Below are 57,671 nucleotides of genomic sequence, written 5' to 3'. Positions count from 1 at the left end.
TATGTTCAACTGAAGCTGGTTTATTTTAATCACTCACTAGTGGGCTCTTGCGAGAACAGCACGGATGGTAAAGTCACGTCCTTGTCTACGCGAAAACAAGATAAATCCAATCACGGATTTGGACTAAAATCAATTCGCCAAATCGCTGAAAATTATCACGGCAGCCTGAATTATACTAGCGACAATTATTCCTTCAAGCTGACCTTCAACTTATTTGAGCAAACATGACGAAAAACCTGTGCAAACATGACAGGCTGCAAAAATCCGCCTCCTAAGATGATAAATTATGAGTGTAGCAAAGATAAACACACATAAATGGAGGAATGAAAAATGGAATACAGAATCGTAGAATTGGAAAACTTCAAATTAGTAGGCGTGAAGATGCGCTCGACCAATGACAATCAACAGGGCATGAAGGATTGCGAAGCTTTCTGGAATCAGTTCATTTCAGGCAATAAACAGGAACAGGTCGCACCATTGATCAATCGTGAACCCTTTGGCGTAATCGGCGCCAGCTTCTACAATGTTGATTCAGAGGACAGTAAGAAATTTGACTACTACATCGCTGCAGCAACTACCGCGCCAACACCTGAGGGCATGGAAGAGGTAGAAGTACCAGCCACTACCTGGGCAGTCTTCCACTGCACAGGCAAAACCGCTGGTACGACGCAGATCGAAATCGTGACCAAATGGGGTCCGGAATCAGAAGAGTATGAACTATTGAATAGCGGCTACATGACAGGTGAAATGACTTCCGGCGGACCAGATTTAGAGGTTTATACACAAGGTGAGGATATGGAAATTTGGGTGCCGGTGAGAAGAAAGTAAGTTGAAATCGAAAAGACAATAAGAAATTCCACAAGATAACTGGGCAACGACAAAGCCCCAATGTTATCTTGTGGATTTTTTCGCTTTATAGAAAAATGGTAACTCAGACTCGACTTTATTTTAGTCAATTTGAATCACTTTTACCCCAGCGTTGCTGATTTCATTTAAAACCTTTTGGGAGCAAAACTGATCAGTAATCAAATAATCAAAGACAGAAATATCCGCAATTTTGAATTTTGAAGTCAACCCGATCTTGCGGTGATCGGCGACTAAGATTTTACACTTGATCGTTTTGTTGATCATCATTTCGTTAATCGTTGATTCATTCAAGATTTTTGTTGTGACTCCATTTTCAACGCTTACGCCACTGCAACCGATGATACAGACATCTGCATTCATTGAGGAGATTGTATTTAAGGCGATGTCCCCAACCAACGCTTCCTTTGGAAAACGCATTTCGCCGCCAGTCAGAATGTAGTTGCAATTGTCTCTGTGAGGAGAGTAATTTACTTTGACATTATTTGTGACGACCGTTAGATGATTGGACTGAATAAAATCGAGCGTTTTTAAAGCCGTGGAACTTGAATTAATGAACAAGGTATCATAGTCACTGATATACTTACTTGCTTCTCTTGCGATCGCTTGTTTGATTCTTTCAGGACCAGATTGATCAAAATCGGTTTTATTCTCGTAATTATAGGAACAATACCCATAACTTCGAATTATTTCATTTTTTTCTTCTAGCAGATTCAAGTCTCTTCTAATAGTGCTAAGCGATACTTTTAATGCTTCCGATAGTTCTAGAGCGGTCATCTGCTCAGTCTTCTGCAGTAACTCCAAAATATCTTTTTGTCGTTTATCGATGTTTGCCAGCGAGTTCTTCATTCTTATGCCTCCTAAATGATACTTTCAATGAATATATGACCTTATTTAGTGAGAAGTTCGTTTAAAATTCTTTAATCGCTTTCATTATACTAAGAAAATCATTAAAAATGGATAGAAAGTCATATAAATAATAGAAAGTCATATAAAAGGGTTTTCATAACGCCAGATACCCATTAAGATTTAGTTGTAAGTCATATCAATCATGCGAGGAGCAATCATAATGAGCAAACATGTCAATGAAGTAACAAAAGAAAGCTGGGTATTAAGTACATTTCCGGAATGGGGAACCTACTTAAATGAAGAAATCGAATCTGAAGTTGTTAAAGAAGGAACCTTTTCAATGTGGTGGTTAGGCTGTACAGGAATCTGGCTAAAAAGTCATGAGGGGACCAATATTTTATGTGACTTGTGGTGTGGCACTGGCAAACGGAGTCATGGAAATGGCAAGATGAAAAAGGGCCATCAAATGATGCGCATGAGCGGCGTGCAAAACATGCAGCCAAACCTGCGGACACAACCTTTCGTTATTGATCCATTCGAGGTTAAAAATGTCGATGCGCTAATCGTCACCCATATTCATTCAGATCATTTAGATATCAATACGGCGGCTGCCGTGCACCAAAATTGTCCTGAAGCGAAATTTGTCGGACCAAAAGAAGTGGTCAATACGTGGTTGAAGTGGGGCATTCCAGAAGAAAAGACCATCGTGGTGAAGCCTGGCGATGAAGTACAAATTAAAGATATCAATGTAGTAGCGTTAGAGGCATTTGATCGTACAGCATTAGTCACATGTGAAGATCCTGAAGTAACGTTAAAAGGCAAAATGCCACAAGATATGAACCAAATCGCTGTGAATTATCTATTTGAAACATCAGGAGGCAGCCTTTACCATGCCGGCGATTCTCATTATTCAAATATGTTCGCTAAACATGGCAATGAACACAAAATTGATGTTTGCTTAGGAGCATATGGAGAGAATCCCCGCGGAATCACAGATAAGGTCACTTCCGTAGATATGCTACGCATGGCGGAATCATTAAATGCCAAGGTAGTGATCCCTGTTCATTATGACATCTGGGCAAACTTCATGGCTGATCCAAAGGAGATCACGGAAATTTGGAACTTTAAAAAGGATCGTTTGAAATATGATTTTAAGCCTTACATTTGGCAAGTGGGAGGCAAGTTTACCTATCCGACCAATAAAGATGATCTTGAATTCAATTTCTATCGCGGCTTTGAAGACGCGTTTTCAATCGATAATGATACGCCATTCCCATCATTCCTATAAGAGAGGAGCACCAACATGCTTAAGTATTTTTTTGATAATGATCTGATCAACTATTCTGAACGGGAAAACACTGATTGGCGAGAGGCGATCGCTGAAAGCTGTCAATTATTACTGGATAAAAAAATCATTGATCAGACGTATGTGGACGAAATCATTCGCTGTGTAGAAGAACATGGTCCTTATATCGTGATCGTGCCGGAAGTGGCGATGCCCCATTCATCGGAAGACAGTAAGGGTGTTTTCGGTACCGCGATCTCATTCACGAAGATGAAACAGCCGGTTCAATTTGAAAGTGATGAAGAAGAAAAGTCGGCGATTTTATTCTTTACACTTGCTGCAAAGAATGCGGAAGAACATATGGAAAATATTCAAAACTTATCCGAATTGTTGATGACGGAAGGGCTGATCGAAAGTCTTGTTGCCACAAATTCAATTGAAGATTACCAAGCCGTGATGAAAGAGTACGACTTATAGGGGGAAAATTTAATGGGTGACTTTTTACTAAGTATTTGGACATATTTTGCAACAAACATTTTGACACAGCCGGCCTATCTGATTGGGTTTATCGTATTATTGGGATATATCCTATTAAAAAGACCGTTGTATGAGTGTATCGCAGGATTCTTGAAGGCAACCGTGGGTTACTTTATTTTGACCGTTGGTTCAGGTGGTTTGGTGAATAATTTCCGCCCAATCTTAGTCGGGTTGAAAGAACGCTTTAATTTAGATGCGATGGTTACTGACCCGTACTTCGGACAAAATGCTGTCGATGCAGGCTTGATGGAAACCTTTGGGCGGACTTTTGGCGATGTGATGATCCTACTATTGATTGCTTTCGTGATGAATATTTTACTGGTTCGTTTTCAAAAATATACCAAATTACGTTCGGTTTTCACCACGGGTAATGTACAAATTCAACAGTCCGCTACCGCCTTTTGGATTTTACTGTTCTGTTTTCCAGATTTAGGCAGAATTCAAGTGTTGATCTTCATGGGCTTGATCTTAGGCTGTTACTGGGCAGTTGCTTCAAACTTAACTGTTGGAATCACACAGGAACTAACTGAGGGCGCAGGCTTTGCGGTAGCTCACCAGCAAATGTTTGGAATTTTTATCTTTGCTAAATTAGCTGAATGGTTGAGAAAAAGAGACGAAAAGAAACACAAATCAGAAAAAATGGATAAGAAACTGGAAGATATTGAACTACCAGGATTCCTGTCGATTTTCAATGAAAATATGGTTGCTACCTCACTGTTGATGTTGTTCTTCTTCGGGATCATCTTACTGGTCTTAGGACAAGACTATTTGATTCAAGCAGAATTCATGCAAGAAGGGCAAAGCTTCTTGTTTTACATTATGACGACTTCATTGAACTTTGCCGTGTATCTTGCGATTTTGCAATTAGGAGTTCGTACCTTCGTTGATGAACTGACACAATCATTCCAAGGGATCTCAAATACGATTTTACCAGGTGCGGTTCCAGGTATCGACGTGGCAGCCACCTTTGGTTTCGGTTCACCCAATGCTGTAACGATTGGGTTCCTGTTTGGTGCGTTAGGTCAATTTCTGATGATCGGCTTGCTGATTCTATTGAAATCACCAACGATTGTCATCGCCGGATTTATCCCGCTATTCTTTGACAATGCGGTAATAGCTGTTTTTGCGAATAATCGCGGTGGCTTCAAAGCAGCCTGTTTGTTCCCATTTCTTTCGGGGATTATCCAAGTCGGCGGATCAGCGTTGTTTGCCACCTGGATCGGGATGTCTAAATACGGCGGATACATCGGTATGTTCGACTGGGCGACCGCTTGGCCTGTCTTTACGGTGATTATGAAAGTCCTTGGTTATGTCGGAATCGCAGTAGTCGTTCTCGGACTGTTGATCATTCCGCAGCTACAATATCGCAAAAATCCAGATGGCTACTTCATGATCGTTGATGATTACGAACAATACGCAGAAAAATATCAAGAACAATAAAAAATACTTATATAAGAGTTAATTAGGAGGAAATAATCATGAGAATTTTAATATCTTGCGCTAATGGATCAGGTACGAGCTTAATGATGATGAGAAGTGCGGAAAAGGCAATGAAGGAACTAAAGGTACCCATCACAAAAATCCATCATTGTGCCATTTCGGAAGGAAAAAGTTCAGCGACTCAATATGATGTGGTTTTCACACCAGTCAACTTTTTGAATATGTTTACCCAAGCAGAGAAAAAAGGTGTGACCGTGATTGGGATCAAAAATGTGATGTCCGCGAAAGAGATTGGCGAAAAATTCGCAGAATCAGAATTATATAAAAATATGAAGTAAAAGAGGCGGATAAAATGAGTAGACCGAACTTACAAATTGCATTAGACCATAATGATTTAGAGCATGCGCTAGCCGATGTTTTTAAAGTTGGTGAAGTGGTAGATATTATCGAAGTTGGCACGATCCTTTGTTTACAGGAAGGACAAAAAGCGATCCGCTGTATTCGTGGGATGTTTCCTGAGAAAAAACTAGTTGCAGATACCAAATGTGCCGATGCCGGCGGAACAGTCGCGAAAAACGTCGCAGATGCTGGCGCTGACTTTATGACCGTTATCTGCTGTGCGACAATTCCAACGATGGAAGCAGCGAAAAAGGAAGTTGAAGAGCTACAAGTAGAATTATATGGTGATTGGACCTTTGAACAGGCCGCTGCGTGGCGGGAGATCGGCATCAAGCAAGCGATCTATCATCAAAGCCGCGACGCACTGCTTTCTGGCGAAACTTGGGGCGAGAAGGATTTAACAAAAGTCAAAAAATTGATTGAAATGGGTTTTAATGTTTCAGTTACTGGCGGATTGGATGTGGATACCTTGAAATTATTTGAGGGCATTGACGTGTATACGTTTATTACCGGCCGCGGCATCACTGCCGCCAAGGACCCAGTAGAGGCGGCCCAAAATTTCAAGGATGAAATCATTCGTATTTGGGGGCAATAAGATGGCTCAGATCGGAATATATGAAAAAGCTTTACCAAAAGATATTTCGTGGAAAGAACGCTTTTCTTTAGTCAAAGAAATGGGTTTTGATTTTATTGAAATGTCAATTGATGAAACGGATGAACGACTTGCTCGCCTTGATTGGTCAGATGAACAAATCGCTCAATTAAGGAATGAAATGTTTGAAACTGGTGTCCGTATCAATTCAATCTGTCTAAGTGGGCATCGACGGTTTCCTTTTGGTTCTTCTGATCCTGAAAAACAAGAAGCTGCTAAAAAAATCATGAGCAAGGCAATCTTGTTGGCTCATAAACTGAGTATCAAGGTCATTCAAGTAGCAGGTTATGATGTTTATTATGAAGAAAAGTCGATGAGTTCTCGCGAATACTTCATTGAAGGGTTAAAAGAAAGCGTGAAAGAAGCCTCTAGGTATGGAGTGATTCTTTCAATTGAGATTATGGACGATCCATTTATGAACTCAATTTCAAAATTTTTGGAGATCAAGGAGCAGATCCACTCACCTTATTTACAAGTTTATCCTGATCTTGGTAATCTTTCGGCCTGGCCAGAAAATGATCCGGCGCGTGAACTGGAAAAAGGCATCGACTGTATCACTTCGATTCATCTAAAAGATACGTACCCAGTTTCAAGTGAATCTAGGGGCCAATTTCGTGATGTTCCATTTGGTGCAGGCTGTGTTGACTTCCTGGGATTATTAAAAAATCTGAAACGCCTAGATTACGACGGCACATTTTTGATCGAAATGTGGAGCGAGAAAAGTCAGGATTTTCAAACAGAAATTCAACAAGCCAAAAAATATCTCTATCCAAAATTAAAGGAGGCAGGCTACGATGTCGCGTGAACAAATAATTGCTGCCATGAAGCAGCGCGTATTTGAAGCAAATTTAGAACTGCCTCAATACGGGTTAGTCAAGCTGACTTGGGGCAATGTTAGTGAGATCAATCGGGATCTGGGTATCATTGTCATTAAGCCAAGCGGGGTAAAATATGAAAAAATGCAAGCTGATCAGATGGTTGTAACGGATTTGGCAGGCAATGTCTTGGAAAAGGATAGCTTGAATCCTTCATCAGATCTGCCAACGCATGTTGTGCTTTACCAAGCATTTGAGCAGGTCAATGCAATTGTTCACACCCATTCGACAAACTCCGTCATGTGGGCACAGGCAGGACGTGACCTTCCAGCGTATGGAACAACTCATGCTGATACTTTTTATGGAAAAATTCCTTGTACACGTCAGCTTACTGAACAAGAAGTAAAAGACGCCTATGAAGTGAATACAGGTCGTGTGATCGTAGAGACTTTTAAAGAAAGAGGACTATCAGAAAATGATGTACCGGGTGTACTTGTTTATGGTCATGGTCCCTTTACGTGGGGCAGTAGCCCGCTGAAGGCTGTGGAAAATAGCCTGATCCTAGATGAAATCTGTTTGATGGCAAAAGAGAATGAAAAAATCAACCCATCCATCACCGAGATTCCCCAGTATTTGCTTGATAAGCACTATTATCGCAAGCACGGTGCTCATGCCTATTACGGACAGGATTAACTTTTGTAGACTAAGTATAGGAACTAAAGGATTAAGAACCGATAAAAAGGAAATAAAATTGCACAATAAAAAATCCAGCATTCGGAGAAATGTTGGATTTTTTATTGTAAAGTTCTTAAGCCCCCGTTAAAAACATCTTAATTCTAATTATTAAACTATTTGAATATCTCGTCGGAAATGAGAACGATTCTCTATTGGAAGCCTTGCGGGAGAAAATTCCCTTCGTTATACTAAGGGAGTGATTGTAAATGCTTACACAAACTTAAGGATGTCGAAGAAAAGCATCTATCGAAAATTTGAACAAATCCTATTGGAGGTGGAAAAAATGGTTAGACGATGACTTTGAGTGCCGCAAAACTTAGAGGTTCTAAGAACGTCAACTGAATATTTTTCCTCCTCGGATAGGAACAACTAAAAAAACTTATCCAGGAGCAGGCCTTTTTTTGGTGTGCTCTTTTCTTTTGGAGGAAAAGCTGACGAATGGTGGATACTGCGTACGTAATTAGGGATTAATCAACGATTCGAGAGTTTATACCTCAAAATGAGAAAGGATGGGTTTTATGGAATTAAAAACAAGTTTACCAGAGATTTTTGATGATTTTGGCGAAGCGAGAAGACAGGGCTTTTTGGCAGTTAAGGAGATCAAGGAACAAGGCAAACCAGTTGTGGGAGTGTATTGTACCTTTATGCCGGAGGAATTAGTGTTAGCTGGGGGAGCGATCCAGATCAGTCTGTGTTCGACTTCAGATGAAACAATTCCTGATGCGGAGGAAGATCTGCCGCGGAATCTTTGCCCGCTGATCAAATCAAGCTACGGCTTTGGTAAAACGGATAAGTGTCCGTATTTCTATTTTTCGGACTTAGTGGTAGGTGAAACCACTTGTGACGGCAAGAAGAAAATGTATGAATATATGGAAGAATTCAAGGATACGTATTTGATGCAGCTGCCTCATATGCGTGATACGGAAGAAAGTAAAAAACTGTGGTACAGCGAATTAGTCCGCTTCAAAGAGAAGCTGGAAGATTTTTTGGGCGTAGAGATTACCGATGAAAAGATTCGCGAAGCCATTACCTTGAAAAACCGGGAGCGCCAGGCGAAACAAAATTTCTATCGTTTAGGTCAATTGAATCCGCCAGCCATCACGGGACAAGAGATTTTCCAAGTGATGTATGGTTCGCAATACAAATTTGATAAAGAAGAAGTTATTCAAATGCTGGAGGAAACAACAGCTAAGGTCAAAGAAGAGTACGAAGCAGGTAAACGTTTGGATGCGAAGCCAAGAATCTTAGTGACTGGTTCACCGATGGGTGGGGTGACGGAAAAAGTCATTCGCGCGATTGAAGAAAACGGCGGATTAGTCGTTGCTTACGAAAACTGTACGGTGGCGAAAGCCGTGGAGCGCTTAGTCGATGAAACGGAAGAAGATGTCTATCAAGCGTTGACAGATAAATACATCAATATCGGCTGTGCCTGCATGTCGAATAACCAGCCACGTAAAGAGTTATTAAGTCAAATGATCGATGACTATCAAGTCGACGGAGTGATCGATATGGTCTTGCAAAACTGTATTCCATTCTCAGTGGAATCACTGAAAATCAAACGCTTCTTGAATGAAGAAAAACATACACCATATATGTATTTGGAGACGGATTACTCGACTTCAGATATTGAGCAAATCAACACCCGCGTTACCGCGTTTATCGAAATGTTAGAGGAAGAGGCTGTATGTACACAATAGGGTTAGATTCTGGTTCCACCACAACAAAGGGCGTGCTCTTTTCCGATGGAGAATTGATTGATAAATATTTGATCTCTACGGCTGGAAATCCAAAAGGTGCGATGTCTGATGTTGTTGATTATTTCAAACGAAACGATGAGTTATTGAATGCGAAGTTAGTAACGACTGGCTATGGACGGAAATTATTGCCGGCGGATCTGGTGGTCACAGAAATTACTTGTCACGGAAAAGGAGCGGACTATCTGTCTCCCGGAGTCAAACAGGTCATTGATATTGGTGGACAAGACTGCAAAACGATTCAATTAAATGGCAAAGGCAATGTCGTAGAGTTCAGTATGAATGATCGTTGTGCTGCTGGAACGGGGCGCTTTGTGGAAGTGATGATGCGGACATTAGGAGAAGATATTACGGATTTGGATCATTTTGTTCAAGCTGCCAAACCGGTTACTATTAATAGTATGTGCACAGTGTTCGCTGAATCAGAAGTGATCAGTTTGATCTCAAAAGGGGAGAATCGCGAAGACATCGCACTAGGTGTCCTGCACTCCATCGCCCAACGGATCAGCAGTCAGTACTCCAAGTTACGACCGACTCGAGGAGAAGAAGTGCTATTTACCGGCGGGCTGTCAAAAAGCGCGACTTTCGCTAAAGTTTTGGAGCAATATGTCTCGGCACCTGTAAAATGTGATGAGTTATCGCAATATGCCGGAGCCATAGGCGCGGCGCAGATTGGAATAAAGAAATTAGGCTAAACAAAAAGGATGCGGCTATTGAAGCTGCATCCTTTTTAGCTGTCTTAGTGCAATACTCAATGCCGGCAAATAGAGGAAGAATAGGGATAGACGTTGCCAAAATCCGCGAGTAGATGATAGCAAGCCACCGATTATTGGTAAATAATACGCCGCGAATAAAATCAGTGACAGGATCGATCCAATCAAACAAACAGAATAAAAGATGGAAGCTGCTTTTTGCTGCTTCAAGCTTGCTTGATAAGCCAACAGTAATGGCACAAACATCATCGCTACCATCGATATTCCAGAAAAGGCCGCATGCAGAAAATAAGCGGGGCTAAAAAAGCTAGCTGATTCGTTAATATGCACTAAGCCGGTCAAAATACAATCGCCAAAGCCGTAAAGGGCGATCGCTCCTGCCAAAATTTGGGACAGCCGTTTTGATTCTATTTGAAAAAAGGAATAGACACCGAAACTCGATAAAACAAATAGTGTTCCTGTAACGACTGAACCATTATTAAAAGAGGCTTGTACAGGGCTTGTTGTTTCCCCAAGCTGGCTGATGATCATGGTCATTTGATCAAAACCAGGATAGGATCGACCTAAATAATAGGGCAATGAAAAATCCCCGACGACTGCTAAAATCAAAAATAGCGGGGACAGCTTCTTCAAAATAAGCATCAGCGACTCCTTAAAAAAGTTTTCTTCATGATACTTTATTTTCATTAAAAATTCGAGAAATAAGGGATGGAACAGCTTTTCTCTTTTTCTTTTCAGCTCTAAAAAAAATTGATACGATATTGACTGGCTAGTCATTGACTCGCAAGTCAAAAAGGAGTATTCTCTCGGTAAGTAAGTGTTACGAATCAAAGGAGAGCGAAAATTATGGAGAATAAAATCGTTTCGTTAAATAAAGTAGAGAAGCGTTTCGGCAAGTTTCAAGCGTTGAAGGATGTGACTTTTGATGTGAATAAAGGAGAGGTAGTAGGCTTTATCGGGCCCAATGGTTCAGGAAAATCCACTACAATCCGAATCCTATTAGGGATGTTGAAAAAATCCGGCGGAGAAGCAACGATCTTTGGCAAGGATGTTTGGAAGGAAGATACAGCGATCCACAAAGATATTTCTTATGTTCCCGGCGATGTTTTTCTTTGGCCCAATTTGACTGGCGGTGAGATCATTGATTTATTGCTGCGGTTGAATGGACAGCAGCGTACACAGAAAACCGAGGCTCTGATCGAGAAGTTTCAATTAGATCCTAAGAAGAAAGCGCGGACTTACTCAAAAGGCAATCGGCAGAAGATTGCATTGGTGGCGGCTTTGTCACAAGAAGCAGAACTATATATATTTGATGAGCCGACCTCTGGCTTAGACCCGCTGAATGAAAAATCCTTCCAAGAGGAAGTTCTGAAACTAAAGGAGGCGGGGAAGAGCATCTTGCTTTCTAGTCACATTTTATCGGAGGTTGAAAAGATGTGTGATCGGATTGCCATTATCCGTGAAGGTGAAATCATCGAAACCGGTGATCTGGCTTCGATGCGGCATTTGACTCGGATGGAAATTACAGTAGAAACCAAAGCAGCGCTTGATGGGATTGATCAAATAGCTGGTGTCCATAAGGTTCATTTTTCTGATGACGCTCATCAGGAAGCAGTACTTTCGGTGGATCGCGAGCAAATGACACAAATCATGGACTTTTTAGCAGACAAACAAATCATTAATTTGACCTCGACACCGCCAACCTTAGAAGATTTGTTCATGCGCTATTATGAAAAACAAGGGGCTGATTCTCATGAGTAGCGGAGCAAAAACTAGTTACTTGTTAAAGGCCAACTTGAAACAGAATCGCATCAAGCATCTAGTTTGGATCGCGATTCTTGTCGGACTGTTTGCGTCAGCATCTACAAAGTTCAATGTTTTGTTCGGGACTCAGACAGATATCGATGCGATCGTCGCGACATTGAAGACCCCGGCGATGGTTTCTTTATTTGGAGAATTCTCTGCTACGAAGCCTTATACGACCGCCAATGTTTTTGCTTCTGAGATGCTGGTCTTCATGGGGATGTTCATGGTCTTTATGAATATTTCATTGGCGATCTCTAATACTAGAGCAGAAGAGGATTCAGGATTGCTGGAAATGGTTCGCTCACGGACAGTGGGAAGATTGGCGCCAACTTATGCGACCGTCCTTGAGATTCTGTTGATCAATGGATTGATGGGGATTTTGTATGTGGCAAGCTTAATTGCTGCTGACCTGAGGGGCGCAACGATGCAGGGGGATATCTTGATGGGTGTCAGTATCGCCAGTATCGGGATCATGTTTGGGTTTATCAGTCTGTTGATGGCGCAGTTGGCGAATAATTCCCGCAGTGCCAATTTTATGAGTTACGGCTTGTATGGCTTCTTTTATATTATCCGCATGATGACGGATGTGACGAATCCCGATTGGACCTGGTTATCACCAGTCGGCTGGATTCAAAAGACGGCGATCTATACCCACGATAATTGGCTGCCGGTCATACTGACGCTAGGCTTAGGAGTTGTTTGTCTATTTGCGGCTATCAAGATCGTAGAAACAAGGGATATCGGCAGCGGCGTCTTGGCGGCTCGCGACGGAAAAGCCAAAGCGGGAAAGTTGTTATCTTCACCGCTCGGTTTAATTCTATCGGTTGAACGCAACAGTATCATTGGCTGGATTTTTGGCGGCGCTGTGCTGGGAGCAGCCTATGGATCGATCTTCAGTACGATCGGCGATATCATCGGCAGCAATCCAACGTATCGTAAGATTCTTGGCGTGACCCAGATCAATGCAGCTAATCGGGAATTGATCTTGAATTTCATGAATATGCTGGGCATGTTTTTCGTAGTAATCGCGGCTATTAGCGGTATACTGATTATTTTTCGTTTGAAGTCGGATGAAAAGAAGGGTTACTTAGAAATCTTACACTCAAAAAGCATTTCCAAGACGCGCTTAGCCTGCAGCTATTTCGGTGTTGGAACGATCGTGAGCATCGTGGTATTTACGGCAACTTTAGCTGGCGCCTTCTTTACCGGAAACAGTACCTTGGATGATCCAATCGCAATGAAATATTTTTGGCAAACATTGAGTGGGTTTCTGCCAGCTACCTTGTTCTTTGTTGGGATCGCGACATTCCTCACAGGCGCACTGCCTAAATTGACGAATGTTCTATGGGTCTATTTAGCCGGCAGTATTTTGGTGAAAATGTTTGGTCCATTATTAAATCTATCTGATGATATCGCCAATATTTCGCCTTTAGGCTGGGTAGGAAAAATCCCAGTGGACAGTGTTGATAATACTGTGATCGTCATCCTGCTGGCAGCCTTTCTAATTTTGACGATTCTTGGGATAGTAGGCTACAATAAGCGGGACTTGGAGTGATTGGATGAAGGAAGTAGTAAAAGATCCGCAGAAAGAAAAAAACATTTTAGCCACCAGTGCCAAGCTATTTGGACAGCATGGCTATCGGGAGACGAAGACGGACCAAATCGCCGAAGAAGCCGGGGTGTCCAAGGGATTATTGTTTCATTATTATGGCAATAAGGGTGGATTATACCAAGCGACTTACGTGTATGCTTCAGAGTTCTTCTATCAACGGATCGATTATTCGGTTTGGACGAAAGCTTCTGATCTATTGGAGATGGTGGTGGATGCCACTAAATATAAGATCGAGCTGCAGTTAAAGTATCCGATCGAATTTGATTTCTTGATGAAGGCGTATGCTGAAATGCCGTTATTGCCCGAACCTTTACGAGAGGCAATGATGGAACGGCTCAATAACGATGTTACTCGCAACATGACCTTGACCGATGAGGTGATCGGCAAGCTGCCATTGCGCGAAGATGTCCAAGAGGCGGATGTGCTTGAAACAATCTACGCCATTTTGAATAGCGAGACCGCGAAAATCCAGCAGGAATTGGCGCAGCATCCCGAGTGGAAAACGATTGAAGACCTGATGCCGGTGATTGATCGTTTGAAACGTAAACTAAAAATTCTTGAATACGGCTTTGTCGAACAATAAAAAAATCTGCGACTTCGTATGGAGTCGCAGATTTTTGTTTTTTTTAGAAATCACTAAAAATCATCATCACGAACAGTCCTTCTTCTGCTAAAGCACCGAAGAAAAGAATCAAGCTGTCGACAAACAGGACACTCATATTGGTGCCAAACATCACAGCTAGACGTTCCATCTTATCATCGATTTTCTTCTCTTTAAAATAAACCAGAAAAAGATAAAAATTTGCTAGTGCAAGTATGATGGTTGAGAAAATGATGGCGATCTTCATTCGTGTACCCCTTCACTTGATTAAAAAGAATCAATTTTCTACCACCCATTATACTACGCAATATGAATAAAAACAGGAAAATCGCCAAAGCTTTAAAACCGCTTTATAAAAGTTAATTAGTGGGAATAGCAAAAAGAAAACGGATTCTATTAAACTATAGAGTGATGAGATTGTAATGCTTATAGAGTGAGAATAAAAACGAGTAAAGGTTTCAAATGGAACTCTTTCTCAAGCTTAGGCATAGCTTTTTTAAGATAGTTTTAAACTCACTTTGCTTTTTCTGCGAATAATTTAAATCGACTGACAGCGGCCTGCCGCTCCGCTATACTAAAAGTAAGAGAGTTACAAAGGGGATGAGATTGATGGATTTTGCTGCATCGGATTTTGAATATTACGAACGCACGATCAAAATCATGTATCAGAATTATTATTGGAAACGGATTACGATTAGTGCAGTTGCATTAGCTATTATTATGGCTTATAGCGGGATTTTCCGTGATAATTTATTTTTGAATGTTTTATTGATGGTACTGTTGGCAGCTTTGATAGTCTATCTCTTTTTGGAAAAGCAAAAGTTCCCGGAGGTTTATCAAGCCTTTCTGGAAGAGAACCAACCAGAAGTGAAGATTCAAAAAATTCAAGAAGAAGAATATAGTTATAATGTGATGGATGATGAAAAAGTTCGGATCAATAAGAAAAACGTGCGGAACCTGCCTTCCAACAATAAGCAGTATACGATGATGGTCGGCTTTGCCAAAGCGTTTTTCTCGCGAGAACCGCTGCAAATTGTTTATTACGACATGCTTGATCTTACATATGAAGAAAAATTCCGTCTAAAACGCAATGGCTACAGCTCTGTACCACGCTTTTTACGCCGCTTTACTTTGAGTAACTTGAAGGCGAGCGCCGGAAATGCTGTCAGCTTCATTTTAGGAAATATTTTTCTATTGTTTATTCTGTTTCGTTTATTGCGTTACTTGTGGTCGTTCTTACGAATGTTCTTCTGATCATTTATGACAATACGAACGATCGACATAAAAAGGAGTTACACTTTACAGTAGTAATGCGATGGAAATTTTGACAGAAAAAGATTGTTTCAAATTAATGGTACTGGTTCTTAGGCATTCAGCTAAATCTGCTGGATGTTTTTTTTATTAAGGTGAAAAACGCTATATAAATATTTAATTTACGTTATTTAAATTCGTTTTCCAATATATTTTTTCTACTGATTTAATGAATTATTTGGATTTTTTTGCAATGTTTAGGAGTAATTCTGTTTCGTTTGAGTATCTTATTTTTGTAAAGGACATTAAGAGAATAGAATCGCCTTCTTAAGGCGGATAATTAGAAATCATTTCTTGGAGAAAGGAAGTACAATTATGACGACTAAAGCAAAAACACAGATTACTCAAAGGAAAATTTTTGGAATGAAGAGAACAAATCTTGAAAAAGCTATCATAAAATTTTACCAAGAAACGAAGAATGCGGCATTGTTAGTGGAATATGCAGTAGCAATCATGGTGAGAAATTCATTAGTGATCGGGGATTTTCAACTGCTTTTTCCAGAACAGATTAGGGAAATATTTCTACATGCGGAGCCAACGAGAATGCTGCGGAAATTTTGTCCATTTTTTGAGCTGTATTTTGCACCAGCTGAGTGGGAGCAGGTCAAAGCCAGAATGTTCAAGCATCCAAAGGAATTTCGTAAGTTGGAAGATGAGCTTCGTCCCTATAAAGACTATTTATACGCTCAAACGACCGCCATCGAGGAACTGGATGGGCAGCAATATAAGATTATCTCCGTTTTTGAAGATGCCAGTGGCAAACTGCATACCTGGAACTTAGGCGATGCTGATCCGAATATCGCTATAGAGAAGGCCGATGCCATGTTGAAGCTGCTCACGACGTTGACGATCTTTCGAAAAAATGACGTACGTCGGTTTGTAAAGCTGGAAAAATCCGATATCGTTAATTGTACACGCAAATCACTTGTGAAAAAGGAAAAAATTCAGGATGAATCCGATCAAGATACAGCCGATTTAGCAGCAGATGATGCCTTGGCTTTTCTTGATGATGAAGATTTTTTAAATGATGACAATGAAAAAACAGATATGATAGATATGACAGATATGAAAGTACAACCGACTGCTGTTAATACCAGTATTGACGAAAATTCTAATACAACAACTAATCAACTGCCTGGCACCAGCAATACCGGAACTTTGACTAAAGAAAAAACGACATCGCCTACAGAGAAGCCCGCTATGGCCCTTTCCGCATATGAGAAAATGAAAATTAATCTTAAGAAGCCGAAGAGTAAAAAACAAGAGAAAAAAGATCATGAACAAGAGTTGTATAAAAAGACACCACAGGGCCGTAAAAAGAAGGGCGAATCAAGGAAGAAACGGAAAAAGCGTTAATAATGGTTCTATTCCGGCAGCACCTTTCTTTAGCAAAACGAATTTTAGTAAAATATCGAAAAGATTTCGCAAGTTGCCTCCTCTTACATGATAAACTGTTTTTGGAACCGTTTTATTAATGACCTAGGAGGGGAAGTAATTGATCAATACAATTATTGTTGGACCGCGGGGAAAAATGGGGCGCTTGATCACGCAGATCGCCGCTGATAGCAAGGAGCTAGCGCTAGTGGCCGGAGTAGCACCAAAAGATCGTGACTATATTGGACAAGACTTAGGGCAGGTGACCTTACTTGGTCGTGAGCTTGGTGTACCTGTTGTAGATAATTTAGCGGAAGTAATTGAAGCATGCGATGTTATCATTGATTTTTCCACAAAAGAAATGGGACTTGAGGTTTTACGTTTAGCCAAAGAGCATAAGAAGGCCTTAGTCTGTGGAACAACTGGCTTTAGTCCAGATGAAATGAATTTATTTCGAGAAGCTGGGGAAACAATCCCGATGCTTTATGCCGCAAATACTTCTAAGCTGGTCAATGTTATGAACAAGCTGCTGCAACTAGCAACATCTGCGATCGGTGAGGAAACAGATATTGAGATTGTAGAAATGCATGATCGTTGGAAGAAGGATGCGCCGAGTGGTACAGCAAGAGAAATGGGTGAGTTGATTGCACGGGAATTAGGTGCGGAGCTTTCAGATTTTGCAGTTTATGGTCGAGAAGGAGCAGGAGAACGTAAACCGAGAACGATCGGCTATCACTCCATCCGAATGGGAGACACACCCAGTAGTCATACGGTTTTCTTTGGCGGCTTTGGTGAACGACTAGAGATCAGCCACCATTCAACGGATTGGCGGGGATTTGCTAAAGGGGCGTGTGACTGTGCAGTCTTTCTAGCCAGACAAGCTCCGGGCTATTATTCTGTTTCGGATGTGCTGAAGCTGTAAAAAATGTGCTTTTTTATCTTTTTGAAATTACACTTATTTTAAGAAACAAGCCTTTTAGGAATGATTTTTTTCTCTTTTCGGAGAGTTTATTAATTGACTTCTCATTTTTTAAATGATAAATTGAGTTCAATCATTTGAGGAGGTCAGGACTCATGACAAACAACACTGCGAAATTTATGAATCTTCAAACAGTTGAATCAGCATGTTGTTGTATGGTGCAAAAAAGCAGCATACTAATTTGTCATGTCTATTAACTGTTCTGAACTCGTTTAAAAATGAAGGGAACTTCTAATTTAAGACGAATCCAAGAGGTGCAGCTTTAATAGCTGCACCTCTTTTTGCATTTCAACTCAATTGAGCTAGCTGCATAAAAACTTAAAGACAGGAGGAACTACCATGTGTTGTTGCTTAACCGATGAACGCTGAAAACATACTAACTAGGAGGAAATAATATGCATTTATCAACCAAATTGATCCACGGAGGAATTAGTGAAGATCCATTGACAGGAGCGGTTAGTGTACCGATCTATCAAACATCGACTTATCGTCAAACAAAATTAGGGCAGCCAGGTGACTTCGAATATTCTCGTTCTGGTAATCCAACTCGCATGGCATTGGAGGAATTGATTGCCGAACTTGAAGGCGGTGTGCAAGGTTTTGCCTTTGGTTCTGGCTTGGCAGCAATTCATGCGACATTATCCTTATTCCAACCAGGAGATCATTTGATTTTAGGTGACGATGTTTATGGTGGAACCTTCCGCTTATTAGAAAAAGTATTCAAACCGCTAGGGTTAAGTTATACGATGGTGGATAGCCGTGATCTAGCCCAACTTGAAGAGGCGCGGACAGATCAGACGAAAGCTCTTTATCTAGAAACACCTAGTAATCCTTTGTTAAAAATAGTCGACATAGAGAAAAGTGCTGCTTGGGCGAAATCACACAACCTATTAACTATTGTGGATAACACTTTCGCTACACCATATCTACAACAGCCATTAGCACTAGGTGCGGATATTGTCTTACACAGCGGAACAAAGTATTTAGGTGGACATAGTGATTTAGTCGCTGGTTTGGCAACGACAAACAAAGAAGGACTAGCCGAAAAAATCGGGTTTTATCAAAATTCGATCGGTGGTGTCTTAGGACCTCAAGATAGCTGGTTGCTGCAAAGAGGGATCAAAACCTTAGCAGTAAGAATGGAGGCTCATCAGAAGAATGCGGAAACGCTCGCAAACTATTTAGTTGCTCATCCAGCCGTAGCAAACGTATACTATCCTGGGTTAGGTAATCACGCCGGTCATGAAATCGCCACAAAACAAATGCGCGGATTTGGTGGAATGGTCGCCTTTGAATTGGTGGATGAAAGTAAAGTGGCGGAATTTGTTGAAGCACTTGAAGTTATCACTTTAGCGGAAAGTTTAGGTGGGGTAGAAAGCTTAATCGAAGTTCCAGCTGTTATGACCCATGCATCAATTCCTAAAGAAAAACGCGAAGCCTCCGGAATAAAGGATGGCTTAATCCGTTTATCGGTTGGAATAGAAGATATCGAAGATTTGAAGCGTGATTTAAGCCAAGCATTAGAAGGGAAAGAATAAAATGAAAAAATCAATGATTGCAGTTGCCAGTTTATTAGTCGTAGGTGTCTTGTTTTTGGCAGGCTGCCAGTCTAAAGCTGACAATAATGAAGCAAGTTCAAAAAATGTTTTGCGGGTTGGAACAGAGGGAACATACTCTCCGTTTTCTTATCGAGATGATAATGACAAGCTCACTGGCTACGATGTAGATGTTGCCAAAGCAGTTGCTAAGAAAATTGATTATAAAGTGAAATTCGTTGAAGCTCCATGGGATTCGATGTTAGCCGCCTTTGATGCGAAGAAATCTGATGTGATTTTCAATCAAGTATCGATCACTCCTGAAAGAAAAGAAAAATACTTGTTTAGCACACCGTATTCCATCTCTCATCCAGCGTTGATTGTCAATAAAGACAACAATGAGATCAAAGATTTCGCTGATTTGAAAGGGAAGAAGTCTGCACAATCATTGACCAGTAACTATGCACAAATGGCAGAAGACCTTGGAGCAGAAATCTCCAGTGTTGATGGCTTCAGCAAGGCAGTAGAATTAGTCAGTGACAAACGTGCAGATGCGACATTGAACGATGATGTAACTTATTATGACTATCTAAAACAAAAGCCAGATGCACCAATTAAAATTGTGAAAACCTCGGATGAAGCAACCGAAGTAGCCGCAATGTTCCATAAAGGCGATGAAAAATTAGCTGAAAAAGTTGATAAAGCCATTAAAGAATTAGAAGCCGATGGCACATTGACGAAGCTGTCAGAAAAGTATTTCAATAAGGATATTTCTAAATAGAGGGGAGGAGTAAGTAAGATGGAACGAACGATTGAAATTATTCAAAGCTCGGCGCTTCCGTTGTTTTGGGCACTGTTAAAAATGACGATTCCGTTGACCCTAATCTCTTTTGCATTAGGAATGGTTTTGGCATTGATTACAGCTTTAGCACGGATTTCAAAGAACCGTATCCTGAATGGAATTTTCTTTCTCTATGTGTGGATCTTCCGCGGAACTCCGTTATTAGTTCAGTTATTTATCGTCTTTTTTGGGCTCCCATCTGTGGGAATCCAAATGGATGCTTGGACAGCGGCGATTTTAACATTCTCATTAAATACTGGCGCGTATGCTTCTGAAAACATTCGTTCCGCTTTACTTGCGATTCCTCAAGGTCAATATGAATCGGCTGCGTCGTTGGGAATGAGCCGTTGGCAGATTTTGTATCGGATTATTGCACCGCAGGCTTTTAAGATTGCTTTGCCGCCGTTGTCTAATAACTTTGTTAGTTTGGTAAAGGATACGTCATTGGCAGCCAGCATCACAATTGTTGAGATTTTTTTGACCGCCCAACGCATCGCTGCTCGAACTTACGAGCCATTGTTGTTATATAGCATGGTGGCGGTGTATTATCTGGTCTTTTGTACCTTCTTGAATTATCTGCAGTCCGTACTTGAAAAACGGATGGTCTATTAGGAGGAAGCGTGATGTTAACAATTGAAGAATTAAATAAAAGCTTTGACGATACCAAAGTGTTAAAGGAAATTGATTTAACCTTTCAACCAGGAGAAACGACCGTCATCTTAGGACCATCGGGCTCAGGGAAAAGTACCTTGCTGCGTTCAATTGATTTATTGGAAACGCCTGACAGTGGTCGGATCAAAATCGGTCAGGATGATCTTTCCTTTCCGCAGAATTTGTCCTTTCGGCAATTAAAAGAATATCGGGGCCATTTTAGTATTGTTTTTCAAGCGTATAACCTTTTTCCCCACTTGACTGTGATTCAGAACGTCATGGAAGGTCCTACGCAGGTGAAAAAAGTTTCGAAAGATAAAGCTCGGAAACAAGCGGAGCAGCTGCTGACAAAAGTCGGCTTGTTAGACAAAGCCTCAGAGCATCCGAAACAATTATCAGGTGGACAAATGCAACGGGTAGCGATTGCTCGTGCATTGGCAATGGAGCCGGAATTTATGTTGTATGACGAACCAACTAGTGCACTCGATCCAGAGCTGGCACAAGAAGTTCTACAAGTTATCAAAGATTTAGCCGAGTCAGGCAATGGCCAGATTGTTGTTACCCATCATTTGGAATTTGCTCGTAAAGTTGCCGATCGCATCGTTTTTCTGGAAGATGGACAAGTGACGTTTGATGGCAGCAGCCAAGCCTTTTTTGCAAGTGAGAGTCCTCGTATCCAACGTTACTTGCAGCAATTTCTATAAACAAAAAGCCGACATCGAATTTTGATGTCGGCTTTATGCAAGCAAGGGAAATATAATAATTCAAGCGTTTAAAGGATTGGTGTATCAAATCTTTTAACGCTTTTCATCTACTCTTCTTTCTAACAAGACGGGTAGATGAAACTGAATACTGCTCCTGCAATTTTCATTGATAGATATCGTTATTGAGAGATATTTAATCAATGGAAAGAAGTCAGAGAGAGTTGTAGCGATGATCACTAAGAGATATCGCAATTTAGGAGGAGGAAAGGACCACTACTTCATTAAACTGATTTGGAAGCATTGTTCAATAATTGATATTTTAAATTTAATAAATTGGAGGTCTAGATAAATGCAAATCTTTCCAAAAGGGAAATTAAATCCAGAGATTGCTCATTTTAAAGGCGAAAATTATATGGAAATATTGGCGAGTAATCAACAGTATAACCATGGCGTGGCGAATGTTACTTTTATGCCCGGTTCACGAACGGATTGGCATGCACACCATTTCGATCAGGTATTACTGATTTTATCTGGTCGTGGTTGGTTGCAGATTCAAGGACAACCAAGGCAATTGTTACAGGCTGGTGATAGTTTTACTATTCCTGCTGATGTCTGGCATTGGCATGGTGCGACTGATGATAGTGAGTTTGTCCACATTGCTGTGGGTGCCGATCCTAATCCCTTGGCAACTGAATGGGGAAATCCAGTAGACTCATTCTAAGTATCGTTATGAATGCTTTTTTCTAATTTCATTCATTTTCAATGAGTATGTGGATTTTGAGGCGTCATATATTTTTGATGTAGACAAAAAAGGAGACTAACTACCAAAAATTGGTCGTTAATCTCCACTTTACAGAGTACAGTTTATTTGAATCTCAAAAAACTATTCTTTAGTAGTGGTCCCGAGATTAGTCTTGGGGCCTATTTTGTGTTGTTGATCTGGATTAGTATTTGTTTAATTGGGCCTTTGCTTTTGGTTCTTGCACTTTCACTAAGATCATTTTCGTGATTTCCATCAATAGAACGGCTGAAGTAGCTAAAGCGAGTGCTAAACCAATTTCCTTCAAAGCGAAGGCTGCAGGAATAGCAAAGACTTCACGCAATCCTGGTAACAATGTCAGACTGAATAGTCCGGCACAAACAAGTATCGCAAGCAGTACCATTTTATTGGAGAACAAACCAACCTGAACGGAAGTCTGTGTATTTGAACGAGCCGCAAAGGTTTGTAATGTCCGGCTCAAGATCAAGGTTGAGAAGGCCATCGCAACACCCATTTCAGCTGATTGCAGGTTTCCGATCCATTGGGCGGTGATTACGGCAATAGCGATCAAAATTCCACGATAGGTTACAGAAATCAATGTCTTCCCAGTGAAGATCCCGCTATCTGGATCACGTGGCTGACGTCTCATAATCGTCGGCTCCGCTTTTTCCATCCCTAAGGCAATTGCTGGCAGTGAGTCATTGACTAGGTTGATAAATAGTAGCTGTAGAGCCGTGAAGGGGTTCGCCCAGCCAATTGCTAAGGCGAAGACGATCGCAATGATCGCGCCTAAGTTTCCAGCAAATAGATAAGCCACAGCTTTTTTGATATTATCAAAAACATTTCGTCCAACTTCAACTGCTTTAATGATCGAGGCAAAGTTATCGTCAGTCAAGACCATCGCGGCAGCATCCTTCGCAACATCCGTTCCGGTTCCCATCGCAATCCCGATATCCGCCTGTTTCAAAGCAGGGGCATCATTGACGCCGTCACCAGTCATAGCAGAAATTTTTCCCTTATCCTGCCAAGCTCGGACAATCCGGATTTTGTTTTCCGGTGAAACACGCGCATAAACAGTAATTTGCTCCAATTGATCCGCTAGTTCGGCGTCACTCAACTGATCTAATTCAGCGCCCGTCAAGGCCATGTCTCCTTGCTGGAAAATCCCGATCTCTTTAGCGATAGCGACAGCAGTTGTCTTGTGGTCACCAGTGATCATCACTGTCTGAATACCTGCTGAGTTGGCATCAGCGACCGCTTGGAAAACTTCTTCCCGCGGCGGATCGATCATTGCTAGTAAACCGACCAAAACAAGATTTTCTTCATCAGCCAACGTTAGTTCATCAGTTGTCACTTCTTTATAAGCAAAGGCTAAAACACGCAGTGCCCGTTCAGAAAAGGCTTCGTTTTGTTTTTGGAAACGCGATTTCAGCTCTGGAGTAAAATCAACGACTTGCCCATCAAGCAAGACTTTCGAGCTGCGTTCAAAGACGATATCAGGACCGCCTTTCGTCACCATTGTTTTTTGTTGATCGATCGTATGAAGCGTCGACATTAATTTCCGATCAGAATCAAAAGGCAGTTCTGCTTCACGGGGATACTTCTCCCGCAATTCACGGTACGATTGATTTTGTTCTTCGCTATAGTCGATCAATGCGATTTCAGTTGGATCACCTAGTTTTGTTCCATCTTCACTGATCGTTGCGTCATTGGCAAGAACGCTGATCTCGATCAACCGTTGCTCATCGGCTTCCCATTGCTTTGGATCACTTGAAAATTCTCCGCTTTGTCCATCAGCTAAGAAGTGATCTACGACAGTCATTTTGTTTTGAGTCAGCGTACCTGTTTTGTCAGTACAAATAATACTTGTTGAGCCTAATGTCTCTACAGCGGGCAGCTTGCGAATAATCGCATGTTGTTTCGCCATTTTCTTTGTTCCTAATGAAAGGACAATCGTGACGATTGATTGCAGCGCTTCGGGAATCGCAGCTACCGCAACCGCAACAGCGAACATAAAGGCATTAACGATGTCTTGTGTCATATCGGCTGAACCGTCTAAGAAGACACGCAGTAATTGAACACCTAAGATCACTAAAGATAGAACTAAGATCGCAATACTTAATTTCTTACTGAAACGATCCAATCCGCGTTGCAGTGGTGTTTTTTGTTCAGTCGTTGATTCTAGTAAACCAGCGACCTGACCAATCTCAGTTTCACTACCAGTAGCAGTTACTAAGAATTTTCCACGACCATACGTAACGATCGTTCCGCTGAAGACCATATTGACACGATCACCAATCGGTACATCATTGTTCAATGTTGTGATCTCTTTTTCAGCAGGGGTCGATTCACCGGTCAACATGCCTTCATCGACCTTCAGCGAACCTGCCTCTAATAATCGACCATCGGCGGGCACGTAATCTCCAGCTTCCAGAATAACGATGTCGCCAGTCACAATATCTTTAGCAGGAATACTTTGCTCTTGTCCTCCACGAAGAACGCTGGCATCTGGTGCAGAAAGCTTTTTCAACGCATCCAGGGAACCCTCAGCTTTTTTCGTCTGAATGACACTAACGACCGAGTTCAATAGAAGTACTGCAAATATGACGATTGATTCGACATGAGCGCCCATAATCATCTGAACGACAGCAACGATCAACAGCACGATCACCATTGCGTCTTTGAAGGTTTCAAAAAATAAGGTCAGCGAGGATTTCTTCTTCGCTTCTTTTAGTTGGTTTGGACCATTTTCCTGCAGTCGTTTTTGGGCTTCTGCTGGACTTAATCCTTCTGGCGCAGTGTTCAAGTCTTTCATTAATCCATTTGTTTCATGTTGGTACGCGTGTTTTGTCAATTTATATCCCCCAATAATTTTTATTTCACTTGATTTGGTGCTTTTGCAGTTGATATCGTTATACGCGTATGATTTACTAACCCGTTAATAGAGGCTAGCTCAATACTTACGAAATCATTTTTTCAAAAAACGAAAAAATGAGCTTATTTTCGTACGCATATCATTCTACTAACCTGCTAAAGCAGGAAGTAGAACTGACAAAACAGAAAGAGACCCAAGGCAAGTGTTTAAACTTGTCTTAGGTCTCACCATTTCATACGATACCAGAAAACCATTACTGGTTAACTTACTGTTGATATCACAACAACAACGTTGCCGGTTACTCCCCTAAGGAGTTATTAATATGTTTAAATCTTAACGGAAATGATTTTTGATTGCAAGAAAAATGCTAGTTCTACTAAATAAAGTCATCAAATAAGTTAGAAAAGCCTTGATAGTCTCGATTTTTCTGAAGTTATTTAATTTTTCTTAAGCGACTATTTTCCGGCAATGATCGTTTTGATTGTACTTTCGTCCAAACCTTTTAAAACTTGGATCAGCATTTCCCGAGCGGCATCAAAATCAGCGATGCTGAACATCGTTTGGTGGGTGTGAATATAGCGTCCACAAACACCAATCACAGTACTTGGAATTCCTTCGTTCGCAGTATGCGCGGCACCTGCATCAGTTCCGCCTTTAGAAACAAAGTATTGATAAGGGATGTTGTGAGTTTCGGCAGTATCCAGTAAATATTCCCGCAAACGAGGAAGCAGGATCATGCCGGGATCTTGGATACGCAAGAGCGTTCCTTCACCTAAATGACCGAAAGTTCCGTTGGTTGTCACTAAATCATCCGCTGCAGAGCAGTCTACCGCGAAAAATAGATCAGGTTGGAATTTTGTAACGGCTGGTTTTGCCCCACGCAAGCCAACTTCTTCTTGAACGTTGGCACCAGCGATCAAGGTGTAATCCAATGTTTCTTTTTGTAATGCCTCTAAGGCTTCTAGCACCACGGTACAACCGTAACGGTTATCCCAAGCTTTACTGATAATATTTTTTCCATTTGCAGTTTTAACTGTTTCGGTTTGGGGAACGATCGTATCACCTGGCAAAACGCCGTACGCCAATGCTTCCTCTTTTGATTCAAAGCCGGCATCAAACAGGATATCCTCAACTTTGATTTGACCCTGTCCACTGGTTCCACGCAATAAATGCGGCGGCACGGAAGAGGAGATACACGGATAGTTTCCTTTGCTGGTTTTTAGAGTAAATCGTTGAGCAGAAACGACATAAGGATTCCAGCCGCCTAGAGGTACGACCTTAAATAATCCGCGTGAAGTGATCTCTGTCAGCATGAAGCCAACTTCGTCCATGTGAGCAGCTACCATGACACGTGGTTTGTTTTCCTCAGCTTGACGCAGACCAAAAATACCGCCCAAACCATCTTGCTGCACATCATCAACTAATGGTGTAATAGCTGATCGCATGTAACTGCGAATATCTTCCTCAAAGCCGCTGGTTCCTTGCAGCTCAGTTAATTCTTTGATTCGTTGAAATGCTTTTTCTTCCATCAATGGTCCTCCTCAAATGTTAAAATCCGTTCTCATTATAAGCCTTTGGTACCTGAAAATAAATTAATTCAAAGTCAAGAAATTTTTGATTGCTTTTTTCTTGTGCATCGCCGAAAGTCGACTCAATGATTTCAGCTAGTTTTGCTGGGGAAAAATCATCGGCAAAATATTCCTGGAAAAATTCACGACTGATATCCTCTTGCTTTGTGTAGGAGAAAATTTTTGTGTGATATGAAATACCCAACTCGTTAAGAAATATTTTATAGCGATCATTTAATAATAAATCAGGATTCTTGTCCTCGTAGGAAGAGAAGAGTTGATCTTCATCTTTTACGACTCGCAGAATTAGACACCAATTTTTACTGACTTGGCAGAAATCAAGGAAATCTGTTTTTGTCTGTAAAACAGGATTCATCGCGGTAAAAGCAATGTCATAACTATGTTTGTTCAGATGTAAAAACGTTTTTTGATCTTGCTTGATTAGTTGAACATTTTCCCCAGCTTTCGTTCCAGCCAGCTTCAGCATTTCCTTTGAGATATCCACGAGGTCATACTTTTTAACGTATTTTTGGAAGGCTGTTAAGTAACGACCTGTCCCGCCAGCGAGATCCAAAAAGGACTGGCAAGGAAGGATGTTTTCCTCTAGTAAAAAGTCCCGCAGATCTTTCGCGATCGGAAATGTTGATTCTTGTTGGATGGCTTCATACTCTTCGGCGAATTCATCCCAAAATGTTTCGAGTTCATTCAAATAGTCAGACATAAGAACCTTCTTTCTAAACGTTGATCGTCTCCAGTATACACGTCAAAAATAGAAATTTGAAATTTGATGGATGTAACCAAAGTAAAAAAAAACCTATCCTCACGGCCTCGTATTCGAAGCAAGTGGGATAGGTAAAAATGTTTGCTTTCTATTCTAATTTTTGCTGTTCGCGCTTGGCGATCATTGGCAAAATCATGCCCAACAGGATCAAGACGATCGGTGTAACGATATTTGTGAACAGCTGAAACATCCAAGAACTAGGATCGGCTGCATAATCCACTTTCGGCAGCATACCTAGGATACAAGCTAGGATAGTGAAGGCAAAACACCAGAATCCAACGAGGAAACCCAGCTTCGGATTTTTAATGAACTTGTATTCCGATTTGAATTTTTTATATTGAACATTCAGCATCATATAGGCGAAGAACACCCAGATATAACGCATCGGCATCACGATGGAATTCAGATTAGTCAACCATTGGACCAAGATACTCATACTCTTGATTCCGAAAATTGGCAGAATGATAATGATACTAACGAGAATCCCCGTCAATAAATAGCCATTAATCAACGTGCCATTTTTATTTTTCTTCCGCAGCCATTGAGGCACGTATTCTGGATCGGCATCGGAAAGTAAGATTTTTAACGGCGCATCGATGGAGAAGGCTAGCGCGGAGGACTGCACAGCTGTTTGTGCTAATCCATAGATAATCATTAAAATATTACCTACACCTAGATGATTGCCGAGAATTTGGAAGGCACTATAAGCGCCATTCGCCATCAAATCATCGGGAATATTGTTGCTGTCAAACAGCATTCCCATGGCAACAGAGCCAAGAACGGCGCTAATCCCGATCATAGTTGCCATAAAGATCATAGCTTTTGGAAAGTTTTTCGTAGGACGATCGATCGAGTTGACATAAGGCGATATTTTCTCCGCCCCACCCACCGCAAAGACCAGCATCGAAATCGTCGCGAAATAGCCTAGATTGAAATTAGGAATGTAGGTTTTAAGACTACCCATATCTGGTGTCGCAACTTTGAATGATGGATCAATAAATGGAACGGCTACAGCTAAAATGATGAATAAGATTGACATGACCAACATTCCTGATCCAGCCACACTTCCAATGACTTTCAAGGTGGTCAGTCCTTTGGTAGAGAGGAATAAAAAAATCAAGAAAATAATTAAAGAAATGATAGCGACGATTTGGACACTCATGTCTGTTGCTACTTCACCATTTCCCTTGAACACCCAACCGAGAGCAATCAATACAGATTGCGGCTTCTGAGCTAGATAGGTGATGTGGACGACCCAATACGTCCATGCCGCATAATAAGCGATCTTCCTTTTTCCAGTTGTTTCTTTGACCCAGGAGCTGACCCCGCCGGAGCTCGTTTTAAAGGTGGAACCTAATTGACCGACGATCAACGCATAGGGAATAAAATACAGCAACATAATCAATATCCATGAAACAACGACGGAAATTCCTTGTTGTGCGTAATTGTTGACGACATTGCCAAAACCCCAGACCATACTAAAAGCAATCATTGATACAGTGAACCAGCGGATCTTTTTATCAGTCATTTGTTTTCTTCCCTTCTCTCTAAGTTCAAAACTTCACATGACTAAAAATACAAACGCTTTCATACCTTATTTAAGTATAGAGAATTGGTAATAAAAATTTATCTACTTAACAGATTTCTAATTCACTTTTTTTTAATTATCATATTCGTTTCATTTTTGTCTTTTTGCATGAGTCCTAAGAATGATAAAATGACCTTTGGAAAGAGGTGTAGAGATGGAAATTAAACGAAGTGATAGAGAGGCGCTAATGCCCTTTTTAGATAACATTTTTGAGCAGCAGTACGAAGCACAATTTGCGAACAATATGCCAGAATCAACAGAAGAAACGTGGGCTTTCGGTGCATGGATCGAAGGACAATTAGCGGGTGCTATTGTGGGCAAGCGTCAATATGATACGTTACATATCTCTTTGTTGGGAGTTGATGACACGTATCAGAAATTGGGCATCGGCTCCAAATTGATGCAGGAGATGGAAGAGCAAGCGATTCAAGAGAAGGTTATAACGATCACCTTGACGACGAAAGCATACCAAGCACTAGGCTTCTATTTAAAGAACGGATTTGAAGTTTTTGGTGAATTGGCAGATGTTCCGATGGTCGGTACAACGAAATATTATTTGGTCAAAAGAATAAGCAGGTGAGTGTAGTTTTCCACTCGCCTGCTTTATTTTAAAAGTAATAGTATTGTACGACCATGATGATGATCAAAACGATAATTCCCGGTAAATAATTCGAGACACGGATTTTGGTCAGCTTCATGATGTTCAAGCCGATCGCTAAGATCATCAGACCACCGATCGCACTGATCTCAGTCATGATGCTGTCTAATAATTCTGGTGGTAAATAGCGGACAATAAAGCTGGCAAAAATAGTGATGATTCCTTGATAGATCAAGACGGGAAAAGCGGAAAATAGCACGCCGATGCCTAACGATGCTGTCAACATAATCGACATGAAACCATCCATGACTGCTTTAGTAAATAAGGTCTGGTGGTTGCCAGCTACGCCACTTTCAATCGCCCCAATGATACCCATTGAGCCAATCACATAAATTAAAGTGGCCGTCACGAAACCCTCCGCGAAATTGCCGTTACCACGGGCAAACCGTTTTTCTAACAGCAAGCCTAAATGAGTCATGGAATCCTCAATTTTTAAAAATTCACCGATCATTCCGCCTAAACAAATACTGATAATGATAACCGTAAAAGAAGTGGTCTGCATCGACATTTGGATCGCCAAAGCAATCGTTCCCAAGGCGATTCCCTTGGTCACCGTTTCTTTCGTTTGCTCAGTAATATTTCGTAAAACAATCCCAGATAAACTCCCCGCAACAATTGCCAGAAAGTTGACAAATGACCCCAACAACAACATAACCTTCACCCGTTTCTATGAAATTCATTAGAAAATAATTAAACCTTGTTTAGCACTCATCTTACCACGAGTGGAATTTTTTTTGAATAGGAATAAAAAAACTGCAAACAACTTCTATCAAAAGAAGTGTTTACAGTCTATTGGGCAAATGATTATTGCGCGGTCTTTTCACGTTCTCGTTTGGCTAAGGTTGGCATAATAAATCCCAAACCAATTAACACGACGATGCCGACAATATTAATGATCAGTTCGTGCCAGAACAAACTAGAGCCATAAGGGGCATCCTGCGGCAGGATACCGAACAAAGTAGCAATGACGGTAACCGCTAGACACCAGCCGCCAACAAAGACGGCCATCCGATCATTTTTGATAAAGACATAATCTGATTGAAATTTTTGACTATCTAGACGAATCCGAATAAAGGCGTAGAAAATCCAACATGTGACACCGGGAGAAATAATGCCGTTTAGATTTAACAGCCAGTTGAAGATGTCATTCATCTCAGGTAAGAAGACGCCTAACAATAGAATGAAGGCACTCAAAGCAGTCGTTAAAATATACCCATTGATGGGTAACCCATCCGCGTTCAGCTTGGTTAGTTTCTTCGGCATGAACTGTTTACCGGTATCGGAGATCAGCATGCGGGTCATGGCGTCTAGCAGGACAGCTAGCAGGGCACACATATAGATAATTTGCGTGACTGCAAAAACGTACATCAAGGAGTTGCCTAAATGGAAGAATTCTCCTAAACGCTGAAAGGCATAATACGAGCCATTCATTTTTAGATTATTTGGCAAATGATGAGCGTTAAAGAAGACACCTAAAGAAAATGAACCAAAGACCGTTAAGAAGATGGTCATCACCGTCAGCATGATCATCGCTTTTGGAAATTCCCTTTGCGGCTTGCGCATCCGGGTCACGAATGGAGCAACTAGTTCCGCACCATTAATGGCATAGATCAACAGCCCGATCGTGGTTAGATAATGGAGATCAAATTTCGGAATGACCGCCCCCAGATTCATCGGCTGTGTTTCAATGTGCCCATTTGGCATAAATAGGGAAGCGAAGGTCATGAAGACGAACAAAATCGCCATGATGAACATGGCCCCGCCGCCCAGAGTACTCAATACTTCCAACGATTTTTTAAAATGGCGCTGCAGGAAAATGAAGGCTAAAAAGACACAAAAGGTCAATAGCGCGAACATCGAATTAGACATTTTGTCTTCCATTGAATCGTTGCCGTTTACTAGCCAGCCGAAGCCGACGACGACAGCATTTGCGGTATCGACGACGTAAGGGATCGACGCCGCCCAATAAGTCCATGCTGTGAAATAACCCAAGCGATCACCGCTAGTTCCTCGAACCCATGAGGTCAGTCCACCACCTTCATGGTTAAAAACCGATCCCAACTGTCCAACCATCAGCGAGTAAGGAATCACATATAATAGCAGTAAAATTATCCAAGAAGTAATGACCCCTAAGCCCTGGTTGGCAAAGTTATAAATAATATCATCAAATCCGATGACGGTGACAAACGACATCATGGCAAGCACAGGCCATGAGATAAAACTTTTCTTTTCCTCGATCATATAAAATGCTCCTTCAAAATAGTTTAGGCAAATGATTTCGTCAGAGCTAATGATGGAGGCTTATTTCGATACCCCACGAAGATCCCCTTTCTGTTCACAAAATACGATCTATCATCCCATAAAAATATAAATAATGCCAACAAAAAACTGTTTTTCATTGATAGTTTAGCATAGATTCATTTTTGGGACAGAATCCGCCATTTGGAAGCTCTTTCTGTTCAATCCCGATTTTTTTGGCTATACTGGTATAGTAGAAAAGGAGGGCGTTCATATGAATGAATTTTTAGCCGAAGAAGAAGAGAAATCAGAAGAAAAAAATCCGATGATGTTAAAATTGTTGAAGCAACGGACAATTTTGATTTATGGTGAGATCAATCAAGATCTGGCAAAGACAGTGACGGAACAATTGCTTTATTTATCCGCAGTTAGTGACGAACCGATTACGATGTTTATCAACAGTCAAGGAGGTCACGTAGAGTCTGGCGACACCATCCATGATATGATCCGCTTCATTAAACCAAAGGTAAAAGTAATCGGAACCGGTTGGGTAGCAAGTGCTGGGATTACGATTTATTTAGCAGCGGATAAAAGAAATCGTTATAGCCTGCCGAATACTCGCTACATGATCCATCAACCAGCTGGCGGCGTTCAAGGTCAATCGACGGAGATCCAGATCGAAGCCAAAGAAATTTTGCGCATGCGTAAACGGGTGAACAAATTGATCGCTAAAGCAACTGGTCAAACACTGGAACAAATCGAAAAAGATACGGATCGTAATTTCTGGTTATCAGCAGAAGAAGCCAAAGATTACGGCATCGTCGGTAAAATTGTTGAATCTGACACAGCAATCAAATAGTAAAAAGTGATCGTGACTGCTATCAATCAGATTGGCAGAAACAATAGTGAGCACCTAAAGCAGAATGAATTTCTGTTTTAGGTGTTTTTTTGTTTAGCAGAACAGCCAGCGAAATAATTACCGTTTTTAGGTTTAAAAGAAATAAAAACAGCAAACTAGAGTGAATGATCATTTTTCGTGAGTCATTTTCCTACTTTTGAGAAAAACCGATAGACAAGAAAATGTGAATCTGCTAATGTTAGAAGAAAAATAAATTTTGATGTGAAAATTTTAAGGAGGAACAAATTTGGGTGCTAAATTAAAAGAGTTATTAGGATTGCCTTCTTTGCGTGAAGCTCAACTAATGAGTGGACAAAATTGCTTAAATCAAACGGTGACATCCTTGTCTTTCTTGGATATTTCAGATATGGATGATTATGCGGCTTTGCTTGAAACCAATGAATATCACTCCGGTGAGCTGGCACTGACTTCTTTTTTCAACATCAAAGACGACGTAACGAAGCAATGCGAAACGATTCGTCGGTTACATAAAATGGGCGAGATGGGGATCATTCTCTATTACGTAGGGATCGTGGTCCCCAAGCTATCATCCAAAGTGATCCAGACGGCTGAGGAGTTAGATTTTGTGATCATTCAAATGCCGAAAAATCAAAGTCAGATTCGCTACAGCGAGGTGATCGTTGAGGTCACGGCAGAAATTTTGAAGGCTCGTCCAACAGAAAACATCGTTAATGAAGTTCTAGAAAAGGCCTCGCTGCTGCCGGAGCATCTGCGGACTGTGGAAGTGACTTTACGGCTGCTTTCCGATCTTTTGCGCACCAACATCATTTTGACCAATCCAGATAATGAAGTGATCAATCAGATCAAATGGCCGCGAAATTCTTCCGTTGATCTGGAAAGATTGCTGCGTCGAGTCGTAGTAGAGGATGGCAAGCAAGTAGAAAAAAATGATTTTGGGATTTTTTACAAGGAGCTTTACCACAAGGAAAATGGCGTCCTGCGTTTTTATTTATTGAAGGAGCATGAGCTATTGACCGAAGCCGAGTGTGGACAATCGGTCGAGCTGCTTCAAGTCACGATGAATTTGTGGGGCAAGAAGCATGGTGAAGTCAGCGAGTACGCCTTGGTGCAGGCCATCTTGAATGATGAAAGCGAAAAAATGTATCGCTTAGCCAATCATTTGAAGATCGATGTCAAAGGGATCGGTCTGATGTGGCTGCTGCAATTAAATGATCTTAGAGAAGAAAAGAAGCTGAAGGAAGATATTCTGGCGTATGCCTCCAAGTTTTACAAAACGTGTGTGGCCCAATTAATTGATGATCAGCTGATCGTATTACTAGGAAATTACTGCCATAATGATTCCGAATTGGAGCTGGGAGAAGCCTACCTTCAGGCCAGTCCTTATCAGGACTCGATCGACAGTATCGTCTTGTGTCCACGACTGCGTAATACTACGGATGTGCGAATGACCTATCAATTAGTCAATAAAGTCGCGTTGCAGCTGCCGAAGTTATTCCATGGAAAGAAGAGCTTTTCCATCAGCGAGATTCGCCAGGTCGCCTATGCCACTAAGCTGATCCAAGCTGGGGAAGCCGAAGTGGAAGAAACCTTGAGTGTATTAGCACCAATTATGGATAGCAAGGAGCAACTGATGACGTTGTGCAGCTTTCTGTTGGATGCTGGCGCTGATTTTCAAGTATGCAGCGAGCAGCTGTTTATCCATAAAAACACGGTGAAGTATCGGATCAAAAAAATCAGTGAGGCCTTAGGCTACAATGTCATGCGTTTCTCTGAGAGCTACGAATGCTACGTTGCCTGCTTGACCTATCGTTTGATCAGCTTGTAAAAACATAGTAACAGCGACCCGAGAATGTGGGCCGCTTTTTTTTGTCAGTTCCGCTTTTCGCAGTGTAAAAAGATTGAGAGATGTTCATTAGATAAGAAAATTGATGATTGTGCTGTTTAGCGGAATGGTATGCAAGACGAAACTCAAATACCTTATAATAGCGCTAATAACGCATCAATGTCCGCTTCCTTTGTAGCCCAGCTAGTCGCAAAACGAATCACCGTATGGGTGTCATCGTACTGTTCCCAGAAACCAAAGGCCACAGATTTTTTCAGTTCTTCCATTTGGCTATTCTCCAGGATGATGAACTGCTGATTGGTAGGCGATTCCAAATAGAAGCGGTAATTTTTTTCAGCCAGTCCTTTTTTCAAGCGCATCGCCATGTCGATCGCATGCTTACTGATCTCAAAATACAACTGATCCGTAAATAAAGTGTCGAATTGCAGTCCCAGCAGTCGTCCTTTGGCTAACAGTGCGCCCTGTTGTTTCATATGAGCGATAAAATATTCTGGTAAATTATTTTTCGTAAAAACGATAGCTTCTCCTAATAAAGCTCCGACTTTGGTCCCGCCGATATAAAAGACATCACAGTATTCCGCGATCAGCGGCAAGGTCAAGTCCGATTCTGGACTGGCTAGCCCATAGCCTAAACGGGCACCATCCATAAAGAGCGGGATTTTATATTCGCGACAGACTTCAGAGATGTTTTTCAATTCTTCTTTGGAATACAAGGTGCCATACTCTGTTGGATGAGATAAGTAGACCATTCCCGGGAAAACCATGAACTCGCGATTATCATCTGCCCAAAATTGCTCAAGGTAATTCCGAATCTGCTGTGCGGAAATTTTTCCATTGTTTTGCGGCAGACTCAACACCTTATGCCCAGAAAATTCGATCGCGCCTGTTTCATGGGTTGTGATGTGTCCTGTTTCAGGAGCGATCACGCCTTCGATCTTTTTCAATAAAGAGGCGATGACTAACGCATTGGTCATTGTGCCGCCAGCGATGAAATAGACATCTGCCTCAGGGCATAAACAGGCTTGTCGAATTTTTTCGACAGCGGAAGCTGAATACTTATCTCGACCATAGCCACTTAGTTTTTCTTCATTGGTTTCAAGTAAACGCTGTAGAATCTTTTCATGGGCACCTTCTAAATAATCGCTTTCAAAATTTAACATAAAGAGCTCCTTCCGTTGCTGTTTCGTTCTATTGTATTGTAGCAGATTGGAAGGTGGCGAAAATAGAGAAAAAGGCATGCGAACCAAAATTGTTCACATGCCTTGTCGAAATTATAGTTCAATTGTTTCTCCAACAGCCATGACTTTACCGACATTCTCCGGCAAAAGCTTAATAAATGCTTCCGGATCTTGTTTGATGACTGGGAAAGTATTGTAATGAATCGGTACGACTTGCTTAGCCTTTAAACGTTTAGCTGCACTGGCTGCTTCTTCAGGTCCCATCGTGAAATTATCGCCGATCGGCAGGAAGGCGATATCGATACCAAAGGCTTCACCAAAGAGTGCCATGTCGCCGAAGTTTGAGGTATCACCAGCATGATAGATCGTTTTTCCTTCTGCTTGTACAATAAAGCCAGCTGGTTCTCCCATATAAATCATCTGTCCATCTACTTCGTACCCTGAGCTGTGTTGGGCGTGGACCATTTTCACGCGACCGAAAGGAAAATCAAATTTGCCCCCGATGTTCATGCCATGGGTCTTTTTCACACCGTTGTTCTCAGCGAAGCTGCAAATTTCGACATTGCTGATAACCGTGGCATCGTTGCGCTTTGCGATCGGAACCATGTCACCAATGTGGTCACTGTGTCCATGGGTGATCAAGAGCCAATCTGTTTCCACTTCATCAGCTGTTAAATCAGTCAAGGAATTCCCTGTAATAAATGGATCGAACAAGACTTTTTGACCATCTTCCATAGTGATTGATAAAACTGAGTGACCATGATAAGTAATTTTCATATCACATTCCTCTCTTTCTACATAATCATTATATCGAAGACCGCCGATATAATGTAAGCTTTTGCTTTACACTGAAATCAGATAAACTATAAGAAAGATATAGAATACGGAGGGAAAAGTATGCAACTGATGATTGATCCGAAAGTGAAAGAACAAGGCGTATCAATAGCTTACAGTGTCATCGAGTTTAAAAATGACGCTCACAATGAAAAACTCTGGCAGGATATACTAAATCCATTGCTTAGAGAAATTGAATTGAATGATACCTTGGATACCATCAAGGAAGATCCGCAAATAACTGCAACCAAAAAAATCTATCGCGTTTTAGGAAAAGACCCTGCTCGTTTTCGACCTTCATCAGACAGTTTATGGCGACGGGTCGTTCAGAAAAAAGGACTCTATCAGATCAATGCACTAGTTGATTTGAATAATTACTTCTCATTAAAATGGAAGCTGCCTTTTGGTGCCTACGATTTAAAAAAGGTCTCGGAACCGATCCAATTAACAGTGGGAGCAGCAGAGGCGCGGTATGCCGGGATCGGCAACAAATCCGTCAATATTGAGAATCTGTTGGTATTATCTGACGAAGCAGGACCATTCGGTAGTCCAACAGCGGATTCGACACGAGGAATGATCGCTGAAGAGACGACACGGGCTTTACTGGTTGGCTATCAATTTGAGGATGAAACGGTGGTTGATCAAGCAGAAGTAAAAGCGGTTTTAGGGAATTACCTGTCTGATTGCCAAGTTATTGAACAAGGGGTCATTTAATAAAACGAGGCAAAATTTCTGCCTCGTTTCTTATTCCCAATTTTTACAAACATCGATCCATTGTTTGAATTGCGTGTATTTTTCTAATTCTGGAATCGTTAATTCAATCGCGTTGTTTGAATCGCCGCAAGCGGGAAAGACGCTCTCGAAGCGTTTCAAGGATTCGTCTAGATACACGTCGATCCCTTTGTTGATCCCAAAAGGACAAACACCGCCGACTGGATGACCGATGATTGCTTCTACCTCATCGGCTTTCAGCATCAACGCTCGTTCGCCAAAAGCGGCTTTGAATTTTGGGTTATCGATCTTTGCATCCCCAGCAGTAACGATCAGGATACTTTTGTCGGCTTTTTTTAATTTGAAGGACAGTGTTTTTGCGATACGTTCTGGTGCACAGTTCAGTGCTTGTGCCGCCAATTCGACCGTAGCACTGGAGACGGGAAATTCTTGGATGCGCTCGGCCATTCCATATTGTGAGAAATATTTTTTTACAGCTTCAACAGACATACAGTTTCCTCCTTGTTTATTAACTAATAATGATACACGCTTTGCTGAAGGTAGTAAATGGTATTTGTTAGAATAGAAGAAGAGACGCTTACGGAAGGAATCAGAGATGAAAGAGGACAAGAAGAAATTATTAGCCAAAGTGGCTTACATGTATTATGAACAAGAATTGACCCAGGCTCAGATTGCTAAAGAATTAGCGATTTATCGGACAACAGTCAGCCGGATGTTGAGTCAGGCGAAATCAGCAGGTATCGTCGAGATCAAAATCAATCATTTTGATGCCAGTTTGTTTGAGCTGGAGGAACAGTTGAAGCACGCTTTTGACTTGACGGCGGTTGAATTGGTCCCGACCGAAAGTGATACGAGTGAAGAAGCCAAGGAAGAGCAATTGGCAGAATCAGCCGGCGCTTGGATTCGGCGTCAATTAGCTGATGAAATGGTTGTTGGCTTGTCTTGGGGTGCCAGTGTGGGGCGAGCGGTAAACAAGATCGATCAGAAACAATTATCAGGTGTTTCAGTCGTACCGGTAGTCGGCGGTCCAAGCCATATAAATTCCCGCTATCATGTCAATACCTTAGTCTATGAGTTGGCCCGCAAGCTAAACGGCAATAGTCTATTTGTTAATGCGACGGTGATTCAAGAAAGCAAAGAGCTCGCTGAAGGAATATTTAATTCGAAATATTTCCACGATTTAAAAGAATATTGGAAACGGCTGGACTTAGTCATCGTCGGTGTCGGTGGTCCCTTGAGCTACCATAAAAGTCAGTGGCGTGATCTGTTGTTGCCCGCCGATTATGAAGAATTGAAATTGCGGGAAGCGGTCGGGGATTGCTGCTGCCGCTTTTATGACGGAGAGGGGAAGCTGCTGAAGGGAGAGTTGAATCAGCGTACAATCGGTTTGACCTTGGATGAGTTAGCAGATGTCCCTCAGTCTGTGGGGATTGCTCGTGGTATCTCGAAAGCCCGCTCGATCGTTCCGCTGCTAAAAAAAGGCTATCTCAAAACATTGATCACCGATCAAGAGACCGCGCAAGAGATTTTACGACTAAATCAACGAAAGTAGTTTTTTTATGTAAAATGCACATTTGTGCGATTGTTCGAAAAGATTGATGGGCGAAAGGCTTGCTGTAAAGCTTTTCGCTTTTTTTGACGAGAGAGTGCGGAAATAATTGATCAGAGGTGCTATGCTTGTTCTATAGAAAATAGTAAGGGAGTTTTCAATAATGGAATTTATGTTAGACACAGCCAATCTTGCTGATATTAAAAAATTTGCTGATTTTATGCCGATCGCAGGCGTCACTTCAAATCCATCGATTGTGAAAAAAGAAGGGAAAATCGACTTTTTCCAACATATGAAAGAGATTCGGGGCATCATCGGAGAACACCGTTCATTACACGTACAAGTCGTAGCTACCGATTATGATGGAATCATCAAGGACGCAGAAACGATCTTAGCCAATATCGACCAAAAAGTGTTTATTAAGATTCCTGTGAACGAACCTGGTTTAAAAGCAATCAAAGAATTAAAGCGTCGCGGCATCAATGTTACTGCGACAGCCATTTATACCAAGTTTCAGGCTTACTTAGCAATCGCGGCTGGTGCTGATTACATCGCGCCTTATTTCAATCGAATGGAGAACTTGAACATCGATCCGCGGGAAGCAATTTTTGAAATAGCAGAAGAAATCGCTCGTACGAAGAGTGAAACAAAAATCTTGGCAGCCAGCTTCAAGAACGTCGGCCAAGTCAACGCGGCTTTAGAAAACGGCAGCCAAGCGGCAACAATGGGGGTTGATATCATTCAGCAAGCCTTAGCAATGCCGTCAATCGCACAAGCAGTCACAGATTTTACAGGTGATTGGGAAGAAATTTTCGGCGAAGGAACGACAGTCGCTGATTTATAACAGCTTTACTAACAGACAGTTAAGGCTGTCTGTTTTTTTGGCTTGAGCGAACTATGTCTTGCTTAAGAGTTTGCGAGCTCATTTCTTCTATAACGGACTTGTTAGGTGTTAAGCTTAAATAGAGGTGAACGAGATGCATGAGATCCAGCGAGAATGGGCACAGTGGAAATATTTTGTGATGGCTCGGTCGCAAAAGGAATATCTGGCGCTGCGGCAGCTTTTCTCTGGCAATCAATGGTCAGAAGCAAAAACGGAGCAGTTTTACCAGCATTTGGCTGCGGTGAAAAACATGCCGGTTAACTTGAAAGCAAAAAGAAATGCCTATGAACATGTCTGGGGCTACTTCAAAAAAGTGGCGACACCAGAAGAAAGGCAACGTTTATTTGCCTTGCTGAATCAGATGACAGAAACTGAAGACGAAGCACTTTCTTATTTAAAAGAGCTAGCCGAAAAGTATCAAACAGCCTATCTCTTAGAGTCTCATTTATTTGACTAAAGCAAATCGTTTCCGAATTTTTGAACGAACTTTTATAATGGTTCGATATGGAGGGATACATAAATGGATACACGCGCAATTGTAATAGAAGAATATGGTCATGCTGACCAATTAAAAGAAAGCACAGTAACGTTGCCAGAGCTTGGCGAACATCAAGTTTTAGTCAAAGTAAAAGCGACATCAGTCAATCCGATTGATTGGAAATTACGTGAAGGGTATCTAGCTCAAATGATGCCTTGGGAATTTCCGATTATTTTAGGCTGGGATGTTGCCGGTGAAATCGTGGAAGTTGGTTCAGAGGTCAAGGATTGGCAGGTAGGTCAAAAAGTTTTTGCTCGTCCAGAAACGACTCGTTTTGGCACCTATGCCGATTATACGATCGTAGATGATCATCTGTTAGCGAACAAACCTGACTCCGTGTCATTTGAGGAGGCAGCCGCAGTTCCACTAGCAGGCTTGACCGCCTATCAAGCGCTATTTACCCATGGCAAACTAAAAGCTGGTGAAAAGGTCTTGATTCATGCCGGTGCTGGCGGTGTTGGTATTTACGCCATTCAATTAGCAAAAAATGCCGGAGCAACCGTCATCACAACAGCAAGTGAAAAAAATCATCCGCTGTTAAAAGAGTTAGGTGCCGATCAAGTGATTGATTATCATACGACTGATTTTTCCGAAGTTTTAGCAGATGTTGATTTGGTTTTTGATACAATGGGTGGGGATGTCCAAAAAGACAGCTTTAAAGTATTGAATGAAAATGGTCGTTTGATCTCGATCGTCAGCCAGCCGGATGAAGAATTAGCCAAAAGCGTTGCGGTAGCAGAAAGCATCTGGCTTCAACCAGATGGCAAACAGCTACAAGAAATCGCCGATTTAATGACTGATGGAAAAGTCAAAAGTGTGATTGGGCATACCTATCCAATCACGGCAGAAGGTGTCAAAGAAGCACACGAATTGAGTGCGACCCATCACGCTAAAGGAAAAATTGTTTTAACCAATAATTAGTTTAGAAGCTGTACCTGTAAATATAGGTACGGCTTTCTCTATTTTTGAAAGGGAAAATAGCTCTAATCGAACCTCGATTTGACAGCGAAATTATTTATCGGTATCGTTAAGATAAAAATGAAAACGTTTTATAACGAGGAGGAGTAGTATGAATGAAATTACAAACAGTGTTAACTTTTTAAAGCAGCAAAAATGGGTTGATTTGAGTCATAGTATTTATGGTGGAATTCCTTATTTTCAATCGTTTCAGCCGATGCAGGAAAAAACCTTGGTTACAGTAGCGAAGGATGGTTTTTTCGCGAAGGAATATCAATTGGTAACTCAATACGGCACCCACATTGATGCACCTGTGCATTTCGTTGAAGATCGTATTTCTGTCGATCAATTAGCCATTAAAGATTTCTTATTGCCATTGATCGTCATCAACAAGGAAAAAGAAGTCGAAAAAAATCATGATTATTCTTTGACGGTAGAGGATATCAAAGCGTTTGAGGCGGAATATGGTGAAATTCCAGCTGAAAGCTTCGTAGCATTTGCCAGCGGCTGGTCCAAACGCTGGGAGGATACAGAAGCCTTCTACAATGTTGACCAAGATGGACAAGCGCACACGCCTGGCTGGTCTTTGGAGGCATTGAAGTTTTTACACGAAGAGCGAAATGTAACGGCAGTTGGTCATGAAACACTAGACACAGACTCGTCAGTGGATTGCACGAAAAATGGCGGCTTGATCGGTGAGCTGTATTGGTTAGGGCAAGATAAATTTCAAGTCGAAGTATTGAATCGCCTAACCGAGCTTCCACCTGTTGGCGGAGCGATCTCGATTGGCGTACCAAAAGTCAAAGATGCTCCAGGATTTAATGTACGAGCGATTGCAATCGTACCAGCGGAATAAAGAAAAGCAAGGTCTCGTTAAAAAACGAAGCCTTGCTTTTTAAGAAATTCTACCGTGTTAATGCGTCGCGGGTATCTAAACTGCTGCCGGACTTTTTCTGACCAGTTGGTTTCTTGTGTATTGGAGCTGCGGGCTTGATAGTAGGCAGCTGTTTTTTCGTCATAGCTGCGAATCATCTCAGGCGTCAGCGTTTGGTAGGTATTAGTTCCAAGCACAGAGGCTATGGGTAGGCGTGGCTTGACCTCATTTTTCTCTGAAGGATAACCGACGAACATCCCGAAAACCGGATAAGTCAATTCAGGCAGATCAAGAATTTCCTTAAGTTGGAACAAGTTATTTCGAATACCGCCGACATAACAGATTCCGAGGCCAACAGACTCGGCATAAACAGCCATTGACTGAGCGGCTAAGGTAGTATCTACTATTGACACTACTAATGATTCCATTGTCCGTAAGTGTTCCATTGAATCACCATTTAGAGCTAGCACCTGAGCATGTTTATTCAAATCAGCGACAAAAATATAAAGCGAGCCATTTTCACCATTGTCGACTGGGAAATTAGCGATTTGTTCAATCATTTTTCTTTTTTTAGCGTCGGCAATTTCAATGATCGAGAAGGCCTGTAAGAAATTAGAGCTGCTGGCACTTTGGGCAGATAGAATCAATTGTTCCTTCAATTCATTAGATAGTTTTTGCTGGGTAAATGAGCGGACCGAGGTGTGTTGCAGCATCGTTTCAAAAAGTTCCATCAAAAAGCCTCCTTTAGTACAATTCAATGATTAGTTTTCACAAAGTTTAATCACTGTCTTTATCATAGGAAAAATATGTTAGGAAGTAAAGCAAGATGAGAGAAACGGCAGTCGACAAAGATTTTCTTACACTTATCATTTAGCGAATTGCATAAAAAAGGAAAACTTTCGTGTATTTATGATAAGGAGTCGTGTAGGCATTGTGCTGGTTAACTCACAGTGAAGGTTTTTTTTTCATAGAACTCGCAACTAGCTCACAAGTAAGGAGCGATTTTTCCTAACGTAAAAAATCGAAATATTTTCGTACGCATATCATCCAACTAGACTTCTTATCTTATGAACTTAGTTTGCTTAATACTCGATCCAACTCAATATTAAGCAAACTGTGAAAAGTTGGACTGACAGCTAGCTCATAGCTGAGGAAGCTTTTTTCAAAGAGCAAGAAAGCTCTATTTTCGTACGCATACCATTCTGCTAGACGGCTCGATTTCTTTAATTCTATAAAACATGACTAAGTCTCAAACTTAGTAAACTGCAAAAAGCAGAACTGGCAAATCACGAACGTTTTGTAAAAAAAATACGATTTTATTAATAAAATTCTCATGAATTTGCCATCGCTGTGCTATAATGAGAAACAATTATCTGAAGGGAGTTATGCAAATGCGTGGCGTAGTAACGGTTATCGGAAAAGATAAGGTTGGTATCGTAGCAGGTACTAGTCAAAAATTAGCGGAATTACAAATTAATATTTTAGATGTTTCTCAAACAATCATGGGGGACTATTTCACGATGATGATGTTAGTAGACTTAACCAATGCTACAGAAGATTTTGAAGGGGCACGTGAGCAACTTCATGAATTAGGAAAAACGCTGGGTGTAAAAATCAGCATTCAAAATCAAGAAATTTTTGACACGATGCATAAATTATAGGGAGGGCTCTTTGTGGAAATCAATCAAATAATGGAAACGATCCGAATGATTGAAGAAGAAAATTTGGATATTCGGACGATTACCATGGGGATATCATTGCTAGATTGTATTGATAGCGATAGCGATCGCGCCTGTGAAAAAATTTATCAAAAAATCACTACGAAAGCCAAAGATTTGGTGAAGGTTGGTGAATCGATCGAAGCTGAATATGGAATCCCAATTATTAACAAACGTATTTCGGTTACACCGATCGGGATTATCGCGGCTGCGACTCCAGACACAGATTATGTGAAATTTGCGAAAACATTAGATAAAGCGGCGAAAGACGTCGGTGTTAACTTCTTGGGTGGGTTCTCTGCTTTAGTAGAAAAAGGCTATCAGCATGGTGACAGAATCTTGATTGATTCGATCCCTCAAGCGTTAGCAGAAACAGATTTTGTATGCGCCTCGGTCAATATCGGCTCAACCAGAGCTGGAATTAACATGGATGCTGTCGCACACACAGGACGAATTGTGAAGGAAACAGCAGAAGCTTCCGACATGGGCTGTGCAAAATTGGTAATTTTTGCTAATGCAGTTGAAGATAATCCTTTCATGGCGGGCGCCTTTCATGGTGTTGGTGAAGCAGATTGTGTCATCAATGTCGGCGTCAGCGGTCCAGGGGTTGTAAAACGGGCATTAGAAAAAGTCAAAGGAGAATCCTTTGACGTCGTTGCTGAAACGGTGAAGCAAACAGCCTTCAAGATTACGCGCATGGGCCAAATGGTCGGTAAAATCGCTTCTGAACGTTTGGACGTGCCATTTGGGATTGTCGATTTATCATTAGCTCCAACGCCAGCAGTAGGGGATTCAGTAGCCCATGTGTTGGAAGAAATGGGACTAGAGACAGTCGGGACTCATGGAACAACAGCAGCACTTGCATTATTAAATGACGCGGTGAAAAAAGGCGGAGTAATGGCTTGTAATCACGTTGGCGGCTTATCAGGCGCATTTATTCCTGTCTCAGAAGATGCTGGGATGATCGATGCGGTCAATAATGGGTCATTATCAATTGAAAAATTAGAGGCAATGACGGCGATTTGTTCAGTAGGACTAGATATGATCGCGATTCCTGGAGATACACCAGCTAGCAGCATCGCGGCTATGATTGCTGATGAGGCGGCGATTGGTGTGATCAATCATAAAACCACTGCCGTTCGGATCATACCGGCTAAAGACAAAAAGATTGGTGATATGGTTGAATTCGGCGGTCTACTTGGCAGAGCACCAGTAATGAAAGTAAATGCAGCTGGATCTGATGAATTCATCGCTCGTGGTGGACGGATTCCGGCACCGATTCATTCATTTAAAAACTAAGTATGCACCAAATTTGATTTCAACAAGAACGATACAAATGATTCATTTGTATCGTTCTTTTTCGTCATTTCTGTGGAATTTTTTTGTGACAGTTATGAAAACGTTTTGTGTTAGAATGAAATGGATGAAAAAACAGGAGCAGATAAATGAAAAACAAAACCTACCTAAAAGCAAGCTTACGTGAAATTATTTATTCTAAGGGACGCTTCATTTCAATCGTTCTAATTATTTTATTAGGCACATTATTGTATGTTGGAATAAAAGCAACAGGTCCAATATTAAATCATTCTGCTAGTCAATATGTCGATCAGCAGGAGTTAGCAAATTTGCAGATTATTTCCACTGGTGGATTGACAGAAGACGATGAAAGACTAGCGAAAGAAATTCCTAATGCTGAAGTCGAAAGCGGGCATCAACTGTTTTATGCCGACAGTAATAAGAACCAAGTGGTAAAGCTTTATTCTTATGATAAGCAAAACCAGCTAAATCAACTGATCGTAAAATCAGGGCATCTGCCCAAAAAAGACAACGAGATTGTTTTGGATGAAAAGGCCAAAGAGGAAGGTTATCGGCTAAATCAGACTTATACCATCAATCAATCCGATCAATTACAACGTAAAAAGTTTAAAATCGTCGGATTTGTTCAATCACCGATGTATATCAGCACGGAAGAACGCGGACTTTCTAATGTTGGAAACGGCAGTGTTGATTTCTTCGCGTACTTGCCGGAAAACAATTTCTCGAGTGACGTAAAATCAGTGATCTATGTTCGCTTTACCAATGTCGCTGGGAAAGAAACTTACGGCAAAGCCTATGAAAAAAAGATGGATCAAAACATCGAGAAGGTTGAAAAAATCTTTGCGGCTCGTCCTGAAGAACGGGCGGCAGAAATCAAAGCTGACGCAGAAGAAGAGCTGCTTCCTAAAAAAGAAGAAGTGGCTGATAATCTAGCCAAAATCGATGCGGGACAAGAGGAATTGGATCAGGCGAAAGTGCAGCTGGAACAGCAAGCAGCGATGGTACCTGATGGTAATTCGCAATTAGCCCAAGCGCAAGCTGAACTCGACCAGCAGCAAAAGGAACTAACCAACAATCGAGAACAGTTAGAGTCTGCGCAGCAAAAAATCAGCGATAGCGAAAAAGAAATCAATGACTTGAAAACACCCAGCTATTCCTATGACCAGCGCGCCGATAATCCAGGCTTTCAAGAATATGGCGATCTCTCTGATCGGATCGCAGCAATCGCAAACGTCTTTCCCGTCTTCTTCTTTTTCATTGCAGCGTTGATCACATTTACAACAATGACTCGGATGGTCGAAGAAAATCGAAGAGAGATTGGGACATTGAAAGCGTTAGGTTATTCACGGTTTGAAATATCGATCAAGTATATTATTTATGCCTTGTCAGCAGCGACACTCGGAATCGTTTTAGGAAGCGTGATCGGGACGAACACTTTACCACGTTTAGTATTTGAGCTTTCCAGTGATCGTTATAATTTCCCTGGTGTAGAAGCTTTCTATTTATCTCGTCCGATCATTCAAGCCACCATCGCCTTTTTGTTTGCTAGTTTGGGAGCCGCATTACTCGTCTTACTACGAGAACTGCATGAGAAGCCTTCGGAATTATTACAGCCAAAAGCACCAAAACCAGGCAAACGGATTTTCTTGGAACGACTGACACCGATTTGGTCCCGGATGAGCTTCAATTCAAAAGTTAGCTACCGAAATCTGTTCCGTTATAAATCACGCATGATCATGGCGGTAATCGGAATCGCTGGCTGTTCGGCTTTGATGGTTGCGGGAGTGGGTCTAAAGGATTCACTGGGTTCTGTGGGCGATAAGCAGTTTGGACCGATTATTGATTATGATGCGATCGTCACATTAAAGGATGATCCTGAGAAATCAGCGGTTGAAAAGATTCTTACAGATGATAAAAAGATTACCAGTGATTTGGCTGCCATGAACCAAACAATCGAGCTGAAGAAAAAAGGACAAGCCAATCAAAAGCTGACCATGATGGTCCCTGAAGACCGTAAAGAATTTAAGCACTATCTGCATTTGAAAAATCAAAATAAGCAATTTAGTTTGTCAAATGATGGTGCAGTAATCACGCAAAAGTTAGCTGAACTTTTTGATTTGGAAAAGGGGGACACCCTAACTATTTACGACGAAGACCAGCAAACCTTTGAAGTGAAAATCACTAATATTGCAGATAATTATTTAGGCAACTTCCTATATTTATCAAAAGAGTATTACCAAGCAGCACGTGGAAAAAATTTCGAAGTGAATAGCTATTTATTGAAAAGTAAGAAGTTGACGAAATCTGAAGAGAAGGATTTATCAAAAAAACTTTTGAGTTCAGATCAGGTAACGAATACCTCCTTCATTTCTACACAGATCGAAACACAAGAACACTCGATGGATAATCTCGATGGAATCGTGTGGATCTTCGTGGTCTTGTCTGGTTTGTTAGCATTTATCGTGCTGTATAATTTGACGAATATTAACGTTTCGGAACGATTAAGGGAATTATCCACGATCAAAGTACTAGGCTTTTATGACCGTGAAGTAACTTCTTATATTTTCCGTGAGAACTTTGTCTTCACCATAATGGGGATTCTATTTGGTTATGGTCTGGGGATCATTTTGACTAAATTTATTTTGGATCAGGCATCAATGGAGACGATCACATTTCCACTAGTCGTTCGATCAGGGGCGTATCTGATTTCTGGTGGATTAACGATTTTGTTCTCAGTGATCGTGATGGTCGCGACACATTTCCGTTTGCGGCATATCAACATGATCGATGCTTTGAAATCAAATGAATAGTGCCTAAAGAGAAAAGCGTTGACAAATATTTTATGCAAGACTATGCTTTAAGCAATAACGAAATGCGTTGAAAAGGATAAGATTTGTTTTTAGTCCTCGTCACTAGAGAAAGAAGTCGCGGCTGGAAGCTTCTGATCGAGATAAACAAATTACTCCCTTTGAGCGGTCGCAAACGACCCGGTTGATAGCCGTTATCTATCTTACAAGCCAAGAAGTTCATTCTTTTTGGGAACTTGGGTGGTAACACGTTTATTCACGTCCCTATTTTTATAGGGACGTTTTTTTATTGAAAACCCTTCAATCCTTTTGTTAGAATTAGTTAGAAAAGGTACGCAGGAAAGAATGTTTTGAAAAAGCGGATCGGAGTTGAGTTGGATGTCAAAAAAAATCGAAATTGTTTTACCGGATGGAAGCAAACAAATGGTGGAGGAAAATACCACCTTGTTCGAGATAAAAAGTCAATTGATGGAAGAAGCTGTCATCGGCAGTATTGATGGCGAGCTTGTTGATTTATCAACTCCAGTGAAGGGAAATGCCGAAATCGCTTTTTATGATTGTTCTTCTCCTGAAGGGACAACAGCGATTTGTCAGCTAGTTAGCTTGTTGCTGGAAGAAGCAATTAAGACCACGTATCCGGAGGCCCTTTTTGCCAAATCTCAGCGTGAGGATCAAACGATCTGGGTCGATTTGCGAGTGAAGCAGCCTTTAAGTGCGTTGATTTTAAAGGATCTAGAACATCACATCAAAAAGAAGATCAAGGAAGATGTAAGCATCCAAAGTGCTGCTCTTACGGTATCCGAGGCGAAAGAAATCTTCAAAGACAATGAGCTGAAGCTATTTGCTCTAAGTGAACTAGCTGCAGACCAAATCGTTTTTGTGTATTCTCTTGGAGATGTGACAGAGTTTTTCCTTGAACCGATGGCATTGGAATTAACGACAGCGCGATACTTCTCACTACTAAAAGTTTCAGGGGCCTATTGGCAGGGAAATCCGGAAAACGAGATGCTGCAGCGTGTGATGGGCGTTGTATTCGCTGAAAAGGCGCAGTTGTTAGCTCATTTAGACTATTTAGAGGAATCTGAAAAGCGCAGTCACCAGAAATTGGGCAAAGAACTTGATCTATTTATGTTCTCCGAAGAAGCTCCAGGAATGCCCTTTTACTTGGAAAATGGCTTGATTATTCGCAATGAGCTGCAGAAATTCTTGCGTGAGCTGCAAGCCAAGTATGACTATAAAGAGGTCAAAACACCCTTGATTTTGAATCAGCGTCTGTGGGAGCAATCGGGTCACTGGGATCATTACAAGAACAATATGTACTTCACCAAAGTTGCTGATGAGGATTATGCCTTGAAGCCAATGAACTGTCCGGGGCATTGTTTGATCTACAAAGACCGCAAACGTTCGTATCGGGATTTGCCGATGCGCATGGCAGAGTTTGGTCAAGTCCATCGTCACGAGTTCAGCGGAGCGTTGAATGGCTTATTGAGAGTTCGAACCTTCTGTCAAGATGATGCTCATATTTTTGTACGGCGGAATCAAATTGAGCAGGAAATCGCTTTGGCATTAAAAATCATTGATGAGGTTTATAAGATTTTCGGTTTTGAGTATGGCGTCGAGTTATCGACTCGTCCAGATGATTTTATGGGGGAGATCGAGCTGTGGGATGAGGCGGAGGCTTCATTAGGAAAAGTATTGACTGATCTGGGCTATAAATACAATATCAATGAAGGCGATGGTGCTTTTTACGGACCGAAGATCGATATCCATATCAAGGATGCTTTGAATCGCAGCCACCAATGTGCGACGGTTCAATTAGACTTTCAAATGCCGGAGAAATTTGATCTGACGTATATAGATGAAACGAACAATGAGGCACAACCAGTGATGATTCACCGTGCAGTCTTTGGGTCGTTGGATCGTTTCTTAGGTATCTTGATCGAGCACTATGCCGGAGCATTTCCATTTTGGCTAGCACCGAAGCAAGTCGCGTTGATTAATGTGGCTCGATCTCATGAAGAGGATGTAGAAGCATTGTTCCAGGAGTTTCATGCCGCAGGAATTCGTGTGGAGAAAGATTTGCGCAATGAAAAACTGGGCAAGAAGATTCGCGAAGCTGAGTTGCGAAAAATTCCTTATATTTTAGTGATCGGTGACAAAGAGCTGAAGGAAGGAACCTTTGCAGTTCGCAAACACGGCAGTGATACGATAAAACAAATGTCTAAAACGGAATTCATGAGCCTGCTAAAACAGCAGGTTCAGGAGAAAAATCATCACTATTACTAATAATTACATTAAAAAAACGCTGAAGTTCGCTTCAGCGTTTTTTGATGCCTTCAAGCAGCCAACGAGTTTTAAAACGAAAATCTTTGAGTAACTCTTCTTCACCCCAGTTGTTCGCAAGCATATCTGTTAATGAGTCAATCACTAGCTTCATAGAGAAATATAAAAAACTGATCTGTTCATCTGAGGTTTTCATCTGAAAGTCATTTTTCACCAATAGCTCCTCCCAAGCAGCGACACCATGATCTGCTTCTGGTCGATAAGAAAAGAGGTAGCTGTTTTGCGCTAAGAGAACTAGTTGACGATATCGAGAAGAATCATGGTCTAGATCAACATACAACAGCAGAAAGGCTTCGATTCCTTGGAAGAAGTCGCCTTCTTGTCGGGTCATATATTCAATGATCTCGCCATGAATCTGCCCAGCGTAGTAGTGAATCAAATAGTCATAAGCATCATTCAAATCTTCAAAATATTTATAGAAAATGCCTCGGGACATTTGCAAAGCATCAACGATTTCGCTGACTTTGACTTGACTGACAGGTTTCTCATAAAAAATCGTCAGAAGTATTGTTCGAATCTCCGCCTGACGTGTTTCTGGTAAGTTTAGAAATGTTTTCTTCGGCATGGGTGACCTCCCCAAATGGTTATCGGTATTTTCTATAGTATAGCATATGAGCAAAATCGGTGACATTTTGTCACCAGGAGAGTATTCTTTCTTCAGAAAGGGTGAGAGAGATGTTTTTAGCTTGGAAAGAAATTCGCTATGCGAAATTGAGATATGGATTGATCGTTGGAATCATGATTCTTGTGGGGTATGTGGTCTTCATGCTGTCAGGATTAGCCAATGGATTGGCAGATGGTAATCGGACAGCGATCGATGATTGGAGGGCTTCGACAATTATTCTATCGGAAGATAGCAATAAAATCGCAAATGCCTCACAGCTCCAGAAAAAGGATGTCGATCGGGTAACAGCCAAAGAAAAAGCGGGCGTTGGTATCTATTCCACCGCAGTTGAGGAAAAATCAGGCGGAGAAAAGACGAACGTTTCTATTTTCGGCACAGATAATAATGCATTTATCGTTCCGAAAATTATTAAGGGGCGATTGTACAAAAATAATAATGAAGTGATCGTATCTGAAAACCTATTGTCAGAGGGGTACAAACTGAATCAAAAGATAAAAATAAATGATCAGACATTGAAAATTGTCGGTGTTACAAAAGAAACGACCTATACACTGGCACCCGTGATCTATTTGGATCACTCAACATTTAAAGCGTTGAAATACGGTTCTCAACCGACTGGAAATGAGCCAATCAACTTGATTGTGACAAAAGGAAAAACGACCATCGATAATCCAAATGGGCAGACAAAACTAGATAAAATGACGCCTGAAACCTTTATCGAAAATATTCCTGGATATACGCCAGAAAAATTAACATTGAACACGATGATCTATTTCTTATTCATTGTCGTAACAGCGATTATCGGGATTTTTATGTATGTAATTACGCTGCAAAAAAACGCGATCTTTGGCGTGATGAAGGCTCAAGGAGTCTCAACGAGTTATTTGGTTCGTTCGATTTTAGCGCAGGCATTTCTAGTAGGGATCATTGGTGTTTTGGTTGCTGTTGCTTTAAGCGTGGGGACTAGTTTAGTCTTACCAAGTGCGATGCCGTTTTCGGTTCATTGGACGGAGTGGGCGTTGTATAGTGTCATTTTAGTATTTGTTGCAATGATCGGCGGCTTATTCTCCATGCGCACGGTAACTAAGGTCGACCCAGTAACAGCGATTGGAGGAGAATAGGATGAGCAATGTATTAATGATGGAAAAAATCGTAAAAAAATTCGGACAAGGACATACAGAAGTAACAGCATTAAAAAATGTTGATTTTAACGTAGCGGAAGGCGAGTTTGTCAGCGTGATCGGACCTTCGGGTTCTGGGAAGAGCACCTTTTTGACGATCGCTGGCGGCTTGCAGACACCGACAGAAGGAACGATTACCATCAATGGATCTGATTTTGGAAAAATGAATGAAAAAACGCGTTCAAAAGCTCGTTTCAAAGAGATCGGGTTTATTCTGCAAAGTTCTAATTTGATTCCCTTTCTAAAAGTCCAAGAACAGTTTCAATTGGTAGAAAAGATTGAGAAGGAAAAAAATTCAGCAAAAATCGAGGAGCTGCTGAAATCCTTAGATATTTGGGAACTGCGGGAGCAATACCCTAAAGCGTTATCTGGTGGTGAACGTCAACGGGTGGCTATTGCTCGGTCCTTGTTCAATGATCCGCAGTTGATATTAGCTGATGAACCAACCGCGAGTCTTGATTCAGATCATGCTTTTGATGTAGTGAAGCTATTAGCCAAGGAAGCCCATGAACGCAGTAAAGCGATCGTAATGGTCACCCATGATGAACGGATGACTCAGTGGAGTGACAAAGTCTATCAAATGAAAGATGGCGAACTTTTAGTGAAACAATAGTTGCCATTCTCCCTGTTTCCTGTGTATGATAGTTTAGTTGCCAGTTTACTAAGTCTAAGATGTAACCAAAGATTTTAGAGATATAGATAACTTTCAGTTTAGTAGAAGGGCATGCGTAGGAAGAGAAGGCTTTTCGATCTTTAAAAAAGCTTCTTTAGTAATGAACTAGCAGTTCTATTTCTAGCTTTTGCAGGATTAGCAAATACAGAAATGAGAGCACCATTTTTTTAGAAAGCAGGGAATCCATGGATATTTATTTAAAAAAGGCCGCACTTCATATTGTTGATCGAGAATCAGGTGATCCGATCTACAGCCAAAGCGAACTAGATTTAACCAAAGAATATGTTCGCGAGTATTTAACGAAAAAAATTCAAAAATTATCTTCTGCCCAAACCAAAACGGGAACCTTAACAGAGGATTCAACCTTTGCTCTATTGAGCCAACAGGCAGAACATGATTTTCTATCTGTCAGTGAAAGAATCGTGGCTCGCTGGTACGAAGCATATAAAGAAAGTGAAGAAGCGCCTAGCGCGGATGCTTTTGTCGCTTTGTATGAAGAAGATACACAAATGTATCTGGCTTTTTTGAAGGTTAATTATCATGAAGGCTATACCCATATCGTTGATTCCGACGATGCTGGATTGAAAAATGAATTGATTGTGCATCGTGCCTTGCTATCAAGTAAGACACAAAAAGCCGATGAAGGCATCGTCGTTAACTTGGGTAATTTGACTTATGAAATGATTGAGAAGAAATATCCTTTCTCTGGTGAGAAACGGTTGTATTTTTCAACGCAGGTAATCGAAAGCCGTCCAGCTCCTTCTTTAGAAGAAAATGTTCGCGTGATAAAAAAAGTAGCGGAAAAAATCGGAGCTAAGTTTGAAAATCAAAAACATGATGTGATCGCAGACGTGAAGGAAGCTGTTTACGATGTAGTCGAAGAAAGCGGTCAGATCGATGCGAAAGTCGTTGCACAAAAAGTCTTCAAGGACAATGTGTCAGCTCAAATGGCTTTTCAAGAGGAAGTGGTGGAAAAGGGCTATGTAGACCAAGCACCGCTTTTACGTGAAGTCCGTGAGATCACCGAGAAGAAATACGGCAAACAGAAACTAAAACTATCAAATGGGATTGAGCTGATCGTACCGTTAGATGTTTATCGCAATCCCGAATTAATCGAATTTATCAACAATCCTGACGGCACGATCTCTGTGACTATCAAGAATGTCGATGAAGTGATCAACCGTCTGTAATAGGCGGTTGTTTTCTTTTATGGGAATAGGCTAGAATAGAGAAAATATCTCTGGAGGAAAAAGATGGAAGCATATCAAGAATTTTTTCGCATCGGACAATATACCGATCCTGAAGCGATGACAGGCTGTACCGTGATTCTTTGTGAGGATGGCGTGACAGGCGGTGTCTCTGTTCGAGGCGGTTCACCAAATACACGCGACACGGATGCTTTGAAGTCTGAGAACAATCGGAAATTTGTCCACGGTGTAACGTTATCCGGCGGCAGCGCCTTCGGCTTAGCGGCAAATGCCGGGGTCGTAGACTTTTTGGAGAAAAATGGCATTGGACGAGACATGGGAATCACGTTTGTACCCAATGTCGTAGGGGCTAGCCTGTTTGATTTGCGGATCGGTCGTTCCGATGTTCGTCCGAATTATCAAGCTGGTCAAAAAGCCTGTGAAGAAGCTTTTAACGGACAGTATTTTCAGGCAGGTAATTACGGTGCTGGAACTGGCTGCAGTGTTGGCACGATCAATGGTGCGAAAAACGCCATGAAAGGCGGAATCGGTCTCCACACGATGCGTCATGGAAATCTATGGGTCACTGCAGTGATCGCAGTTAATGCTGTGGGCGATGTCTACGATGAATCAGTTGGGAAAATTATTGCTGGTGCACGCAAGCCCGGCGAAAGTAAAATTGGTTTTTCAGAAGAACTGTTTCTTGACTATTATCAAAATGAAGAAGCTTTATTTGATGGCAATACGGTGATCGGCTGCGTAATGACCAATGCGACTTTTCCAAAGGCGAAGATGAATAAATTAGCAGATATCAGTCATAATGGGATTGCACGAGCGATTCGTCCATCCCATACAACTTATGATGGGGATACTTTATTTGTTCTAGGAGCCAATCAAATCAACGCAAGCTTTGAGGCGGTATCGATCCTTGCTGTTGAAGCTGTTCGTCAGGCGATTGTAAAAGGAACGCAAGCAGCAGAGACCTATGGGGATTATTTGGCTTATCAGGATGTATAGCAGAAAACAGCCGAGACGTTTTTTTGTCTTGGCTGTTTCCTTTTAGTCATTTACTTGGTTCTTTCGGATATCCGTTGCTGCTAACCAGTAACGTTCATAGCTTTAGTACAAAATTCTGATCCGCACTCGCCTTCGCAATAAACTGCGAAAAGCGTAATATACAAAAAGACTAGCCAAGGTTCGGCTAGTCAGTGGGGAAGTTTGATTTATTGGACACGTGGTTCAGATTCCATGCTGTCGCTGATTTTATCTGTTTGATTGCCAATGGCATTCTTCGCACGATTTGTTTGTTTTGATGCGAATTTACCAGTTGTTTGAGCAGCACTTGTTACTTTATCTTGAACCGTTTCGCTGTCTTCTTCATATTCTTCGCGTGTTTTGATGTCTACAACGTTGACATTGACTTCGATCACGTCTAGGTGAGTCATTTTGTCGACTTCTTCAGAGATCAATTTTTTCATTTGGTCATAAATGTTTTCAATGTCTTTACCGTATTCAACGACCACATCCATATCAACTGCAACTTGTTTTTTGCCAACTTCAGTGCTGATTCCAGAAGTAACATCGTCGCTGTTCACTAGTTTGTCTTTGATGTTAGAGAAGAAACCGCCATCTACAGTCAATAAGCCGTCTACATTCTCCAAAGCAATCCCGATGATTTTTTGAATTACCTTGTCTTCATAAGTTAATTCACCTTTAACATCTTTTTTTGGTTCTGTTGGTTTGATTGTTGTGTTATCCATTTTTGTTTCCTCCTAATTTTGTTAATGTATTAACCTTTTCATTAAGAAAAAGTTCATCCAGATCTGATTGGGTTGACTATTTTTTTAAATAGTCATCTAATACATGATTGTTCTTTAGATAGATGCCGAGAGCTACACCGATGATTGTGATCAAAATCAGTAAGATCGTTTTAAAAAAGCCAATGGTAAAGAATAGCACAGCTAAGATAAAACCGAGGATACCAAAGATCACAGGTAGTTTGTCTCGTGTTAAAAATTCTTGCATTGCTGTTCCTCCTATTCTACGCGCGGCTGTGTCACCGTTGTTTCCATTGGGGTTGGTTCAAACGCTTGAAGCTTTACTTTGATCGAAACCTTTTCTTCTGGTCCTAATAAATCCCGAAGCTTAGTTTCGACATTCTTTGCCCAGTGATCTGTCTGACCGACTAAGCCTGATGTTTTCTTCAATTGCCCGCGAACATTCACTCTAATTTTATTTTTCGTCGCTGCCACATTAACTTTGGGATTGTCCATAAAGTCTTCCTGTTTGATACTTGTCCGAACATAACCTTCGATTGCTCGTTTATCCAAAGCTAATTTTCCGCGTTGTTCTTTTAAAACAAATTTGGTTACTCTCTTCGGATAGAATAGGATCACGAAGATTCCGATCACCGTTAAGATCGCTAAAGCTGCTGCTACCCAGAATAAATAGAGCTGAGCATATTCATTAGTTAGTACAAATTGCTGCAGTGAACTGAAATCTAACGGATTTGAAGCGATAAAGTAATAGATTGCTACGACGGATAGAAAAATAGAAAGTAAAACCAATGAAAAAATAATTAGGATGGTTTTGAGAACTTTGTTCATACCGCACCTCCTCACTTCAATATTTTTAAATTGTTTACAGTAAAATAATAAAATGTTACCCCTTTTTTGTAAAAAAATATGCTTGGTTTTTGATTTGATGAACTATTTTATTCTGATTAAAACGTTATAACTAGAAGAATAATTATTTAATTAACGTTTTTTCGTTTTTTTTATCATTGTAGAAAAAAAAGAGGGAGCAGGACTTTTGAATAAAAAAAAGAAGTGTGCTAAATAAATCAGACACACTTCTAACTATGAAAAATCATTATTTTTCTTTCCATTTGCGGTAACGTCGATAGAGACTTTCGATGACTAAAAACAAGATGGAAAGTCCGGCTACCGAATAGCCAAAGACGCCCAAGTCTGAGATCAAAGTATCCCCTTGAGGAGAGGTTTGGACTAAGATCGAAGAACCAATTACTAAAGCGGATAGAATCAAGCCAATCACCAGCCGATTGACCATTGCTTCTGCCCGTTCTAGAAAATTATGCTGGTTTTTAACCTCAAGATTCAACTTTCCTTTGCCCTTCGCAAAGGTATCGAGGACATTCAGTGTACGGCTTGGAATTTTTGGCAGAGCCTTTAATGAAGATAAGTAATCCATGCCAGTTTCTTGCAGCTCGTCCTTGAGATTTAATTGTTGCAGGAAGTATTTTTGAGCAAAAGGCGCGACCACTTCGAACAGGGATAGATCTGGATTAAGATCCTCGATCACGCCTTCCAGTGTACCGAATGCTTTGATCAGCATCGTAACGGAATCATCGATCTGGAGATTGTTATCATGACAAATGATCACCACCTGAGAAAATACTTTTTGCAGGTCAATCTCCTTAACGGGCAAATTCAAATAGCGATTCAAGAAATCATCCAGCTCGTAGGTAAATTTTTCTTCATCAAAGCTGCCGACTTGTTTACAGATCGAGTGAACAGCGTTTGTGATCCGCTGATTGTCTTTGCTGTAGATGGCGATGATCGTATTGCTCATTTTGGACTGCATCTCACGATTGATAGTGCCCATCAT

57 protein-coding genes (2 of these 57 cut by a window edge) are annotated in these 57,671 nt (G+C 41.2%); 39 read left to right on the top strand and 18 right to left on the bottom strand.

Annotated features, from left to right (window positions below):
- On the top strand, positions 1-228 hold the end of the coding sequence (locus E6139_RS00840) for a sensor histidine kinase (protein WP_316401142.1). It extends 1,068 nt beyond the left edge of the window; the window shows 228 of its 1,296 coding nt (coding positions 1,069-1,296); its start codon lies beyond the left edge, outside the window; the stop codon is at positions 226-228.
- A gap of 102 nt (positions 229-330) precedes the next feature.
- On the top strand, positions 331-828 hold the full coding sequence (locus E6139_RS00835) for a GyrI-like domain-containing protein (RefSeq protein WP_316401141.1): 498 nt from the start codon (positions 331-333) through the stop codon (positions 826-828).
- A 120-nt stretch (positions 829-948) separates the two neighbouring features.
- On the opposite strand, the gene E6139_RS00830 is transcribed toward E6139_RS00835, so the two are convergent.
- Positions 949-1,713 carry a DeoR/GlpR family DNA-binding transcription regulator gene (locus E6139_RS00830; RefSeq protein ID WP_316401140.1) on the bottom strand — a complete coding sequence of 255 codons (765 nt, stop codon included), beginning with the start codon at positions 1,711-1,713 and terminating at the stop codon, positions 949-951.
- Between the two features lie 220 nt (positions 1,714-1,933).
- On the opposite strand from E6139_RS00830, the gene ulaG reads away from it, so the two are divergent.
- The 9 genes from ulaG (at position 1,934) to E6139_RS00785 (ending at position 10,025) form a co-directional block, all read left to right on the top strand.
- Entirely contained in the window at positions 1,934-3,001 is a 1,068-nt protein-coding gene (gene ulaG, locus E6139_RS00825) for an L-ascorbate 6-phosphate lactonase (protein ID WP_316401139.1), read from the top strand.
- A 15-nt stretch (positions 3,002-3,016) separates the two neighbouring features.
- Complete coding sequence (locus E6139_RS00820) at positions 3,017-3,475, top strand: PTS sugar transporter subunit IIA (RefSeq protein ID WP_316401138.1); 459 nt, start codon at positions 3,017-3,019, stop codon at positions 3,473-3,475.
- Between the two features lie 12 nt (positions 3,476-3,487).
- Positions 3,488-4,975, top strand: a complete 1,488-nt coding sequence (locus E6139_RS00815; protein ID WP_316401137.1) for a PTS ascorbate transporter subunit IIC — start codon at positions 3,488-3,490, stop codon at positions 4,973-4,975.
- Positions 4,976-5,013: 38 nt separating this feature from the next.
- A complete protein-coding gene (locus E6139_RS00810; RefSeq protein WP_102872324.1) occupies positions 5,014-5,313 on the top strand; it encodes a PTS sugar transporter subunit IIB in 300 nt (99 codons plus the stop codon).
- Positions 5,314-5,327: 14 nt separating this feature from the next.
- A complete protein-coding gene (locus tag E6139_RS00805; protein ID WP_316401136.1) occupies positions 5,328-5,969 on the top strand; it encodes a 3-keto-L-gulonate-6-phosphate decarboxylase UlaD in 642 nt (213 codons plus the stop codon).
- A 1-nt stretch (position 5,970) separates the two neighbouring features.
- Positions 5,971-6,831 (top strand): L-ribulose-5-phosphate 3-epimerase, encoded by an 861-nt coding sequence (locus tag E6139_RS00800; protein WP_316401135.1) that lies wholly within the window; start codon positions 5,971-5,973, stop codon positions 6,829-6,831.
- A complete protein-coding gene (locus E6139_RS00795; protein WP_316401134.1) occupies positions 6,821-7,534 on the top strand; it encodes an L-ribulose-5-phosphate 4-epimerase in 714 nt (237 codons plus the stop codon). Before E6139_RS00800 ends, E6139_RS00795 begins: the two co-directional genes overlap by 11 nt.
- Positions 7,535-8,094: 560 nt before the next feature.
- On the top strand, positions 8,095-9,273 hold the full coding sequence (locus E6139_RS00790; protein WP_316401133.1) for a double-cubane-cluster-containing anaerobic reductase: 1,179 nt from the start codon (positions 8,095-8,097) through the stop codon (positions 9,271-9,273).
- Positions 9,261-10,025 (top strand): acyl-CoA dehydratase activase, encoded by a 765-nt coding sequence (locus E6139_RS00785; protein ID WP_316401132.1) that lies wholly within the window; start codon positions 9,261-9,263, stop codon positions 10,023-10,025. The genes E6139_RS00790 and E6139_RS00785 overlap by 13 nt, the downstream gene beginning before the upstream one ends.
- 15 nt (positions 10,026-10,040) lie before the next feature.
- On the opposite strand, the gene E6139_RS00780 is transcribed toward E6139_RS00785, so the two are convergent.
- Entirely contained in the window at positions 10,041-10,685 is a 645-nt protein-coding gene (locus E6139_RS00780) for a DUF998 domain-containing protein (protein WP_316401131.1), read from the bottom strand.
- A gap of 204 nt (positions 10,686-10,889) precedes the next feature.
- On the opposite strand from E6139_RS00780, the gene E6139_RS00775 reads away from it, so the two are divergent.
- The 3 genes from E6139_RS00775 to E6139_RS00765 are packed head-to-tail and all read left to right on the top strand — an operon-like array spanning position 10,890 to position 14,044.
- Positions 10,890-11,804 (top strand): ABC transporter ATP-binding protein, encoded by a 915-nt coding sequence (locus E6139_RS00775; protein ID WP_316401130.1) that lies wholly within the window; start codon positions 10,890-10,892, stop codon positions 11,802-11,804.
- Positions 11,797-13,404 (top strand): hypothetical protein, encoded by a 1,608-nt coding sequence (locus tag E6139_RS00770; protein ID WP_316401129.1) that lies wholly within the window; start codon positions 11,797-11,799, stop codon positions 13,402-13,404. Before E6139_RS00775 ends, E6139_RS00770 begins: the two co-directional genes overlap by 8 nt.
- Before the next feature lie 4 nt (positions 13,405-13,408).
- Positions 13,409-14,044, top strand: a complete 636-nt coding sequence (locus E6139_RS00765) for a helix-turn-helix domain-containing protein (protein ID WP_316401128.1) — start codon at positions 13,409-13,411, stop codon at positions 14,042-14,044.
- 43 nt (positions 14,045-14,087) lie between these two features.
- Here E6139_RS00765 and E6139_RS00760 read toward each other — a convergent pair whose 3' ends face one another.
- Positions 14,088-14,309, bottom strand: coding sequence for a hypothetical protein (locus tag E6139_RS00760; protein WP_316401127.1), 222 nt, complete (start codon positions 14,307-14,309; stop codon positions 14,088-14,090).
- Between the two features lie 362 nt (positions 14,310-14,671).
- On the opposite strand from E6139_RS00760, the gene E6139_RS00755 reads away from it, so the two are divergent.
- The 8 genes from E6139_RS00755 to E6139_RS00720 all read left to right on the top strand — a co-directional run bounded on the left by E6139_RS00755 (position 14,672) and on the right by E6139_RS00720 (position 22,178).
- A complete protein-coding gene (locus E6139_RS00755) occupies positions 14,672-15,316 on the top strand; it encodes a hypothetical protein (protein WP_316401126.1) in 645 nt (214 codons plus the stop codon).
- 420 nt (positions 15,317-15,736) lie between these two features.
- A complete protein-coding gene (locus E6139_RS00750) occupies positions 15,737-16,729 on the top strand; it encodes a glycosyltransferase family 1 protein (RefSeq protein WP_316401125.1) in 993 nt (330 codons plus the stop codon).
- Between the two features lie 139 nt (positions 16,730-16,868).
- A complete protein-coding gene (gene dapB, locus E6139_RS00745; protein WP_316401124.1) occupies positions 16,869-17,669 on the top strand; it encodes a 4-hydroxy-tetrahydrodipicolinate reductase in 801 nt (266 codons plus the stop codon).
- Positions 17,670-18,121: 452 nt separating this feature from the next.
- On the top strand, positions 18,122-19,264 hold the full coding sequence (locus tag E6139_RS00740; RefSeq protein ID WP_316401123.1) for a cystathionine gamma-synthase: 1,143 nt from the start codon (positions 18,122-18,124) through the stop codon (positions 19,262-19,264).
- A gap of 1 nt (position 19,265) precedes the next feature.
- Positions 19,266-20,042, top strand: a complete 777-nt coding sequence (locus tag E6139_RS00735) for an amino acid ABC transporter substrate-binding protein (protein ID WP_316401122.1) — start codon at positions 19,266-19,268, stop codon at positions 20,040-20,042.
- Between the two features lie 18 nt (positions 20,043-20,060).
- A complete protein-coding gene (locus E6139_RS00730) occupies positions 20,061-20,714 on the top strand; it encodes an amino acid ABC transporter permease (RefSeq protein WP_316401121.1) in 654 nt (217 codons plus the stop codon).
- Positions 20,715-20,725: 11 nt separating this feature from the next.
- Entirely contained in the window at positions 20,726-21,457 is a 732-nt protein-coding gene (locus E6139_RS00725; protein WP_316401120.1) for an amino acid ABC transporter ATP-binding protein, read from the top strand.
- Positions 21,458-21,869: 412 nt separating this feature from the next.
- Positions 21,870-22,178, top strand: a complete 309-nt coding sequence (locus tag E6139_RS00720; protein WP_316401119.1) for a cupin domain-containing protein — start codon at positions 21,870-21,872, stop codon at positions 22,176-22,178.
- Between the two features lie 223 nt (positions 22,179-22,401).
- On the opposite strand, the gene E6139_RS00715 is transcribed toward E6139_RS00720, so the two are convergent.
- The 4 genes from E6139_RS00715 to E6139_RS00700 form a co-directional block, all read right to left on the bottom strand.
- The gene (locus E6139_RS00715) at positions 22,402-25,071 is read right to left on the bottom strand and encodes a cation-translocating P-type ATPase (protein ID WP_316401118.1); all 2,670 of its coding nucleotides are present in this window, start codon (positions 25,069-25,071) and stop codon (positions 22,402-22,404) included.
- A 476-nt stretch (positions 25,072-25,547) separates the two neighbouring features.
- A complete protein-coding gene (gene pepA, locus E6139_RS00710) occupies positions 25,548-26,621 on the bottom strand; it encodes a glutamyl aminopeptidase (protein ID WP_316401117.1) in 1,074 nt (357 codons plus the stop codon).
- Between the two features lie 19 nt (positions 26,622-26,640).
- Entirely contained in the window at positions 26,641-27,381 is a 741-nt protein-coding gene (locus E6139_RS00705; protein WP_316401116.1) for a class I SAM-dependent methyltransferase, read from the bottom strand.
- A 148-nt stretch (positions 27,382-27,529) separates the two neighbouring features.
- The gene (locus tag E6139_RS00700) at positions 27,530-28,969 is read right to left on the bottom strand and encodes an amino acid permease (protein WP_316401115.1); all 1,440 of its coding nucleotides are present in this window, start codon (positions 28,967-28,969) and stop codon (positions 27,530-27,532) included.
- A 214-nt stretch (positions 28,970-29,183) separates the two neighbouring features.
- Here E6139_RS00700 and E6139_RS00695 point away from each other — a divergent pair, with 214 nt between their 5' ends.
- Entirely contained in the window at positions 29,184-29,609 is a 426-nt protein-coding gene (locus tag E6139_RS00695) for a GNAT family N-acetyltransferase (RefSeq protein ID WP_316401114.1), read from the top strand.
- A gap of 28 nt (positions 29,610-29,637) precedes the next feature.
- On the opposite strand, the gene E6139_RS00690 is transcribed toward E6139_RS00695, so the two are convergent.
- Both E6139_RS00690 and E6139_RS00685 read right to left on the bottom strand, forming a co-directional pair.
- Positions 29,638-30,339 carry a DUF554 domain-containing protein gene (locus E6139_RS00690; RefSeq protein WP_316401113.1) on the bottom strand — a complete coding sequence of 234 codons (702 nt, stop codon included), beginning with the start codon at positions 30,337-30,339 and terminating at the stop codon, positions 29,638-29,640.
- Between the two features lie 152 nt (positions 30,340-30,491).
- Positions 30,492-31,928, bottom strand: coding sequence for an amino acid permease (locus E6139_RS00685; protein WP_316401112.1), 1,437 nt, complete (start codon positions 31,926-31,928; stop codon positions 30,492-30,494).
- Positions 31,929-32,199: 271 nt separating this feature from the next.
- Here E6139_RS00685 and E6139_RS00680 point away from each other — a divergent pair, with 271 nt between their 5' ends.
- On the top strand, positions 32,200-32,784 hold the full coding sequence (locus E6139_RS00680; RefSeq protein WP_316401111.1) for an ATP-dependent Clp protease proteolytic subunit: 585 nt from the start codon (positions 32,200-32,202) through the stop codon (positions 32,782-32,784).
- Between the two features lie 286 nt (positions 32,785-33,070).
- The gene (locus E6139_RS00675; RefSeq protein ID WP_316401110.1) at positions 33,071-34,630 is read left to right on the top strand and encodes a PucR family transcriptional regulator; all 1,560 of its coding nucleotides are present in this window, start codon (positions 33,071-33,073) and stop codon (positions 34,628-34,630) included.
- 152 nt (positions 34,631-34,782) lie between these two features.
- On the opposite strand, the gene E6139_RS00670 is transcribed toward E6139_RS00675, so the two are convergent.
- Together E6139_RS00670 and E6139_RS00665 are read right to left on the bottom strand one after the other, a co-directional pair.
- On the bottom strand, positions 34,783-35,808 hold the full coding sequence (locus tag E6139_RS00670) for a low specificity L-threonine aldolase (RefSeq protein ID WP_316401109.1): 1,026 nt from the start codon (positions 35,806-35,808) through the stop codon (positions 34,783-34,785).
- 111 nt (positions 35,809-35,919) lie between these two features.
- Positions 35,920-36,603 carry a metal-dependent hydrolase gene (locus tag E6139_RS00665; protein ID WP_316401108.1) on the bottom strand — a complete coding sequence of 228 codons (684 nt, stop codon included), beginning with the start codon at positions 36,601-36,603 and terminating at the stop codon, positions 35,920-35,922.
- 120 nt (positions 36,604-36,723) lie between these two features.
- Here E6139_RS00665 and E6139_RS00660 point away from each other — a divergent pair, with 120 nt between their 5' ends.
- Complete coding sequence (locus E6139_RS00660) at positions 36,724-37,374, top strand: B3/4 domain-containing protein (protein WP_316401107.1); 651 nt, start codon at positions 36,724-36,726, stop codon at positions 37,372-37,374.
- Positions 37,375-37,404: 30 nt separating this feature from the next.
- Here E6139_RS00660 and E6139_RS00655 read toward each other — a convergent pair whose 3' ends face one another.
- Complete coding sequence (locus E6139_RS00655; RefSeq protein WP_316401106.1) at positions 37,405-37,881, bottom strand: YbaK/EbsC family protein; 477 nt, start codon at positions 37,879-37,881, stop codon at positions 37,405-37,407.
- A 106-nt stretch (positions 37,882-37,987) separates the two neighbouring features.
- On the opposite strand from E6139_RS00655, the gene E6139_RS00650 reads away from it, so the two are divergent.
- The 5 genes from E6139_RS00650 (at position 37,988) to E6139_RS00630 (ending at position 42,175) form a co-directional block, all read left to right on the top strand.
- Positions 37,988-38,944, top strand: coding sequence for a sugar-binding transcriptional regulator (locus tag E6139_RS00650; protein WP_316401105.1), 957 nt, complete (start codon positions 37,988-37,990; stop codon positions 38,942-38,944).
- A 160-nt stretch (positions 38,945-39,104) separates the two neighbouring features.
- The gene (locus E6139_RS00645) at positions 39,105-39,785 is read left to right on the top strand and encodes a fructose-6-phosphate aldolase (protein ID WP_316401104.1); all 681 of its coding nucleotides are present in this window, start codon (positions 39,105-39,107) and stop codon (positions 39,783-39,785) included.
- A gap of 133 nt (positions 39,786-39,918) precedes the next feature.
- Positions 39,919-40,281 (top strand): YbgA family protein, encoded by a 363-nt coding sequence (locus E6139_RS00640; protein ID WP_316401103.1) that lies wholly within the window; start codon positions 39,919-39,921, stop codon positions 40,279-40,281.
- Between the two features lie 63 nt (positions 40,282-40,344).
- A complete protein-coding gene (locus E6139_RS00635) occupies positions 40,345-41,283 on the top strand; it encodes an NADP-dependent oxidoreductase (RefSeq protein WP_316401102.1) in 939 nt (312 codons plus the stop codon).
- A 148-nt stretch (positions 41,284-41,431) separates the two neighbouring features.
- On the top strand, positions 41,432-42,175 hold the full coding sequence (locus E6139_RS00630; protein ID WP_316401101.1) for a cyclase family protein: 744 nt from the start codon (positions 41,432-41,434) through the stop codon (positions 42,173-42,175).
- 17 nt (positions 42,176-42,192) lie between these two features.
- Here E6139_RS00630 and E6139_RS00625 read toward each other — a convergent pair whose 3' ends face one another.
- Positions 42,193-42,924, bottom strand: coding sequence for an NADPH-dependent oxidoreductase (locus tag E6139_RS00625; protein WP_316401100.1), 732 nt, complete (start codon positions 42,922-42,924; stop codon positions 42,193-42,195).
- 660 nt (positions 42,925-43,584) lie between these two features.
- Between E6139_RS00625 and E6139_RS00620 the strand changes: the two genes are divergently transcribed.
- The 4 genes from E6139_RS00620 to thrS all read left to right on the top strand — a co-directional run bounded on the left by E6139_RS00620 (position 43,585) and on the right by thrS (position 50,321).
- A complete protein-coding gene (locus tag E6139_RS00620) occupies positions 43,585-43,854 on the top strand; it encodes an ACT domain-containing protein (protein ID WP_216408969.1) in 270 nt (89 codons plus the stop codon).
- 12 nt (positions 43,855-43,866) lie between these two features.
- On the top strand, positions 43,867-45,210 hold the full coding sequence (locus tag E6139_RS00615) for a PFL family protein (RefSeq protein ID WP_316401099.1): 1,344 nt from the start codon (positions 43,867-43,869) through the stop codon (positions 45,208-45,210).
- A gap of 146 nt (positions 45,211-45,356) precedes the next feature.
- A complete protein-coding gene (locus tag E6139_RS00610) occupies positions 45,357-48,038 on the top strand; it encodes an FtsX-like permease family protein (protein ID WP_316401098.1) in 2,682 nt (893 codons plus the stop codon).
- 375 nt (positions 48,039-48,413) lie between these two features.
- Positions 48,414-50,321 carry a threonine--tRNA ligase gene (gene thrS / locus E6139_RS00605; protein WP_316401097.1) on the top strand — a complete coding sequence of 636 codons (1,908 nt, stop codon included), beginning with the start codon at positions 48,414-48,416 and terminating at the stop codon, positions 50,319-50,321.
- Between the two features lie 31 nt (positions 50,322-50,352).
- Here thrS and E6139_RS00600 read toward each other — a convergent pair whose 3' ends face one another.
- Positions 50,353-50,943: a TetR/AcrR family transcriptional regulator gene (locus E6139_RS00600; protein WP_316401096.1), complete on the bottom strand. Its 591-nt coding sequence runs from the start codon at positions 50,941-50,943 to the stop codon at positions 50,353-50,355.
- Positions 50,944-51,053: 110 nt separating this feature from the next.
- On the opposite strand from E6139_RS00600, the gene E6139_RS00595 reads away from it, so the two are divergent.
- The 4 genes from E6139_RS00595 (at position 51,054) to E6139_RS00580 (ending at position 55,061) form a co-directional block, all read left to right on the top strand.
- Positions 51,054-52,124, top strand: a complete 1,071-nt coding sequence (locus tag E6139_RS00595) for an ABC transporter permease (RefSeq protein ID WP_316401095.1) — start codon at positions 51,054-51,056, stop codon at positions 52,122-52,124.
- 1 nt (position 52,125) lies between these two features.
- Positions 52,126-52,797 (top strand): ABC transporter ATP-binding protein, encoded by a 672-nt coding sequence (locus tag E6139_RS00590; protein WP_316401094.1) that lies wholly within the window; start codon positions 52,126-52,128, stop codon positions 52,795-52,797.
- A 245-nt stretch (positions 52,798-53,042) separates the two neighbouring features.
- Positions 53,043-54,047, top strand: coding sequence for a nucleoid-associated protein (locus tag E6139_RS00585; protein ID WP_316401093.1), 1,005 nt, complete (start codon positions 53,043-53,045; stop codon positions 54,045-54,047).
- A 63-nt stretch (positions 54,048-54,110) separates the two neighbouring features.
- A complete protein-coding gene (locus E6139_RS00580; RefSeq protein ID WP_316401092.1) occupies positions 54,111-55,061 on the top strand; it encodes a P1 family peptidase in 951 nt (316 codons plus the stop codon).
- A gap of 206 nt (positions 55,062-55,267) precedes the next feature.
- Here E6139_RS00580 and E6139_RS00575 read toward each other — a convergent pair whose 3' ends face one another.
- From E6139_RS00575 to E6139_RS00560, 4 genes are all read right to left on the bottom strand, one after another.
- The gene (locus E6139_RS00575) at positions 55,268-55,804 is read right to left on the bottom strand and encodes an Asp23/Gls24 family envelope stress response protein (RefSeq protein WP_316401091.1); all 537 of its coding nucleotides are present in this window, start codon (positions 55,802-55,804) and stop codon (positions 55,268-55,270) included.
- A gap of 76 nt (positions 55,805-55,880) precedes the next feature.
- Positions 55,881-56,069 carry a DUF2273 domain-containing protein gene (locus tag E6139_RS00570; RefSeq protein ID WP_316401090.1) on the bottom strand — a complete coding sequence of 63 codons (189 nt, stop codon included), beginning with the start codon at positions 56,067-56,069 and terminating at the stop codon, positions 55,881-55,883.
- Between the two features lie 11 nt (positions 56,070-56,080).
- On the bottom strand, positions 56,081-56,650 hold the full coding sequence (amaP, locus tag E6139_RS00565) for an alkaline shock response membrane anchor protein AmaP (RefSeq protein WP_316401089.1): 570 nt from the start codon (positions 56,648-56,650) through the stop codon (positions 56,081-56,083).
- A 265-nt stretch (positions 56,651-56,915) separates the two neighbouring features.
- Positions 56,916-57,671, bottom strand: partial view of an ABC1 kinase family protein gene (locus E6139_RS00560; protein ID WP_316401088.1) — the 3' end only. Its footprint extends 987 nt past the window's final position; only the last 756 of its 1,743 coding nucleotides appear in the window; its start codon lies off the right edge, out of view; its stop codon occupies positions 56,916-56,918.

The sequence above is a fragment of the Enterococcus sp. genome (genome assembly GCF_032555305.1).
Classification (GTDB): domain Bacteria; phylum Bacillota; class Bacilli; order Lactobacillales; family Enterococcaceae; genus Enterococcus_A.
Note: the sequence above shows the minus strand (reverse complement) of the source record. Positions and strands in the feature narration are given on the sequence as shown.

Coding starts and splice junctions, on each gene's coding strand:
- E6139_RS00785 (WP_316401132.1), top strand. CDS start 9,261: ATGTACACAATAGGGTTAGATTCTGGTTCCACCACAACAAAGGGCGTG.
- E6139_RS00590 (WP_316401094.1), top strand. CDS start 52,126: ATGAGCAATGTATTAATGATGGAAAAAATCGTAAAAAAATTCGGACAA.
- E6139_RS00750 (WP_316401125.1), top strand. CDS start 15,737: ATGAAGAGAACAAATCTTGAAAAAGCTATCATAAAATTTTACCAAGAA.
- E6139_RS00645 (WP_316401104.1), top strand. CDS start 39,105: ATGGAATTTATGTTAGACACAGCCAATCTTGCTGATATTAAAAAATTT.
- E6139_RS00770 (WP_316401129.1), top strand. CDS start 11,797: ATGAGTAGCGGAGCAAAAACTAGTTACTTGTTAAAGGCCAACTTGAAA.
- amaP (WP_316401089.1), bottom strand. CDS start 56,650: ATGAACAAAGTTCTCAAAACCATCCTAATTATTTTTTCATTGGTTTTA.
- ulaG (WP_316401139.1), top strand. CDS start 1,934: ATGAGCAAACATGTCAATGAAGTAACAAAAGAAAGCTGGGTATTAAGT.
- E6139_RS00635 (WP_316401102.1), top strand. CDS start 40,345: ATGGATACACGCGCAATTGTAATAGAAGAATATGGTCATGCTGACCAA.
- E6139_RS00760 (WP_316401127.1), bottom strand. CDS start 14,309: ATGAAGATCGCCATCATTTTCTCAACCATCATACTTGCACTAGCAAAT.
- E6139_RS00660 (WP_316401107.1), top strand. CDS start 36,724: ATGCAACTGATGATTGATCCGAAAGTGAAAGAACAAGGCGTATCAATA.
- E6139_RS00780 (WP_316401131.1), bottom strand. CDS start 10,685: ATGCTTATTTTGAAGAAGCTGTCCCCGCTATTTTTGATTTTAGCAGTC.
- E6139_RS00685 (WP_316401112.1), bottom strand. CDS start 31,928: ATGATCGAGGAAAAGAAAAGTTTTATCTCATGGCCTGTGCTTGCCATG.
- E6139_RS00755 (WP_316401126.1), top strand. CDS start 14,672: ATGGATTTTGCTGCATCGGATTTTGAATATTACGAACGCACGATCAAA.
- E6139_RS00795 (WP_316401134.1), top strand. CDS start 6,821: ATGTCGCGTGAACAAATAATTGCTGCCATGAAGCAGCGCGTATTTGAA.
- E6139_RS00680 (WP_316401111.1), top strand. CDS start 32,200: ATGAATGAATTTTTAGCCGAAGAAGAAGAGAAATCAGAAGAAAAAAAT.
- E6139_RS00815 (WP_316401137.1), top strand. CDS start 3,488: ATGGGTGACTTTTTACTAAGTATTTGGACATATTTTGCAACAAACATT.
- E6139_RS00610 (WP_316401098.1), top strand. CDS start 45,357: ATGAAAAACAAAACCTACCTAAAAGCAAGCTTACGTGAAATTATTTAT.
- E6139_RS00665 (WP_316401108.1), bottom strand. CDS start 36,603: ATGAAAATTACTTATCATGGTCACTCAGTTTTATCAATCACTATGGAA.
- E6139_RS00735 (WP_316401122.1), top strand. CDS start 19,266: ATGAAAAAATCAATGATTGCAGTTGCCAGTTTATTAGTCGTAGGTGTC.
- E6139_RS00830 (WP_316401140.1), bottom strand. CDS start 1,713: ATGAAGAACTCGCTGGCAAACATCGATAAACGACAAAAAGATATTTTG.
- E6139_RS00820 (WP_316401138.1), top strand. CDS start 3,017: ATGCTTAAGTATTTTTTTGATAATGATCTGATCAACTATTCTGAACGG.
- E6139_RS00740 (WP_316401123.1), top strand. CDS start 18,122: ATGCATTTATCAACCAAATTGATCCACGGAGGAATTAGTGAAGATCCA.
- E6139_RS00800 (WP_316401135.1), top strand. CDS start 5,971: ATGGCTCAGATCGGAATATATGAAAAAGCTTTACCAAAAGATATTTCG.
- E6139_RS00585 (WP_316401093.1), top strand. CDS start 53,043: ATGGATATTTATTTAAAAAAGGCCGCACTTCATATTGTTGATCGAGAA.
- E6139_RS00695 (WP_316401114.1), top strand. CDS start 29,184: ATGGAAATTAAACGAAGTGATAGAGAGGCGCTAATGCCCTTTTTAGAT.
- E6139_RS00775 (WP_316401130.1), top strand. CDS start 10,890: ATGGAGAATAAAATCGTTTCGTTAAATAAAGTAGAGAAGCGTTTCGGC.
- E6139_RS00640 (WP_316401103.1), top strand. CDS start 39,919: ATGCATGAGATCCAGCGAGAATGGGCACAGTGGAAATATTTTGTGATG.
- E6139_RS00580 (WP_316401092.1), top strand. CDS start 54,111: ATGGAAGCATATCAAGAATTTTTTCGCATCGGACAATATACCGATCCT.
- E6139_RS00655 (WP_316401106.1), bottom strand. CDS start 37,881: ATGTCTGTTGAAGCTGTAAAAAAATATTTCTCACAATATGGAATGGCC.
- E6139_RS00705 (WP_316401116.1), bottom strand. CDS start 27,381: ATGTCTGACTATTTGAATGAACTCGAAACATTTTGGGATGAATTCGCC.
- E6139_RS00570 (WP_316401090.1), bottom strand. CDS start 56,069: ATGCAAGAATTTTTAACACGAGACAAACTACCTGTGATCTTTGGTATC.
- E6139_RS00625 (WP_316401100.1), bottom strand. CDS start 42,924: ATGGAACTTTTTGAAACGATGCTGCAACACACCTCGGTCCGCTCATTT.
- E6139_RS00765 (WP_316401128.1), top strand. CDS start 13,409: ATGAAGGAAGTAGTAAAAGATCCGCAGAAAGAAAAAAACATTTTAGCC.
- E6139_RS00595 (WP_316401095.1), top strand. CDS start 51,054: ATGTTTTTAGCTTGGAAAGAAATTCGCTATGCGAAATTGAGATATGGA.
- E6139_RS00670 (WP_316401109.1), bottom strand. CDS start 35,808: ATGTTAAATTTTGAAAGCGATTATTTAGAAGGTGCCCATGAAAAGATT.
- E6139_RS00630 (WP_316401101.1), top strand. CDS start 41,432: ATGAATGAAATTACAAACAGTGTTAACTTTTTAAAGCAGCAAAAATGG.
- E6139_RS00620 (WP_216408969.1), top strand. CDS start 43,585: ATGCGTGGCGTAGTAACGGTTATCGGAAAAGATAAGGTTGGTATCGTA.
- pepA (WP_316401117.1), bottom strand. CDS start 26,621: ATGGAAGAAAAAGCATTTCAACGAATCAAAGAATTAACTGAGCTGCAA.
- E6139_RS00730 (WP_316401121.1), top strand. CDS start 20,061: ATGGAACGAACGATTGAAATTATTCAAAGCTCGGCGCTTCCGTTGTTT.
- E6139_RS00725 (WP_316401120.1), top strand. CDS start 20,726: ATGTTAACAATTGAAGAATTAAATAAAAGCTTTGACGATACCAAAGTG.
- E6139_RS00790 (WP_316401133.1), top strand. CDS start 8,095: ATGGAATTAAAAACAAGTTTACCAGAGATTTTTGATGATTTTGGCGAA.
- E6139_RS00835 (WP_316401141.1), top strand. CDS start 331: ATGGAATACAGAATCGTAGAATTGGAAAACTTCAAATTAGTAGGCGTG.
- E6139_RS00700 (WP_316401115.1), bottom strand. CDS start 28,969: ATGACTGATAAAAAGATCCGCTGGTTCACTGTATCAATGATTGCTTTT.
- E6139_RS00690 (WP_316401113.1), bottom strand. CDS start 30,339: ATGTTGTTGTTGGGGTCATTTGTCAACTTTCTGGCAATTGTTGCGGGG.
- E6139_RS00805 (WP_316401136.1), top strand. CDS start 5,328: ATGAGTAGACCGAACTTACAAATTGCATTAGACCATAATGATTTAGAG.
- E6139_RS00650 (WP_316401105.1), top strand. CDS start 37,988: ATGAAAGAGGACAAGAAGAAATTATTAGCCAAAGTGGCTTACATGTAT.
- E6139_RS00575 (WP_316401091.1), bottom strand. CDS start 55,804: ATGGATAACACAACAATCAAACCAACAGAACCAAAAAAAGATGTTAAA.
- E6139_RS00810 (WP_102872324.1), top strand. CDS start 5,014: ATGAGAATTTTAATATCTTGCGCTAATGGATCAGGTACGAGCTTAATG.
- E6139_RS00720 (WP_316401119.1), top strand. CDS start 21,870: ATGGAAATATTGGCGAGTAATCAACAGTATAACCATGGCGTGGCGAAT.
- thrS (WP_316401097.1), top strand. CDS start 48,414: ATGTCAAAAAAAATCGAAATTGTTTTACCGGATGGAAGCAAACAAATG.
- E6139_RS00600 (WP_316401096.1), bottom strand. CDS start 50,943: ATGCCGAAGAAAACATTTCTAAACTTACCAGAAACACGTCAGGCGGAG.